Origin of the sequence: Mycoplasma sp. 4079, from assembly GCF_047785185.1 — a bacterium.
Classification (GTDB): Bacteria; Bacillota_I; Bacilli_A; order Mycoplasmatales; family Metamycoplasmataceae; genus Mycoplasmopsis.
This window is the reverse complement of sequence record NZ_JBLNNG010000005.1, coordinates 1-56,259: the sequence shown is the minus strand read 5'-3', so window position 1 is coordinate 56,259 and position 56,259 is coordinate 1. Positions and strand designations below refer to the sequence as shown.

Genomic DNA, 56,259 nt, shown 5'->3' with positions numbered 1-56,259 from the left:
AAATGAAAACAGACCCTATTTTTTTCTTAGCACCCACCACTTGCTTGTGATATCAGCAACTCAAAATTATATATATATATATATAAGAACTCTCATTTAACTTTTTTTAAGGGAGAGGATTTTATATCTTCTAAAACTAGAGATTTACTAAATGAGTTCTTTACAGAGAACAATCAAGATGTTTCTATAGCTGAATTAAGAAAAAAATTGATAAAAATGAATTTGATGCAAATTGAAACTGAAAACGCTTTTGGGTTAAAACCATATGTCAGAAAAGATTTTTGCTATGCTAATGATTTTAGAACAAGCAAGTTTAAAGATATTTTTGACGAGCAAATTGGTGATCGTTTTGAGATGAATGTGATAAAAATGTTAGAAGGTAGTGATGAATAAGAAAACTAAGGAATTAGATCAATTTTTCACAAATCCTATTGTTTCTGATTTTTTAGTAGAAAAAATTATAGGTATGTTTCCTAGTGTGCGAGATAGCGAAATAATCGAAAGTAGCGTTGGTTCCGGTAATTTTGTTGACTCACTTATTAAATATAAGTTAAAGATGTCTCAAATAAAAGCTTATGATATAGACTTATCAAATTATCCACATGATAATGGTGTTGAATGCGATTATCTTCAAGTAAAATTAAAATACAAAAAGAATAGATTTGTTATAGGTAATCCTCCTTTTGGTTATAGAGGAAAATTAGCGTTGGATTTTTTGAATAAAGCTCTCACAGAAAGTGACGTTGTATGTTTTATATTACCCAAAATATTTAGTAGATATTCTATGCAAAAGCATGTAGAACCAAATGCAAAATTAGTTTATGAATCAGTTCTTTCAGATGATTCATTTTTGGTAGAAAATCGTAAGTATAACGTTAATTGTATTTTTCAAATTTGAGTTAATAAGAGAAAAGAGATTTATATAGATGATAAAAGATTAAAATTACCAAAATCAATAAAAACAGATGATTTTGAAACTTTCATTCACAATAATACAAGGAGCACACTTAAATATTTTGATAAATCTAAATATAATTGAGATTTCGCAATCCATAGACAGGGATTCTATGATTATAATGAAAAAATATTCGATCAAAACAAACTACATAAAAATAGACAATATGTTTTTGTAAAGTTAAAAAATAACACGGCTCGTAAAGTTTTTGAGTTGATTGATTTCGAATCGCTTTCTAGAGGAAATACTACAGTGAGAGGTTTTTCACTAACTGATTTAGTAGAAGAATATAATAAACAAAAATACTTTTTGGAGAACAGTGATGAAATTAGAAAATACTTTGATAAATTAGTGATTAATATTGAGAAAATATTTTAATATTAATTATCAATGTATTTTATCAGTATTAAACTTCAAACTTTATTAAATGTAGGTACAAAAATCATTTTAGTATGCCGCTAAAATGATTTCAGTTTTACTTTTTATAAAAATAAAATGAATAGAGTGAAATTACTATAGTCATTGCTGAATTGAGAAGTGAAACGCTATAACTTTAGTTAAACTAAGACAAAAAAAGTAGACAGAAAATAAAAAACTGTCTACTTTTTTTGTCCTAGTTTATCTTATTCAGTCATGAATTTTATTATTTGTTCTTCAATTGCTTTGATTTGATTTTCTATATCCTTTTTTGTGGAGTTTTGTTTTATTCAATCGAGAGTAAATATAAAATTACTATTTCTATCAATTTTCTCTCTTTTAAAGTTCTTTAAAGTTATTGCTCCAGAATTTGTGTCTATGTATTCAACATTATCTTTTTTCACTATATCAAATAGCGCTCTTTCTAAGTCAGGTTTGTTTATAACAGATGATACATATTCTCTTTCTTCATCTTCAATCTGAATAATTCTTTCAGTATCTTCATCTCCATCTGAGTCGTAAAATAGACAAATTCTGTAATATCTAATTATTGATAAATCTCTAACTATATTTAGCATTTTATTAATTTGCTTCTTCCCATTGCAATCAATTATAGTATATGGATTCTCTAAATCGTTTTTGCTTATAATGTCATTGATTATGCTATTGTCAATTAAACCTTCAATAAAGAAACATCTTGATGAAAATAGAAAATCAGCTAACCAGGCTGTTATTCTGGAATTGTTTTCAACTAAAGTTTCGGTAATTCTATCTTTATCCAGAGTCACAATTGTAGATTCTTGATTATGATCATCATATTTCGCAAAAAGAAGATATTCGATGTTGCAAGTTGATTCATTAATGAATTTCTTTCTATGTCTAGCAAATATTTTTTCTAAAAACAATGGGGAATGTGTTGTTACTATAACATCAAGCTTTTCTGAAATTTCTATAATCATATTTGCTATTTTATGAACTAATTCTGGGTGCAAGAATTTTTCGACTTCATCTATTATTAATGTGAATTCCTCAGTAGGCATTATTTGACCATCGGATATCATTTCATATAGCAATTTAATTAATGAATAATTCATGCTACCAGAACTACCCATTGTTCTTTTGTTATTATTTAAAAATTCTAAAACCATAAAGTTGTATTCAAATTCTTGTTCCAAACCTCTCGTGTTAAAACAATTTTTAAAAGATGGTTCAAAAAATGGATCACAAATATCTTTCATTTTATTTTGAAATCTATCTGCATTATATTTGAATGAGTTAATTTTTTCATAATCTTCATCGTTACTTATTCTTACTTTAAATGGTTTTGCAAATTTTGTGTTCAGAAAATCAAAAACCTTTTTATGCGGAGAAATTACTTCATTTTTTCCTTTACCACCTGTATTTCCCTTGAGAATTCCTTCAAGGTCAATTTCAGCTTCAATGAATAAATTATTAGAATTTGTTTTTGGATATCTACTTTCTAAATATTTTGTTTTACCAGTTTTATTTTTTCCGAAAATAATTTTTAAACTCATAAGACTCCTTGTGTTTTTTTATTATATATTTGAATTATATGTCCTTCAAGAATAGTTCATAGTTTTTTAATGATTTTTTAATTTTATAGGATAAACCTGATTCACTAGTGTTAAAGTTTGAGAAGTGACTAAATTTTAAAAGCAATATGTAGGTATCCAAATAAATTTTGCTAAGATTCAAGAAATTTAGGGAAGAAAAATACAAATGATATTTTTATGTATTAAGTGATAAAGAACTTAATTATAAAAATGAATGAGCTATAGAAACTCATTCATTTAAAACGTTTAAACTATTAAAATGTTTAACCTATAGCTGTAGGCTAATTTACTATATTATCGCGAACATTGATAGCGTGATAAATAAAATAAATACAAAAGAGATTGAATCTAATCTATCTAAAATACCACCATGTTCTCTTAATATGTTTGAGAAATCCTTAATTTCATTTCTTCTTTTTATGAGTGAAAATGCTAAGTCACCACAGATTGCAAACATAGGTGCAAGGAAGATGAATAACATTAAATACACAAACATCATATTTAATCTATTAGCCGCTGCATTTCATGGTGTTATCATTATGTACATTAATGTTTGTTTTTTATCTGATGCTATTCCATAAGCTATTCCCATATATGCTAATGTAACTGCGATTGCAGCAATAATTCCGACAATAGCGCCTTCAATTGTCTTTTTAGGACTAATAGCTGGAGCAAGTTTTTCTTTGAAAAACTTGTGGCCTAAAAGCTTACCTCCAAAGTATCCTCCAATGTCACAAGACATTGCAATGAATACAATTAATAAAATAACTTCAATAGCGTAAGTTTGAGCAAGTAAGACCATAAATGATTTTAAGAAATATGTTAAGAATGAAAAGATGAAAAAGAATGATAAAGCTTTAATTGCTAAATATTTAAGATTAATGTTTTTAATAGTTAAAAATCTAATTAATACAAAAATTAATGTAATTGTTAAAGGTCATATTGCATCAAAGAAACTAAATGCACCATAAGTAGCATCCGTAAAGACTGTACCAATTTGTAATATATTTTTATTAACTAAAATACTTTCTTGGCTAGTTATACGAGTTACTAAGAACTTAAGGAAGTTTGGATAAGCAAAGAGTAATCCAACTGCTAAAGCAGGTAAAACTCATTTAAATATTTTATGGTTTTGCAGATATGCTTTTGATAGTTCATAATAAATTCAAAAAGCAAATCCTACAAAAATCAAAATAGACAATGTTCTTAAAAACCAAAATACTCCATCATTAAAGTTTTTATATAAATTAAAATCAAAAGAGAATTTTGATACTGTTAAAAATATAACTAGAACAAGTCCGATAATTAGAGCAGGAATAACTCTATTTATTCAAAAAGATTTTTGTTCTTCTTTTTTCATTATTTCCTTTCTTAATCTTCAAGTTCTTGAAGAAATTGAAGATACATATGTAAGTATCCTTCAGATACAATGAATTTTTCAATATTAAATAAACTTTTATCAAAATATCTAGATCATCCACCAGAAATTATTGAGTTTTCTGGTTTATCAAATGAAGATACATAACCTGATAATAAAGAGCTTAAACCATTTAACATAGCTGTTTTTGTAGTTGTTCCTTCTTTAGTTTTAGGTACTCTTAATTCACTTTCGATTATTGAAGGAGCTACAAATGGTATATCGAAAAAGTCGACTATTCTAGCTATTGAAACACTTTTAAGAATTAAGTTTTTCATTTTTAAATTAACTCAATATGTTCCTAATAAGTTAATTGAATCTTTTTTATATTTAATTGAGTTTATAAGTAATGCTGATAAGATATCAAAACCAATAGAACCTTTGTGTTTTATATTTTTATCAATTAAGTGAGACATCCCTTTAATAATTATTTTTTTCTCATCGTTTAAGTAAACTAAATCATTAGACATAAAATTCAACTTACTTGCCATTGCAAATATAATGGTTTTACATAAATCCTCATCTGTATTAGTTGCAGCTACAAGGATTCTCGTGTCTTCAAGATCTTTAAGTATCTTAGTAAGCTTTTCGGTAAAAGTCAAGTAGTCAATAATTTTTGCCTTACCTTGTTTAATTTCATTTGTTCTTAAGTCGACTTTGAAATTAACTATTTTGATGAATGTATTACCAAAATCCATAACAATATATTTTGAGAATTTTTTCATAGTTATTAATTTCCTTTTATAATTCTTAATTATATACTTTTAAAAAATAAAATGTGGAGGTACATATGAAAAAACCGATAAATATTGGACACACAAATAAGACATATATGACTGAAAATTCAATCTATCAAGAAAAGGTTTTAAATAAATTCAATCATAAGTTAGATTACGCATTACTTGAGGAATTTGATTTTGTACCTCGTTTAATTAATGAAACAGAAAATTCTGTTGAATGAGAGTATATTCAGACAAAACCATTGGTGTTTACAGAAGATATTTTGACTCAAATCGCGAATAATTTTAAGACATTACACGATTCAAAGCTACAGTTCCCTAAAACAAATGTAGCTTCAAGAGTAAAAGAGTATAGAAGAATTCTGAATGAAAGAGGAATAAAAATTGATGTTCTTAATGATTACTATAAGAGAATTAATTTAATATTAAAAAACTCTGAATCAAATAGACCATTGCACAATGATTTATACTTAAACAATATTCTCCTAGACTTAAACGACAAAGTTTACTTTATCGATTGAGAGTATGCTTCAATGGGTGACAAGCATTTTGACTTAGCTTACTTTATTTGTGGTTCATACTTAAATAAAGAGCAAGAAGAGTTTTTCTTAAATGTTTATGATACATATTGAGAAGAATATTTAATTCAACAAAAAATATTAGTTTATTACTTAACAATTCTTTGAGTGAATGCTCAAGAAACAAAACCATTTGATGACGCAGGTTTAATTGTAAAATTAAAAGAGACCGTTAAAGAATATGAATATAAGAAATCAACTAATACCTTTAGGAGGTAGAGGAAGAAGTTTCAGTGAATAGAATATATTTCTATAATAAGAATTGCAAGTACTCATTAAATTACTAATTTTTTAAACTAAGATAAGAAAAGTGAACAGAGGTCAGAGCTGTCTACTTTTCTTATCTTATTTTGTAACAATTCAATTCAGCAATTGTATTAAAGCTATAATTTGAAATATAAATGACTATCATGCAATTGAAATGCCATTCTTATGTGGTGTTTCATAGGTTTTATAGGTCATTTTTTCTTTCAATATTTAAATTTTTAAAAGATAGTTAATAAAAATACTATATATTAATTATAATAATATTTTTATAACTTATACAAGGTGGTGAAGTAATGGAAGGATACAAAAATCAAAAATTTAATTTATTAGCTAACAAATTAAATTTACCTTTTATCGCATCATTTTCGGATGCGAAAATAGATAGCAATAGTATTAAGGTTGTTAAAAATTCAAATACAAATGAAGAAAGATTAGAGGTTACTTTAACTCTTTTATCAATTCCATCGCTTGAAGATTTAAGAACTTTAACAGTTGCAGCTATAAAAGAAAGAGTTAATTTCAAATTTAAATACGATAATAATGAATATTTATCAAGTCCATTAGTTCTTAATTATTTGGAATATGTAGTTAAGAAAACTCTTCCAGATAATAGTGGAATTGCAAGAGTATTAAGATTTAAAAATGTTAATTATGATGAAGAAACAGGAAAATATTTAGCACATATTTTTGATTATCAAAATACTCCTGAATTTCAAGAAGAACTTAAGGCAGTTAATAAGTATATGAAAGAACTTTTTGGTTTTGATGCATTTGAATTAAATGTTAAAGTCAATACATTTGATTTAAAAGAACAAATCAACAATAACATCCTTCAAAATTATGACAAAATCAAAAATCAATTTAGTGATCACGAGACAGTCTCAACTTCATCTAAAAAAGGTTCAATCAGCTATGATAAAGGAAGTTGAGGAAAAAGACGTTCACCATCTAGTTATACAAAATACACAATTCAAGAAGTTCACGAACTTCCTTATGAAGATGAAACTACAAATGTTTCTGTAACTGGTTATGTTTATAAAACTGACGTTAGAGACACTAACAAAGGGTTAAAAATTCATAACATTTCAATTACTGATTATAATGATGCTATTAGTACAGTTTTCTTCGAGAGAGAAAATACTAAAGATGTTTATGTTCCAAAAATCGGAGATACAGTTGAAGCTATGGGTAGAGTTTCTAATCCATATGGTTCAACTTACAATGGTGTAGACAAGTACAATAAACAAATCACAGTTAACTCTTTTAGCAAAGTTGATCCACTTACAGAAGAGCAAGAAGATTTAGCTTATGAAAAAAGAGTTGAGCTTAGCACAAGAACAAAAATGTCAACTATGGATGGACTTTTAAATGCTGAAGATATTGTTTCCATAGTTAAGCAATATGGACATTCAGCAGTTGCTATAGTTGATTCAAATGGTGTGCAAAGTTATCCAACTTTCGAAAAAGCTGCTAAAAAAGCTGGTATTAAACCAATTTATGGAGTTAGTTTTGATGTTATTTCAAAAAATCCTAATTTCTTATTAAATTATTCGCCCGATAAAAATGCAGTTTTAGAGCAAACTGAATTTGTTGTGCTTGATATTGAAACAACACACTTATCAGCGCAAACAGGAGAATTAATTGAATTTGGTGCTCAAATTGTTAAAGAGCATAATGCTTTTAATCATAAAGACTTACAGTTCTTTATTAAGGCACAAAAACCTCTTAGTGCTAAAACAATGAGCTTAACTAACATTACACAAAAAATGTTAGATGAAGAGGGGATTGAGTTAAATGAAGCTCTTGATAAAATTTATGATTTATTAAATAATAAAGTTTGTGTAGCTCATAATGCTAACTTCGACTTTAACTTTATTATCCAAAAGTTCATTGAGCAAGGTAAAAAAGTTCCAAACACATTCTTTGTCGATACACTTAACATTTCAAGATTGCTATTCCCTGAAAAACGTTCACATACGTTAGGAAACTACTGTTCATATCTACAAGTTAGTTATGATTCAGCAGTAGCTCACCGTGCTGACTACGATGCTGGTGTTCTTGCTAGTGCTTGAATTAAGTCAATTCAAATGTTAAAAGAGAAAGGTATTTTAACATTTGATGATTTATATAATACTTATGAACCAAATGTTTACTCACATGTTAGATCAAATCAAATTTCTGTTCTTGCTAAAAACCAACAAGGAATTAAAGAAATTTCTAAATTAATCACACTTTCATTAACCGAAAGATTCTTTAAGTCTCCTAAATTATTTATGGAGGACATCAAGAAGACTGAAAACATTTTAATAGGGTCAGGTGGACTTAAAAGTAGATTTATAGACAATATTTTTTATTCATCAGATATTGAAATTCAAAAGTCAGCAGAATTCGCTGATTACATTGAAATACCACATCCTAATGCATTAAAACATTACTTAGAACCACAGGAAAAATTTACTCAAGAAGAAATTTATGATGGTATTAAAAGAATGATTAATTGAGCAAATAAGCTTGACAAAATTCCTGTTGCAATTGGTGACGTTAGATATAAAAATAAATTAGATAAGGAAGTCTTCAGATGCCTTGTTTATTCAAAAGGTATTGGTAACTCTTCACACTTCTTGTTCGACCACAGAAAGGTTGAATTTGAAGGAAGAAACTTCTTATTACCTGATTTAGAGTTTTATACAACTGATCAAATGCTTGAGTCATTTAAATTCCTAAATGATGAGCAATTAATTAATGATTTAGTTATAGTAAATACAAACAAGATTGCTAATTTAATTGATCCAGAAATTAAAATTGTTCACGACAAACTTTACACACCTAAATTTGATGATTCAGCAGTTAAATTAAAAGAATTAGTTTATAAAACAGCGCATGAAAGGTATGGAGAAGTACTTCCTCAAATGATTGAAGAAAGACTTCAAAAGGAAATCACACCTATTCTTAAATATGGATTTGATGTTATTTACTGAATCTCCCATATCTTGGTTAAAAAATCATTGGAAAGTGGATATCTTGTAGGTAGTCGTGGAAGTGTTGGTTCATCTTTAGTTGCTACATTTGCAGGCATCACAGAAGTTAATCCATTACCAGCTCACTACATTTGTCCAAATTGTAAAAACTTTGTTTTAAATGAAGATTCTAATATAACTTCAGGATTTGACTTAGATGATAAAAATTGTGATAAATGTGGAACACTTATGAATAAAGATGGACACACTATTCCATTCGAAACATTCTTAGGATTTGATGCCGATAAGGTTCCGGACATAGACTTAAACTTTGCTGGTGACTTCCAACCAATTATTCATAATGAAGTTAAGAAACTTTTTGGTGACAGTCATACTCTAAGAGCCGGAACTATTTCTACAATTCAAAGCAAAACTGCCTTTGGTTATGTTAAAAAAGCTAACGAAGAATATAACTTGGGTTATTCAAATGCTTTTGTGGATTATTTATCTTCAAAACTTGAAGACATTAAGCGTACAACAGGACAACACCCTGGAGGTATCTTAATTATTCCTAAAGAATTCGATGTTGAAGATTTTACACCTGTTAACTATCCTGCCGATGATACTTCAATCGATTGAAAAACAACTCACTTCGATTATAGAGCTATCCACGACAATGTCCTTAAGTTAGACTTACTTGGACACATCGACCCAATGGCAATTAGAATGCTTGAAAAATTAACTGGTTTAGATGTTAAAAAAGACATACCTAAAAAAGACAAAAGAGTTATGTCGCTTTTCTCAACTACTAAAGAATTAAATATCACACCTGAACAAATTGGTGGTGAACCAACGGGTGCTTTAGGTATCCCTGAGTTTGGTACATCATTTGTTAGAAAGATGTTGATTGAAGCACAACCTGAATCATTTGCTGACTTAATTTCAATTTCAGGTCTTTCTCATGGGACTGATGTTTGAACAGGAAATGCTCAATCACTTATTAAAGATATGGGATTATCATTGAAAGATGTTATTTCCTGTCGTGATGATATGATGGAATACTTAATGAAGAAAAATATTGAGTCTAAATTAGCTTTCAAGGTTATGGAACAAGTGCGTAAAGGTAAAGGTGTAACGGAAGAACAAGTTGCAATATTAAAGAAAAACAATGTACCATCTTGATACATTGATTCAATGCAAAAAATTAAATATATGTTCCCTAAAGCTCACGCTACTGCATATGTGCTTATGGCTTGAAGAATTGCTTGATTTAAACTTTATAAACCTTTAGAATACTATGCAACATTTTTTACAACTAGAGCAACTGAATTTGATTTACATGTAATGATGAACGACTTTAAGATTGAAAAAATTAATAAAAAAATTAAGGAAATAACCTTAATGAATGATAGAAAAGTTAAAGACGATCAGTTATTACAAACCTTAGAACTCGCAAGAGAAATGTATGCACGTGGATTAAGCATTTCAAACATCAGCTTAACTAAATCATTAGCAACTGAATGAGTAATAGATTATGAACATAATGCTCTTATACCTCCATTTACAGTTGTAGGTGGACTTGGAGAAGCTGTAGCAAATGAAATTGTTAATGCTAGAAATGAAAGTGAATTTGTTTCAAAAGAGGACTTTAGAAAACGTGGAAGAGTAAATCAAACTCTTTACAAGATATTGAATGAAGAATTTAAGGTTCTTGATGAGTTAAACGAAACAAATCAGTTGACACTATTTTAAAAATTAAAAAATAACTTTGATAAATAAAAGTTTTATAATATTAATGAGGATATTTTTATAGTATCCTCATTTTCTTTAAATAATTATTTAAACAAAAGGACAAAAATGAAAAAAATTAAATCATTATTATTAGCTGTTGCAGGGATCACAACAGCTATAGCACCAGTTGCTGCAATCTCTTGTGGAAGAACAGACAGAACAACTTCAGGAGTAAGAGCTAATATCACTCCAATTGCAGATATTACGAGAAATACAGCTTTAACAGCTGAAACTATTCAAGGCAAAACTCCACTTTCTGTTGTTGTTGTAACAGACTCTGGTCACGTAACTGACTTATCATTTAACCAATCATCATATGAAGGAATGATGAGATATGTTGATGACATTAAAGAGCTTACAGGTTCAGAACCTAAATTTGCTTACTCAGAACCAGAAAGTAATAGTTATGAAAATACTTACAATAGTTTATTAGGGAAATATAACATTTGAATTCTTTCAGGGTTCACACATGGAGATGCAATTAAAGCATACATCCAACAAAATAAGGATAGATTAATTAAGAACAATGTAAAAATCATAGGTACAGACTTCACAATAGATCCAAATGAACTTCAAGGTTATGGAGACTTTTATGGTTTAGATTTTAAAGTTGCTGAATCAGCATATATCGTTGGACAAGCAGTTGCTGAATTAATGGCAACAGAAGAGTCATATGCAAACAAAAGAAAAGTAACAGCATTTGGAGGTATGCCTTTCCATGGAGTTGTTGATTTTATTAAAGGTTACTACAGAGGTATTCTTGATATAAATAAAACTCAATCAGATGCTAATAAAAAAGTTAGACCAACACAAGGTAAAGGTCTTGCAAATGACTTTTCAAGTGTAGCACTTAATACTGCTTTTGAATCAGGTAAACCAATGGATAGTGCAATCGCAAATGCAATTGCTTCAAATCCAACAGTTATTTTACCAGTTGCTGGACCAGCGACAGGGTTCACATTAGATGAACTTGAGAAAAAAGCAAATACAGATCACATTGGTGTAATCGGAGTGGATACTGATCAAGCAAAATCAAGATCAAAAGACTCAGGAAAATTCTATACATCAATTACAAAAAATATTGCACAAGCTGTTTACGATACAATCCTATACATCACATATGGTATTGATAGCAAAAATATTTATAGTACAAAAACAGCAGAGAGATCATTCTCAATTAGAGGAAGTTTCAAACAAGGGTGAGTTGGTTATGCACAAAGTACACTCAAAGATGAAGCAATGAAAACAAAAATGAATCAATTATTAGCAAAATATGATGCTAAATTTAAAGAATTATCTGAAGAGGACATAGATTTTATTTCATCAGATAAATTAAATAAAACAGATTCTGCAACTTTATCACTTCCTGACTTAATTCAAGAATTAACTGGCGAAATGTTAAAATAATTTTTCAACAAACTTAATTTTTTAAAGGGTACCTAATTTTGGTATCCTTTTTATTTTTATACCTACCTCCTTGTAATAAAAGAGAAAACACTAAATCATAAAATTAAGAATAAAAAATATATAATTAAAATGTAAATAATAGACATTAAATTCTATTATTTATTTTTTTAATATATTAAAAACACAAGGAAAGATATGAAACAAAACTTTTATGCAATAGAGTTTGATAATATTTCTAAATCTTTCGGTTCTATTAAGGCTAACCAGAATATTAGCTTTAAAGTAGAAAAAGGTACAGTTCACGCTTTAATTGGTGAAAATGGTGCCGGAAAAAGTACTTTAATGTCTATATTATTCGGGTTGTATGAACCTGATGAAGGAATTATCAAAGTAAATGAAAAAGAAGTTTTAATCAAAGGTCCTAATGATGCTAATAGATTAGGTATTGGTATGGTGCACCAACACTTTAAACTTGTTGATGTATATACAAACCTTGAAAACATTGTTTTAGGAGCTGAGGATAGAAATAAATTTACTAGAGTTATTGATTTCAAACCTGCTATTGAAAAAATCAAAACAATTCAAGAAATGTTTGATTTGCATTTTGATTTAAACAGGTTAACTGGTAAAGAAACAGTTGCAACTCAACAAAAAGTTGAAATTATGAAAATGTTATATCGTGATTCAGATATTTTAATTTTTGATGAACCAACTGCTGTTTTAACAGACCAAGAAATTCAAGGTCTATTGAATACATTCAAATTATTCAGGGAACAAGGTAAAACAATTTTATTTATTTCTCATAAACTTGCTGAAATTAAAGAAGTTGCTGATAATGCGACAGTTTTAAGACACGGTAAGGTTGTAGGAAACTTCAAAGTAGCAGATGTTTCTATTGAGGAAATGGCTAACCGTATGGTTGGTGGTGATGTCGAAATTATTAGAAATGAATATTCAGATACATCACAAAATGAAGTTGTTTTCAAATTAGATAACGTTTCTACAGATGGTGAAAAACCATTGAAAAATGTTAATTTAGAAATTAGAAGTGGTGAAATTGTTGCTATTGCCGGAGTTGAAGGTAATGGACAAACTGACTTAGAAAAGGTTGTTAGTGGAATGATAAAACCGACAACAGGTCAAGTTCTTTATAAAAAGACACCACTTGTTAAAGAAAGAATGCAATTAATCCAAAAATCAAAAACAAGAAAAAATATAATTATGTTATTGATTTCATTATTTGTATTCTTATACTCAGGTTTAGGTTTATTAGCTGCAGCTAATTACCAATCTGATTCAACAAAAGCTATTATGAATATCGGTGGAGGATTAGCGATTTCTTTCAGCATAATCCTTCTTATGTTGATTTTATTTTCAATATATGGACCAAAATTTAAAGAAAAAACTATTTTTGCAAAAACTAGTTTTCAAAAGCAAATGAGCAAAAGACAGCTGCTAGTTTTTAAAATACTATTCCTAGTATTAGGTTTAGTTTCTGGCTTTGCTGTACTATTTGCTGCATTAGTGTTTACTTCAACAAATACATCAATAGTAGTATCATTAGCTTCTTCAATTATCGGATTATGTTTAAGTATTATCACTACTGTTTTATTGAAAGTGAATAAATTATTAAAGTTTGAAAATGAGCATGCTAAATTAATCAAACGTAATAAATTATTTGTTATTTTAATATCATTTGGCATTGCTTCTGCTTTAGCATTAGCAATCACATCATTAATTTCATTGTTAGCTACTGTTCCACTTGTAGCACTAGGACTAATGATTATGTTTAGTGTATTAATGTTTGCATTTATAGTGAGTGGATTACTTACATATTTCTACTTATCAGATACAAATGAGAAAAAAGTTGTTAATGATGATTACTTTGTCATAAATGAATTATCAGTTTATGATATTTCAAAATTAGGTCTTTCATTCATACCAAGTGATAGACATAAACACGGTTTAGTTCTTGACTATAACATTAAAAATAATTCAATTTTACGTAGACTTTGAGATAAAAAATACAGCAAAGCTGGACTTTTAAACAATAGAGCTATGCAAAGAGAAACTGAAGATATTATTGAAAAATTTGATGTTCGTGGTGCAAGAAATGGATACTCAATGTCAAGATCTCTTTCAGGAGGGAATCAACAAAAATTCATCGTTGGTCGTGAAATGAACTCACCACATGATTTCATTTTAATATTACAACCAACACGTGGATTAGACGTTGGAGCTATCAAAAATATTCATGAAAGAATATTAAAAGAAAAAGCTGAAGGTAAAGCTATCTTATTAATCTCATATGAATTAGATGAAGTTTTATCATTGGCAGATAAAATTGCAGTTATTAACACTGGTGAAATTTTAGCTGTGAAACCTGCAAAAGAACTTACAAGAACAGAAATTGGAGTTTATATGGCTCACAAGAAAGGAGGTGAATAATGTTCACATTAACAGCAAATAAAATTAAAGAAAATTTAATGCTTGAAGATAAAAAATCATCTAGAAGAAAACTTTATTCATCTCTTTGAGCTGTTTTAATTGGTTTATTATTTGCTTCAGTAATCTACTGATTAAAAGGTATTGCTGATGGAACAGAAACAACAATTTTCACTTTTGTGCAAAATATTTTCGAGTTTGCTTTTAGTGAATATATTCTTAATGATACATTATTATTATTCATCTTCTTTGCACTAGCGAGTTTTTCTGTAGCAATTGGATTTAAATCTGGATTATTCAACATTGGTGTTTCAGGACAGATGTTGCTACCTGGTGTATTATTCTTTGCTATTTTAGCTGGCACAAGAGTTGATTTGAAGAATTTATCATTAAGCTTTTTATTAGGAATGATGTTCATTAGTATCATTATCGGTGCTATGGTTGGTGCAATTCCGGGTATTTTAAAAGCATACTTTAATGTTCATGAAGTTATTTCAACAATTTTTCTTAACTGAATTGTTACATTTTTAGGTATTTGACTTTTCACATTCTCAAACGATGTATTTATACCTCAATCAGATCCTAATTATACAAATTGAATCGGTCTGGAACCAGGTACTACTGCCAAGTTAGTTTTCACTAACTTAAGTAGAGACTTAGGGATTGATGTTCAAAGATTATTTATTTATATTGGTATTACACTTGTTTGTGTAATTGCAGTAGCGATTTGATTTGTTTATTCAAAAACAACACTTGGATACAAAATTAAAATGGTTGGGTTAAATAAAACAAACTCAAAATATGTTGGAATAAATGAAAAGGCAGTAACTGTTTGTGTAATGGCAATAGCAGGAGCTCTTGCTGGTTTAGGTGGGTTCTTCTACATTGTTGTATACACAAGACAAGTGGCTATTAAACCACAAGCTCCTTTAGCTATTGGTTTTGAAGCCATAGCAATTGCTCTTGTTGCTCTTAATAATCCATTTGGTGTTCTTGCTACTGGTTTTCTATATGGAATGATACGAAGTGGACAAGCCTCATTCTCAGTTACAGAGATAGGACCAAAAGTATCAAAAGATTTCTTCCCAATTATCACAGGGATAATTATATTTATGTCAGCATTATCTATTATGTTCTATAAATTTAGACCAATGCGTTATGTATGAAAACAAATTATTCTAATGTGTCATAGAGAATACTGACAAAACTTTTCTATTTATCATAATTTAAGATCAAGATCTCATATTAAAAAATCTTGAAATAAAGCAAGAGCTTTATATGCAGAAAATTTAATTTCTTCGGATCCTGATATGACAAAAGAAGAAATTGATGAAAAATGCAAATCATATTATTCAGAATGATTCTTACAATATCAACAAATGGTTAAAGAAACAAAAGCTCAAATTGCAGAATTATCTGTTAAATTAAAAGAATACAAAAAAGCACAAAAACAAAAATTACAAGACACACTTTCAAGCTTTACATTTGCTAAATTCTATGAAAAACAAATAGATAAATTCTATGAATACTGATCAATAAATGAACATGTAAAAGAATTAGATGAAACTTCAAAAGCATATTTATGAGCTTTATACTTAGCTAAAGAAAAAGCGAATGCTGATTGAAGATTATATGCTAAAAATGAGTATGATGGTCAGCTAAGAGTTAATAAATTAAAAATATCTGAAGAAACTGCGAATGAAGTTAAGAAGTTAGAATTTGAAATTCTAGAATTAAAATCAAAAATTTACAACACATCAATTAAGGATGAAATCAAGATTTTACGTAGATATTCAAAAGAAAAACTTCAAGTATTTGCAAGATATCAAAAATCTTATGAAGCGAGAGTTGCGAGTTTAATTCTTACTTTAAAGGGTCAATCAGTCGAGTCAAAAATGAGTATTTATGATGAAATTTCAAAAGAGAAATTTGCATTACAAAAAGCTAGAACTGATTTAGGTGTTGATGAGTATCAATCTTATGTTCAAAAATCAAAAGCTCTTAAACGTTCAAGAAAATTAGTTTATAGAGAAATTAGAGAGAAAATTTATAATGATTTTGTAAATAAATACATTATCAAACCATGAGATAATAGAGTTTTAAGAATTCAAGAATCAAAATCAATGGAAGGAGCTAAATAATTATGGAATTAATTGTTTCATATGCAGTATTCTTCTTTTGCATTCTTTTATTAGGTTCTATTTCAGGAATTTTCTCAGAAAGAGCAGGGATCGTCAACATTGCAATTAATGGTTTCATGGTATTTGGGGCCATAATGTATGTTATGTTTAGTGTTATATTAACAGATTTTATTTTCCACAAAGAGCAAACATCAATGCTTTGACAAATTCCTTTAACATTATTATCCGTAGGTGCATCAGCATTATTTGCATTATTATTTGGTTTAGCTACAATTAAGTTAAAATCAGACCAAACAATTTCAGGGTTTGCTATGGGATTATTAGCAACAGGTATTGCATGTATTTTAATGTTATTTATTCTTGATATACAAAAAGAAGGACAAACTGCAACTTATTATGGTAGATCTGAGTTAGCTTTAAGTTCATCTTTAGGTGAGTATCAAAATATAGTATCATTCAAAACATTCGCAACTCTAATCATCGCATTTGCTTCTTGATTTGCCTTAAGAAAAACTAAATGAGGTTTAAGATTTAGAGCAATTGGTGAAAACCCACAAGCAGCTGATGTTGCTGGTATCAATGTTAATAAAATTAAATGACAAGCAGTTATTTTAGCTGGAATGGTTGCAGGTTTAGCTGGAACATTTTATGCTCAAAGTTTTCAAGGACCTTTCTCAATTACAAAAGATGTCGAAGGTTTAGGATTCTTAGCATTGGCTATTATGATTGTGTCAAGATGAAGAATATCAATCGCTGTAGTTATATCACTTTTATTTTCAATTATGATTTCAGTATCATCATTTGGTGTAAGTTATATTAAAGCAGAAAAATATTCAGAATTAGTTAAAGCAGTACCATATGTGATTACTCTATTTGTTATGATATTTATATCAAAATCATCATCAGGTCCAGCTGCTGCTGGTATCCCATATGATAAATCAAAAAGATAGATCAATATCAAAAAATAAAATTATAAAAATAGTGAACAGTTTAATTTGCTTGTTCACTATTTTTTATTAATAATTTAATACTCAGCTAAATATCATCTTCATCTTCCTTGGTATGTTCATCATCTAAATTTGCTTCATGAAAGTCATTACCCTCTACTGAAATCACTACCTGTATTGCCTGAAAAAATATTAAAGTGATTTTTTTCTAATTCAGGTTCTTCAACATAACGAGGTTTATAATCGAAATTGAAATATTTCGGTTTGCCATGGTCGCTAGGTAGGTACAATTTTAAATTGCCTGAATTACTGTTATTTTTGAAGAATAATCGTGGATTGACAAATCCCAATTCTATAACACCTATTTTAACTCGTGATTGAGTTGTTTTCTCAAGAATCCTTTCATTATTTACTAAATGAGAAATACCTATCTTTCTAAAGTGTTTCATATATAAATCACTTGTGCATGAGTTCGTAGACTCTCTGAAGCTATCTAAATCCTGAACTGTGATTGTTTCTAAATCATTGTTTGTAGTAGCACTTGTTGATACACAACCAACATATGCTATTGCTATTGTAGAAAACCATAATATAGCAAAAAATATTTTTTTAATTCATTTTTTAAACATAAGATAAGCTTTCTCGAAAATATTATTTTCGATTTATTTAATATACCATGCTTATATACCTTATCAAGATTGTGGATCACTTTTTAATTAAAAAAAGTTACTTGTATGTTTAAATAACCGTCTAACTAATATGTTTAAATTTGTAAAAAACTATATAAAATATTAAATTATGTTTAAGATAAGAAATTTAAGTAAAAATACGTGAAAAGGACTAGCTCATATTATTTGATCTAACTCAAATTATGATGATAATTTATCTTCATATTCAAAGAGAATTAAACTTTTTTCATACATTTATGCAGCTATAATAACATTTGCTTGTTTAGTTTCATTCTTTTCACTGATTACAGTGAAAGAGGGACCGAACAAAGCTCATTTTGATCGTTTTTTAGTTGTTGTCCAAGTTATTACATTCTTTATATTTATAGTAGATTACTTTCTACACTTTATTACTTACAAGTATTTATATACAGATGGAAAGACTAAAGTCTGAAAAATCGTACTGAAGTATATTTTTTCATTCAATGGAATTTGTATTTTATTCTGTATTTTAGCTTCACTCTATGCAATCAGTTTTCTTATGCCTGCATCAGAAGAAATTGCATATAACAAAAATGAAGAAGCAAAAATTTTCCATTTATTTAAATCATTTAACGTATTTAAAATTATTCGTTTCTTCTTTGTTTTAACATTATTCGCACCATTCCAAATTATTATTAATGTGTTTAAAAAACAAAGACAGATATTAACTTACATTTTTATATTAATTCTTATTTTAATTTTCTTATTTGCTTTATTAATTTGAAACAATGAAAAAAATCACTTAAAACAATCTCAAATTCAATACATCATTGATCACAAATGAGATCAAACATTTAATTTAGAGTATTTCAAAGAAATTAATAATCAAGAATACATTCAAAGAATACAAGATGCAACAACATCTCATGATAAAGCTGTGGTTATCTTTGATTATTTATCATCAGTAAGTTATGCAGATTTACCAAATGACAATATTATTGGTTATATGGATGGATTTGTAGGTCTAGAATCAGGTTACGTAACTACATTTGGTTCATCTTTATACTATGTAACAATTACACTAACAACAATTGGTTATGGTGATTTTACACCTCATGCATCTATAACAAGAGGAATTATTTCATTCTTATCATTAATGTCTGTTGCAATTATTGCTATTCCATCAGGTCTTATTGCTGGGGCATTTTTAGTAGAAATGCAAAAACATATTTCAACTACAGGTAACAAAAAATCAAGATTTGGGTTTAGAAAAAAATCAGATGATGCTGATAATCAAACAAATCAATCAGAATCTGATGAACCTGCAACAACTTCAGCAGAAAACTCACAAAATACACAAGAAACTCGAAAGGAACAAAATGATTAAATTAGGATCACACATAGGATTTAAAGCTCCAAATTATTTATATGCATCAGGTCAGGAAGCTATTAGTTATGGCGCTAACACTTTTATGATTTATTTAGGAGCACCCCAAAATACAAACAGGGTTGATGTATCTAAATACAATTTAGAAAAATATGAAGAAGAGTTTTCTTCAATTATCTCTAAAGAAGATATTATTGTTCACGCACCATATATTGTTAATCCGGCTAATCCAGAAAAATCAACTTTTGCTAAAGATTTCTTAATTCAAGAAATTCAAAGAATGGAAAAAGCAGGATTCAAATATTTAGTTCTACACCCTGGTGCAGCAGTTGGACACCCAACTGAGGAAGCACTAGATACATTAATTGACACTTTAAATGAAATAATTAAAAATACAAATAATGTTGTTATTTGTATTGAAACAATGTCTGGAAAAGGTACTGAAATTGGTGTTGATTTTGAACAAATTGCTTATGTTCTTAAATGAGTTAACTCAGATAGAGTTCAAGTTTGTTTAGATACTTGTCATATGTGAGATGCAGGTTATGATCTTCAAGAATATGAAGAATTTAAAAAAGAATTGCTCAAATGAGATTTACTTAAAAGAGTTAAGGTTATCCATTTAAATGATTCGAAACACGAAATTGCTTCGCATAAAGATAGGCATGCAAATATTGGTAAGGGAACAATTGGATATGAAACATTAAAACAATTTGTTCATGATCCTGATTTTGATAATATCCCAATTATCCTTGAAACACCAGTTCCAGAAACTGGACCAATTTATAAAGAAGAAATTGCTTGATTATTAGAAAAGTAATAATTTAAAGTTAATAAATAACTCTTAATTATTGGACTTAAATACTTTTTGTATTTTTCAGTTATAGTTTATAATATATAAAAATATTTATAAATATTAATTTTCATTCAATGTAAAGGAGAAAAAATGGCTAGAGAAGGTTTCACATTAGTGTGTGTTGAATGTAAAATGGAAAACTACATTTCAAAGAAAAATAAAAAAACACACCCTGAAAAAATTGAGTTACTTAAATTTTGCGCAAAATGTAACGCTCACAAAACACACAGAGAAAAGAAATAGTCACATTTTTCTCTATAATATTTTCCAATCTAGCATCTGCTAGATTTTTATTTAAAATGCATAAAAGTTTTATAATTATTAAATAATTAACGATCAATAGGAGGAAACTATGGATAGAAGAAGACTAGACCAAATGTTTGAACAAACAGGAGCTGAAGTTTTAATTTCAGAAGCGCCTCAAACAAGATTATGATATGCACACGTTCAAACATCAGATGGATATATTGCAATTGAAAAAGATAAAGCAACATTATTTGTTGATGGAAGATACATTGAATACGCAACAAAACACGCTAAAAATGTTGATATTGTTTTAATCAAAGGAAACTCAATGAAAGAGTGATTTGATAAAAGAAACTTCAAGAAAATTGTGTTGGAAAAAAACTACTTAACAAAAGAAGTTCAAGACAGAATTGTATCAATGGTGCAACCTGAAGAAATTTCATGAGTTGATGCTCAAGATTTAAGAATTGTTAAATCAACTGAAGAACTTAAATTAATGCAAAAAGTAATTGATATTTCTCTATCAGCACTTGAAGAATTTAAACAATGAGTTAAACCAGGTATTTCTGAAAAAGAAGCTGGAGCTTATTTAAATTATTTACTTAAGAAACACGGTGGAGATAAAGAAGGATTTGATGAAATAGTAGCGACAGCTTCATCGTCAGCTGAACCACACCACCATACAACTGATAAACTTCTAGAGGAAGGTGAATTACTTAAAGTTGACTTCGGTGCTAAATATAAGGGATATACAGCAGACATTACAAGAACATGAGTTTTAGGAGGAGAAGATAAAGTTAAAAATCCTAAAGCACTTGAAATCTTAAATATTGTTAAAGAAGCTGCTGCAGCAGGTAGAAAAGCTGTAAGACCTGGTATTAAAGCTTGTGAAGTTGATAAAGTATGTAGAGATTACATTGCTTCAAAAGGATATGCAGATTACTTCTTACATTCAACAGGACACGGATTAGGAATTGATGTTCATGAATGACCATCAGTTTCACCTCATTCACAAACTGTTTTAGAACCTGGAATGATTATTACAGTTGAACCTGGAATTTACATTGAAGGTTTAGGTGGAGCTAGAATCGAAGATGATGTTCTAGTTACTGAAAATGGTCACTATGTATTTTCAAGACCAAATGAACAATAATAACAATAATTCGCAAATAAATTATGATGGATATTTACAAGTAGATTCCATCCATCAAATTTATTTCAGTGTTAGCGGTAATCCAGATGGATTACCTGTTTTTATAATACATGGTGGACCAGGTGGTCAAAGTTCACTTAAATCACTTGAATTCTTTGATCTAAATTTCTATAAAGTTATTATGTTCGATCAAAGAGGTTGTGGGAAATCAAAACCTAGGTTTGAACTTGAAAAAAATAATACTAATGAATTAGTTGAAGATATAAGAAAACTCAAAGAACACTTAAAGATAGATAAAATGATACTATTTGGTGGCAGTTGAGGAACAACTTTATCTCTAGCTTATGCAATTAAATATCCGAAAGATATATTACATTTGGTTTTACGTGGAATTTTCTTAGCTAGACAAGAAGATGTTGATTTTCTTTATGAAAAAGGTGCTTCATTTTTCTATCCAGAAAAACATAATGAATTTGCTTCCTATGTACAAGATGTAAATGGAAATAGCATTTTAGAAAAATACTATTCGTTATTAACTAGTGATGATTTAGAAAAAAAATATAAAGCAGGTAGGGCTTTTGCAAAATGAGAAGAATCAATTGTTTCTATAAATCCTAAATTATTTGAATCAACTGATGAAGGTGATTATCAAATTTCATTAATGGAATCACATTATTTTGTCAATAAATCATTTTTACCATCAGATAACTATATATTAGAGAATGCGCACAAAATAAAACACATTCCAACAGATATAGTTCACGGAAGAAACGATATTGATACAAGACCTATTGGTGCTTACTTATTATCTAAAGAATTAGATAATTGTAACTTATATTTCATAGAGCAAGCCGGGCACACACAGTGGGATATAAACAATAAAAATAAATTAATTCAAATCTTTAATGAACTTAAAGAGACATATAAATAATTCAATTTCCAAGATGCTTATCTTGGATTTTTAATAATTTTTATTAGCTTTATTAAAATGTGCTATAATAGTCACGAACCAAATAAATACCGAAATAAAAAATATAAAAATAATTTTGAAAAAATAATTTTTATGTATAATATATTAGCAAATCAAAATGCCGATTTAGCTCAGCGGTAGAGCAGCTGGCTGTTAACCAGTTGGTCGTTGGTTCAATCCCAATAATCGGCGCCATTTATGGTCTGTTGGTGAAGCGGTTAACACACATGGTTTTCATCCATGCATACACGGGTTCGATCCCCGTACAGACTGCCATTTTTGGAAGATTAGCTCAGCTGGGAGAGCGTCGCCCTTACAAGGCGAATGTCATGGGTTCGAGTCCCTTATCTTCCACCATTGCCGTCTTAGCTCAGTTGGTAGAGCAACTGACTTGTAATCAGTAGGTCGTAGGTTCGAGTCCTATAGACGGCACCAAGCATGGTGCTTTTTTTATGCCTTTCAGCACTAAAAATACGCGCGAATGGTGAAATTGGCAGACACGCTAGATTTAGGCTCTAGTGCCTTACGGTATGAGGGTTCGAGTCCCTCTTCGCGCACCATTAAAATATTGTTTTAATATAAAATAGTCGAATAAGTCATCACGCAACAAAATGTGTGATTTTTTTATTTCCTGCAAATATGTGAATTAAAACACACAATTTGTTGTAACACGGTCACTATGATGGTTTTAATATTCATGTGATTGATGCGAAAAGAGGTATCAATTCAAAATCAGATCGTAGAGGTGCAGTTCAGCAAGTAATTATCACAAATTATGATATTTAATTAGTAAGATTATTTTCTAAATAAACAAAATGAAAAAATATTTACTTTTCTAATTTAGTTCAACCACTTTACTGAAGTGGCTTTTTAGTTTTTTACATCTTGTACGCTGTGTAAAAGCTATTTATTATGATCATAAAATAAAGTAAAATAATAGTTATGTATAAACACGAAATTAAGGAAATAAAATCAAATTTAAAAAAGCTTAAAGAAGAAATATTAAACAACAGAGAACTAATTTATGAAGCTCTCAAAAAAGATTTAAATAAAAATCCCTTAGAAGCTGAAGCCACTGAAGTAGGTCAAGTTTTAAATGAACTTAATTTATATATTAAAAAGCTAAAAAGATGATGAAAAAATAAAAGAGTAATAAACTCAATTCAGACTTTTTACAGCAAGACATACATAAAAAGCGAACCATACGGAAATGTTCTAATTGTATGTCCTTGAAATTATCCATTCAATTTATCTCTCATTCCTGTTATTAATGCAATAGGAGCAGGTAATAATGTAATATTGAAATTATCTGAATTATGTCCTAACACGAATCAAGTTGTTAAAAAGATTTTAACAAGTGTTTTCAATAGTGCACAAGTCAAAATCTATGAAAGAGACAAGGAAATAGTTGAGCAAATTTACTCTGAAAATAAGATTGATTTTATTTTCTTTACAGGTTCTGAAAAAGTTGGACAAATTTATTACAAGAAAGCTGCTGAATTATTAATTCCATGTGTATTGGAATTGGGTGGAAAATCGCCTTTTATTGTTGGATACACAGCAGATATGGAAGAAGCAGCTAACAAATTGGTTTTAGGAAAATTACTTAATGCAGGTCAAACATGCATTGCGCCTGATTATGTATTAGTGCATAAAGAGAAAAAAGAAGAGTTAATTCAGGAAATTAACAATTCATACCATTCTATTTTTAAAGAAAAAAATGCTATGAATAAGGATATTGTAAGAATTGTAAATAAGGAACATTATGATAGATTAGTTAAATTAGCGCCACAAGCTAAAAGAAATGAAGAAACATTACAATTCGATTTAAATATCTTAGAATTATCAGATAATACAACTCAGAAAGTTATGTCTGAAGAAATTTTTGGACCATTGTTGCCTATTATTACTTTTAATGAGTTAGACGATGCAGTTAAATTTGTAAATTCAAAATCTGAACCATTAACAGCTTACTTGTTCACGAGAAATGGTTATGAAATTGATAAAGTAACTAATGAAATTAAAGCTGGTTCAATAGTTATAAATGATATACTTTTACAACTACAAAATAGGCGTTTAGCATTTGGAGGTAGAGGTAAAAGTGGAATCGGTAAGTATAGAGGTAAAGCTGGTTTTGATACATTCACACACAAAAAACCTGTAATTTATAAAACACAAGTCTATAAAGAAAAGAGAACTTTAAAGATATTGCAAAATAAACCAAAAATACTCAAACTACTTCAAATTTTCAATAAATGATATTAGACATTTAGACCTACTAGATAGGTCTTTTTTATTTATTAAATTAATAATTTAATAAATAGGAATTATTATAAAATTAATAATATGAAAACAAAGGTAACAGCTAAGCTTATGTCGTCATTATCAGAGTGAGGACTATTACGTAAATGAACTATTAAGAATATGGTTTTTATAGCCATCTTGATTGCTATATCAGTTAGCTTTACCGTTGTTGCAGCTCAGTTAATGCCTATTGTTAATATTCCATCATTCAAATTCTCATTTATAGGATTACCTGTAAAAATCACAGGTTTTGTTTTTGGACCTGTCATTGGAGTTTTTGTTGGTGTTGTGTCAGATTTGTTATCGTTACTTTTTGTTCCACCTGTTGGTTATAATCCGATGTACACTCTAGCGACAGCTATTAACGGTCTTATTTCAGGTATCTTTGGACTTTACTTTGTGTCGTTTTTACAATATGCTTTCAGTAAGGAATATAGACTCGAAAGAATTTCAATTAAAATTACTTTATTAGCTCAGAAATATAGAAAGCTTTCTAAAAATGAAGCTACTATGGAAAAAGCTATTAAAGTTGGCGATAAGTTAATTAAACTTAATTCAAAAAGAGCATTCATTAGAGATGATAATTCAAAAGACATCTTAAAGAATGTTTATACCACTGCAGCAGTCTTTTTAATATCATTGGTAATTATTATAATAACTTACTATGTAGGTTTTTGAGTTCCAGATAAATATATTGAAAAAGGTTTAATTCCAAATCGTTGAGGATTACTTGCTTTAATGATTACAGGGATGTCATTATTACTTATTTTCATAATTGTCGCAAGATTCAAAATGAAGGTTGAGCGCTTCTTAATATTTGTCCCGATTATAGTGTTCTCTGCTTTCTTGGAACTTATCAATATACCAATTTTATCTCTTGGGGATAATATGAGTTTAGGAAATGGAGAAACAAAAGATATTTTCTTATGAATAACCCAACATATTATTTCCAGTCCTGTAAAGATTTGATTTAACGTTTTTGTTATTTACTATTCATATTCAATCATTATTAAGTTGATTAAGAAAAATTCAAAATTAGGATACTAATGAAAAATAAAGATCTTCAATTAACAATTTCAAATATCTTTATAAAAAAGAGTGAGGAGCAAGATAAATGGCCTTACTCTTCTATTTCTATTCCTGAAATTAAAATCTATTCTAATTCAAAAACAGCCTTCTATATTTCTAAAGATAACAAAAATTTAACTTATCAAAAAGTTAGAAACTTTGCACTTAAGGACAAGAATTCATTTTTAACCCTATATAACTACAATAAATTAATTGATGAAGCAGATAGATACGATAATACTAATGATTTCACAAATAGAAAGAAAGATTTAAATTATATTAGTGATTATTTTGATCTTCTTGATATTAGTGATGAGGATGATAACAACATTCCTTTAGTTGATATTTGACTTAGTTGTTTATCAGTTGTTAAGAACAAAGACAAACTTTTAAAAGAACAAAAAGTTTATGAGCAATTTGCTCACCCACTAAAAAACCTAACATATGGACACATAAGTGATTTCATTAGCCACTTTAGCGAACTTTCAGATAACTTCAACGGTGACTTATCACACTTTTTCAACGCTGCTAAAGAAGCGTTTGTAAAAAAAGATAAACAAAACAAAGAAGTTCAATTAGGAAACATATTTTTCATTGCAAATGAGTTTAATAAAAACTTATTTAAAATCTTTATTGACTTATTCAAAGTAGTTTCAAAAGAATTTATAGATGTCTTAAACAACGTTGAAAATAATGCATTAAGTGATAAAAAAACTAAAATTCAAGAAAGTGAATACAAACTTGAATTTATTGAAAAGATTAATAGCACAAGTATTGCAAAAGTAGAAAACGATCTCAAAATTAGAGACTTAAAGTTTGAGATTGCATTTTACAAAGAATATAAAGAACAACTCAAAGCTTATTCTCGGAAATACATTTTTGCAACTATTAAACAAATTAAAAAACAAATTAATGTTTTTGAAATTCAATCAAGAATTGCAGTCTTTAAAAGTCCTGAATATTTTGATTGTATAAAAGATATTTTAATTAAAAAACAAGAGCTAAAACTTTGAGAACAGAATTATTGAAATCTTAGATTCTTGAAGAAAGAAGATTTAGAACACCTTAAATCACAAATTGAGTCTGAAGTCAATATTTTCATCAATAAAAACTTTGGTGATATCAGAAATAAATATAAAAATACAACCGTAAGTAGGATTAAGAGTTTTATTTCTAGGGAATTTGATATCAATATCAATAGATTTATTAGTAAATCAAAAAGTAATTTTGAGTTTATTAAAAATCAAATTAGTAGCAATAAAGCAATAATTAAAACTATTCAGTCTAAACGTTTTAACTATATATCAAGTTATAAAAATGAAGTTATGGTTCATGATTTTAGTCAAACGATTCAACTCGCAAATGCTGAATTAGAGTGAGAAACAAATACTCAAGAAAGATTGTTTAAGAATCTTATTAAAAATAAAGACAGGAAGCTCCAAGAATTTAATGCAAGTTATAAAAAGATTGAAAAAATGTTAGACAAAACAGTATCTGAACTTTCTATTGTATTTAAAAATGATAATTCGGAAAACTTAACAAAAGTATTAAATAGTTTTGCTAATATTAAATTTTTAATGAAAAGCACTTGAGTTTCTAAGATGCTATCAGATTTAATTGATTTTTCTAAAACGACTGCAACACCTAAGTTTGAGTTTGTTAAAGATTTAAGTGCAATGTTTAAATTTGTTGAAACATTTGAAAACTCAGCAATCACACACCACAAGTATTTAGATAAATACAAGACTCTAGATACATTGGATAAGATCAAACTTAAAATTACAAAATTTGCATTGGATGAAATCAAGTTTTTATTCATCTCTGATGACATAAAAACAATTGCTCCTGAAGCTAGAAATGAATTCTATAGAGTTCTTTTCAAATTTGCTAATGCAAATAATATGAATATTATTATCATCACAGATGATCTTCAATTTATCAAAAATAGCTGTGATTACGTTTACTTCTTTGATGATACTCAAGTTCTTGAGTGGGGAAAGGTTTCAAAAGTATTTAACAAAACAGTTTCGCCACTTGTTCAAATGCTTATTGAAGGTAAAATTCAATCACTTAACTCTCAAACAAACTCAAGTTATGTTGAGTCATTTGTTAAAAGAAACTCATTCTCAATTGACGATAATTTAGATCATTATGTTTACTGTACTCTTAAAGAATTTCAAACCTGAACTCATGTTATTCAAACAGTTAATATAGAAAGTTCAATTGATTTAGGAGAAACTCAGACTCATACTTCATTAGTTAATCCAGATTTAGTAAGTGTATTTAATGAATCGCAAGCTTTACTTACATCGCATGGAGTAAGTGTTAGAGAGAAAAAAGACAATCCAATTTTTGAAGACTTAACTCTCTATAATGAACTTATTAATAATAAAAATTTAGCTTCAATTTCAACAACTGAAGATGATGAAAATAATGAAGAATTAGCCTTTAGTTATGATGAAGAAACAAAATTGTAAAAACAACTTTGTATTTTGATTTTTAAAGTAAAATATTAAGCAAGGACAGAGGTACTTGCTTTTATTTTTTAATCGCAGGTTGAGAAATACTCTTATTAGCTGAACTGGGTAATGCCAGCGTAGCGAGTCTTTCTTTTTCGATGTCCTTTCATTCAAAAGAAAGGATTTTTTATTTATATGAAAATAAAATCAAAAAGCTTACTATTTGGTGCAAGTTTACTTGCGCTAACAACATTACCAGCTGTTGCTGGTCAGTGTTCTTCTGCAAGAGAAGATGAAAAAGTGACTACTTATACACTTTCTCTAATCAAACCTTATGGTATTGAAAATGCAGACACTTACAAAACTGAGTTAAATAATTTATTTAATTCAGAAATTCAAAAGATTGATAAATCAATCAAACTTAACATTAAGTTAGTTGAAGATGATTCATATAATGTTGCAAAAGATGAATTATTAAAAGGTGAAACTGATTTAGCTTTCATTAATTCAGGAACATTATTAAGCAAAAAAGATGAATTCATTTCAGAAAACTTATCAGTTGCACTTCAAACATTAACAAAACAATTTAAAGGTGACATTAAAGATGCAACTTATTCAAAAGATTCAGGTGCATCTTTAATGACGATTGCAGCTTCTGAAAACATGTACTTCAAACAAAAAGACTGAGGGAATGGTTGAAATCAACCTGAGGGAGAATGAGCTGAAAGTTACTACCCTAGATTTTATTCAGATGAATTAGTACCATACCAAAGAGGGTTAATTGCAATCGTTGCAACTCGTACTATGGCTGATGAAATTATTAAAGCTTGAAAAACTAAAGATTTAGAAAAATTTGTTTCATATGGAATAGGAATTGGTAAAAGCTCATCAGGAAGCAAATACCTATTACCAGAAGCATTATTTGCTAAAAACTTTAATACAGAAACAAACAAACCATTTGTTTCACTTGATCAATTAAGAGTTACATACTCAGATAAAATAAAACAGGCTAAATTAACTGAAGCTTCAACACAAGCTAATGCTAATATTCACATTTTCTTCGATAATGAAGGTTCTTATTCATATACAAAATATAAGGATAGTAAAAAGTTTTCATACAAGGTTAATCCAGAAGTTAGACCTGGTGAAGGGGATCAACAACAAGATATTTACTTCTTGACTGTAACAGACCCATTACCATACAATGTAGGAGTTTACAGTTCAAGAGTTACTGACAAAGCTAAAAAAGCTATTAACTCAGTGTTTAAATCATTATCAGAACAAAATAAAGATATTTGAGGACCTAAAAATGGTTTCTACGGATACAAGTCAATTGATAATGAACAAACAGAATATTGAAATAAATTAAGTGAGATTTAAAAGAATGATAAAGTTTAAAGATGTAGTAATTAAATATAAAGATAATGAAAATTTTGTTCTAAAAGATCTTAATTTTACTATTCCAAAAGGCCAATTAGTTGGTCTAATCGGAAAATCAGGAGCAGGAAAATCAACAATCCTTAAATCTTTTTATGACTTTGACACTATAGCAAACGGTTCAGTCATTGTAGATGATTTAGATATTAAAAATTTAACGAAAAACCAAAAAAGAAAATATAAAAACCAAATCGAATATGTTGATCCTGATGGTTTAAATTTAGTTAATTACTCAACTTTTGATAATCTGAAATTTAATTACAAGCACTACAAAAACTTTATTTATAAGTTCTTTAAATTTATTGATAAGGAAACAAGAGATAAAATTTGAAATCTTGCTGAAAGATTACAAATTTCTAACTTGCTCCTTGAACCAATAAATAAGTTATCTAGTGGTCAAAAACAAAGAGCTCAATTATTAATCAGTTTGATTAATGAACCACAAATTTTACTTGGAGACGAGCTCACAAGTAATTTAGATAACCAAAATTCACATAATGTTATGAAACTTTTAAAAGAGTTTTCTAAAGATAGATATACGATTATCGCAATTCATGATTTGAATTTAGCAATCCAATATTGTGATAAGTTAATATCGCTTAAACGTGGAAAAGTGGATAAAGTATTTATCAAAGATGAATTTGATAAAAAACAAATAGAAAGTTATTTTGATGAACCAAACCAAGTTAACAAAATATCAAAATAAGTCCCTTTTCAAAAAGTGAATATTAATATTAGTTGCACTTATTTTATTAATAGTCTCAATGTATTATTTAGGTTTCTTTTCTCCGGTTTCGAATCCAGGTTGAAAAAGAGCTGCTAAAAATTTTACAGATATGTTTTCATTCGAGTCATATAACAAAAACTTAACTGAAAACTTATGAGAATTAAACTTTAAATACTTTATCCAGACAGTCAAAACAATAACTTGTGGTAGCATTTTGGGTTTTCTAGCAGCTTTATTTACAGGTTTTTTTGCTTCAACGAATATTCATAAACACAAATCAATACCTTTAATTATTAAAATAATTCTCTTATTGCTAAGAGCTTTTCCTGTAATTGTGTTTTTATTGATATTTAAAATTTCCTTTGACCCTTATTTAGCTGCATTTACTATTTATTTCTGATTTACTTGATTATGATTGCACAAGTACATTAATGATTTAATAGAAGCAGCTGATACTAAAAAATATTGAAATGATATTGCAAAAGGATCTTCAAAATTAAAGTCATTCTATACAAATATTGTATTAGTACTCAAAAATAAATTTTGAGTCAACTTCTTCTTATCTTATGAGTCAAACATAAGATGAGTTTCAGTTTTAGGTATTGTTGGAATAAATGGATTAGGGTTCTTTTTTGGTGATTTAAGTAAATACCAAAAAAATATAGGGATAACCTTATTCTTTATATTCTTGTTTATATTAATCAACGAAGGATTATTATTCTTCTTTAATAAAGTTTTATTTGTTAAGCCTAACATTACAATTAATTCAAAAGCAGACTTAAATAAATTCAAATATAACTGAAGAAAGTATGCTTTCTGATTTATTTTGGCTATTTACTTTGGGATATTTATTTGAAGTTTAACAGGCTTATTCCATAGTAAGGTAGACGTAAAAACATTCTCACTATTCTTTAAATCGCTATTTATTTGAGACTTCAGCGATGTTGTGAAAACTGACATTTATAAAGATTATTTATACATTTTTATGTGTGCTTATGTGGCTGTTGCTCTTGCATTTATTTTCGCAATAGCTTACTCATTTATATTGTCAGAAAACTTATTTAATTCATATCTTGTGTGATCTAACAAAACGATTTTGATAATTATCAAAATCATACCTGCAGTAATTTGATTTTATATGTTTAATCCACTGATGAAAAGTCAAGTTGCGATAACTTCAGCAATCTTAATTTCGTCATTTAGACATATGTGCAAGCAGTTTGCTGAATCAATTAACTCAATTGATAGAAGAAAAATTTCAAATATGCAAGCTCAGGGTAATTCGAAATGATTTATTTATAGAAACTTTATAATTCCACAAATTAAAAATCAAATAATTTCAACTAACTTATTTGAATATGAAAAATCATTTAGAAATGCAATTATTTATGGAGCATTTGCGAATATCAGTATTTATAAAACTATTAATAAATATCAAGAGACTCAAGAGTATTCAAAAATTGTTCCATTAATATTGCCTGCTTATGTGTTTTTAATTATGTTGGAACTTGCGTATTTAATCTTAAAAAACAAAGATAAACTCAAGTTTTATATCAATAATTCAAAGTTATGAAATTCATTCAAAAAGCAGCAAAATTTTATTCCAAAATCGCAAGATTTACTATTCTTTAAAAAAGATTTTTAACAAAATTTTTTGAGGAAATTTTACAAAATAAATTTTTAAGCCTAGCACATAGGTTTAAAAATACTAAAAAATATCTTATGATTTCACTTAAAATGCTTTAAAATACACCTTTAAAAATTACATTTTTAATGTAAAATTTATATACCTTTTATATAAATTGTACATAGAGGTGTATTTTTTTATTCTTATTGAAGGTTTATCTGCAAGAAAGGAATGACAAATATGGAACAACACAATTACAAATTACGTAAATTTGGTCCAAAAACTTGAAGAAGAGATTACTCAGTTACAAAGACTACTCTTCCACTTTTTGATATTCTTGAAACAAGTAAAGAAAGTTTCGAACTTTTTATGAGCAAAAAGATCCAAGAATGTCTTTTAGAAATTTACCCTATTGAAGCTGCTAACAGAGAAGTTAAGCTTGAATACAAAAAGGGTTCTGTTAGATTAGAATTACCTTTCAAAAAAATCACTAGTGAAAGTGAAGAAATCAAAAAAGCTAAAGCGAAGGGAATGAACTTTAGTGCAAAAGTTTTCGTTACTTTAAAGAGTGAAGTTAAAAACTCAGGTGAAATTAAAGAAGATGAAGTTTTACTTGGGGAAATTCCATACATGACAAGTGGTGGAAGTTTTATTATCAACGGTTCTGAAAAAGTTATCGTTAGTCAGTTAATTCGTTCACCAGGAGCATACTTCGGATTAGGTGTGCGTAACAAACAATCTGATGACCTTTTCAACAAATTAGAAATCTTACCTAGAATTGGTTCTTGACTTGAAGTTTCTCACAAAGTTACATCATCAACATTAGATGCAGTTAAGATTAAAATTGACAAAAACAAAAATGTTAACTTAGCTACATTCTTAGGAGCATTTGGTTTTTCACAAAAAACAATTAGAGAGTTATTTGGTGAAAACAATGAATTACTTGATGAAACACTTAAGAAAGACAAACTTATCTTAAACTCAGAATTCACATCTGAAGAATTACTTGACGCGTGTCAAGAAGAACTTTTCAGAGGTTTAAGAAAAGGTGACCGTATTTCTGAAGAAGCTAAACGTTCATTATTACCAGGAATGCTTTTTGATAAGAAACGTTACAACTTATCTGTAACAGGTCGTCATATGTTAAATGAAAAACTTTCTTTAGTTGACAGAATTACAAACACATACTTAGCTAAAGATATTTACCTTAAAGGTGCAGATGAACCTGCATTTACAAAAGGAACATTTATCGACATTAGAAAAGCTAAAGAAATTCAAAACTTATTTAACGAAGGAAAAATTTCATACGAAAGAATTCCTGGAATTGATCCAGAAATTGTTTACCACCACGTTATTAAGAACAGCAAGGTGTTAGCAAAGAGAACACACATTGTTAAAGTTTGAGTTTACCCAACTAGAAAATGAATGGAAGAAAAACCAGAACAACCTGTTTTAGTAATCGGTAACGATCCAAAATCAGTTGAGCCACACTTATTAATTTCAGATATAGTTGCTGCAATTAACTACTACTTCAACTTAACAGATGGAATTGGTAAAGACGATGATCCAGATTCATTAACAAACAAACGTATCGTTTCAGTTGGTGAATTATTAGAAGGTCAATTATCAGTTGCTTTAACAAAACTTGAAAAAGCAACTCGTGAGCGTATGGGGGCTAAAGAAGCTGACAAGGTTACACCTAAAAACGTTACAAACAACAAACTTGTAACAAACCAAATGAAACAATTCTTTAACTCATCAAAACTTTCACAATTTATGGATCAAATTAACCCATTATCAGAAGTTTCAAACAAACGTCGTGTTACATCACTTGGACCTGGAGGTCTTAACCGTGATACAGCTCAATTCGAAGTTCGTGACGTTCATGCAACTCACTACGGAAGAATTTGTGCTATTGAAACACCTGAAGGACCAAACATCGGTCTTATCTTAAACTATGCAACATATGCAAAAGTTAATGATTTAGGGTTCTTAAAAACTCCATACTACAAAGTTAACAATGGGGTTGTAGATTACAACGACATTAGATACTTAACAGCTGCTGAAGAAATTGGATACTCATTTGCTCAATCATCAGTTCACGTTGATGAAGACAACAACATTACAGATGACTTATTAACAATTAGACGTGATTACAGCTATATCATTGGTAAACCACATGAAATTGATTTCATTGAGGTTTCATCAAAACAAATTGTTTCTATAGCTGCTGCTGCTATCCCGTTCTTAGAAAACGATGATGCCAACCGTGCACTTATGGGATCAAACATGCAACGTCAAGCAGTTCCATTAATCCAAGCAGAAGCTCCATATGTTGGAACAGGTATTGAGGCAGATATTGCTAAATACTCATCATACAACTTAAGAGCTAAAGGTGATGGGGTTGTTGATTTTGTTGATGGATCAAAAATCCACGTAAAACACTTTAAAGAAGTAAAAGATCCTAAAACAGGAGAAATTACAACAAAAGAAAGCTTTGATAAATATACACTTAGAAACTTCGAAAGAAGTAACCAAGGTACATTAATTCAACAAAAGCCAATTGTTGAAGTTGGGCAAGAAATTAAAGCTGGCGACTTATTAGTTGATGGTTCTTCATTCAAAGATGGAGAAATGGCTCTTGGTAAAAACGTTCTTGTTGGATTTACAACTTGAAACGGATACAACTTTGAAGATGCTGTTATCATCAACGAAAGATTAGTTAAAGATGATGTTTATACATCAATTCATATTGAAGAACAAACAATTCAATTCAGATCATCACGTGCTGGTGACGATATCTTAACAAACGACATTCCAAACGTTTCTAAATACTCATTAAGAAACTTAGATGAAAACGGTATTGTTAAAGTTGGATCAGAAGTTTTAGCTGGTGACGTTTTAGTTGGTAGATTATCACCTAAGGGAGAAGAAAACCCATCTCAAGAAGAAAAACTTTTAATGGCTATTCTTCAACAACGTCCACAAACATCAAAAGATACATCTCTTAAAGTTAAAAATGGTCACAATGGTACTGTAATTCACGTTGAAGTTCTTTCTAGAGAAAAAGGTGATGTCTTAGAAGAAGGAATTGACAAGATTGTTAAGGTTTCTATTGCTCAAAAACGTAAAATCAAAGTTGGGGATAAGATGGCTGGTCGTCACGGAAACAAAGGGGTTATCTCAATCGTGCTTCCTGAAGAAGATATGCCATACTTAGAAGATGGAACACCACTTGATATTATGCTTAACCCTCAAGGGGTTCCTTCACGTATGAACATTGGTCAAGTTCTTGAGCTTCACTTAGGAATGGCTGCTAGAAAATTAAATGTTAAATTCGTTACTCCATCATTCGATGGTATTAAGAAGTCAGACATTGAAGCTTGTTTAGAAGAAGCTGGATTAAACAAGAGTGGAAAACAAATTTTAATCGACCCTATTACAGGTAGAAAATTTGATAAACCTATTTCTGTTGGTGTTATGTATATGCTTAAACTTAACCATATGGTTGATGACAAGATGCACGCTCGTTCAGTTGGTCCATACTCACTTATTACACAACAACCTCTTGGAGGTAAATCTCAAAACGGGGGACAAAGATTCGGGGAAATGGAAACATGAGCTATCGAATCTTATGGAGCAACAAACGTTCTTCAAGAAATCCTTACATATAAATCAGATGACATCGCTGGACGTAATGCGTTATATAGTGCATTAGTATCAGGGAAACAATTACCTACACCAGGTATTCCAGAATCATTTAACGTTCTTTCATATGAACTTAAAGGTCTTGGAATGAAACTTGAAACAACTGAAGTAGAAAACTACGACAATGATTACGATGATAGTGAACAATATCACTATGTAGATTCACATGAAACAGGGGGAGATTGATATGAATAATTCAAATTTCGATGCTAAATCAGTAGAAGATAAAATCAATAAAATTACTCTCTCACTTGCAACAGATGAAGACATTTTAAAATGATCTCACGGTGAAGTTACAAAACCTGAAACAATTAACTATAAATCATATAAACCAGAAAAAGACGGTTTATTTGATGAACTTATTTTTGGACCTACAACAGACTACAAATGTCCTGTTTGTGGTACAAAATACAAAAAAAGTGATGAAAACTCAGTATGTACTAGAACACCTGCTTGTGAAAAATACAAACCAGTTATTTTACCTAAAATAACACGTAGAAGCAGAATGGGACACATCAAATTACACAACCCTGTTGTCCACTTCTGATTCTTCAAAATCGATCACTCAATTATTGCTAAATTACTTGGACTTAGAGTTGCTGACTCTTCAAAACAAGTAACAAAAGCAGACTTAGAAAAATTAATTTACTACAAATCACACATCGTTTTAGAAGATGGTGGTTTAGAGTCATTAAAGAAAAACACAATCATTGACATTAATGAAGCTGCAAACATTTATGAAGCCGCATTAATGGAAATGTTAAAAATGTATGATAAAGATACAGATGAATACGAAGACATCGCTACAGCTTTAGATGAACTAAGAACATATGCTGAATCTAAAATTGGTAAAGACTTCGGTATTGATTTCTATCAATACAATGAAATCATTCATGAATATTCAGATGCTAAAATTGACACAGGTTCAAAAGCAATTGAATATTTATTAACTCACATTGACTTAGAAGAAGAAGCTAAAAAAGTTCAAGCTGAAATTGATTTAATTAACCAAGAAGCTGATGAGAACGGAAATCTTTCTTCAACAAAAGAACAAGAAAGAGGAAAACTTTACAAACGTTTAACAATCATCAACTCATTTATTAAATCAGGTCAACACCCAAAAAATATGTTGATTTACAACTTACCAGTTATTCCAGCTGACTTACGTCCATTAGTTCAACTTGATGGTGGAAGACACTCAACAAGTGATGTTAACGAACTTTACCGTCGTATCATTATCAGAAACAACCGTTTAGCTAAATGAAACGAAGCTGATGCTCCTATGTTAATTAAACAAAACGAGTATCGTATGATTCAAGAAGCTGTTGATGCTTTAATTGATAACAACAGAAAGAAACCTACACCAGTTACATCAAAAGATGGACACCCTCTTAAATCTATCTCTGATGCACTTGTTGGTAAAAAAGGTCGTTTCAGACAAAACCTTTTAGGAAAACGTGTTGACTATTCAGGTCGTTCAGTTATCGTTGTAGGACCAACTCTTAAAATGCACGAAGTTGGTATCCCAAGAGATATGGCTGCTAAATTATTCGAACCTTGAATTATCAAAGAATTATTAGAGAATGAAACTTCAATCACATCTGTTAAATCAGCTAAGAAAATGATTGACTCATTAAACCCAATCATTTGACCATATGTTGAAAAAGCTATTGATGGAAGACCAGTTCTTTTAAACCGTGCTCCTACATTGCACCGTTTATCAATTCAAGCATTCCAACCTGTTTTAATTAGAGGAAAAGCCATTAAATTACACCCATTAGTAACTACAGCGTTCAACGCCGACTTCGATGGGGACCAAATGGCTGTTCACGTTCCTATTTCAGATCAAGCTGTTAGAGAAGCTCGTGAATTAATGTTAGCTTCTAAAAACATCCTTGGACCAAAAGATGGAGAACCTATCATTAACCCTTCACAGGATATGATTTTAGGTCTTTACTACTTAACTATTGAAAAAGCAGGACAACCTAATGAAGGTAAAATCTTTGCTAACTATGAAGAAATGATGTTAGCTTATGAAAATGGTATTGTTAACTTACATACAAGAGTTGTGTTACCAGTTTCTGAATTAGATAAAAATTCAGTTAAATTACATACATCAAATCCTTACATTTTCTCAACAGTAGGTAAATTCATCTTAAACAAAGTGTTCCCATCAGACTTTGAATTTATCTTTGGTAAATCAATAGCAAGAAAAGAAACAGTTAATGCAGATGGTTCAATTTCAGTTTCTGAAAAAGAAAGATTAGACACATCAGAAAATGCATTAGACAAATACACAATGCCTTATGGAACAAACTTTGCTGAATATCTTAAAGATATCCCTGTTAACTTAGGATTAAACAAAAAAGACATCGCAAAAATTGTTCTTAATGTGTACAAAAAATATGTTGCCATTGTAACAATGGAAGACATCGCAGGTGTTATTGATTCTACAGATGTAAACAACTTTGAAAGTCGTTTCAATGACTGTGCTGCATTAATTGATTATGCGGGTGAACGTATTCCTACAATTCACGCAACAAACATTTCAAACTTCATTAAAGAAGAATTCGAAAGAATCAACTTCATCATTGGTACAGATGAAGAAACACATAAACTTAAGAGACAATGAAACATTAATGACTACACATTAGTGTTAGAAAGAGTTTGATTCAGATATACAAACTATGTTGCTTCTATTCTTGACAATATCAAAGAATTAGGGTTCAAATATTCGACAATATCAGGAACAACTATTTCAATGAATGATATTACAACATTAGATACAACAGCTCAAAAGATCAAAGAAGGGGAAGAATACACAGACCAATTAAAACAATTCTTCCTTGAAGGTTACTTAACAGACGATGAGCGTTACAGCTTAACAATTCAAAAATGATCACAAGTTAAAGAATCTATTGAAAAAGATCTTAAAGAAGTTACAAAATCAGATATTGACAACCCATTATTTATGATGTTCACTTCAGGGGCTCGTGGAAACTCATCTAACTTTACACAGTTAGCTGGTATGCGTGGACTTATGAGTAACAACACTAAAGTTCTTAAAGCCGATGCAGAAAACGACCGTGTTGTTCGTTCAACAATTGAAGTTCCTGTTAAATCATCATTCCTTAGTGGACTTAGTGCTTACGAATTCTATTCATCAACTCACGGGGCTCGTAAGGGACTTACAGATACAGCTCTTAACACAGCTAAATCAGGTTACTTAACACGTAGACTTGTTGATGTTGCTCAAAGTATTGTTGTTAAAGAAGTTGATTGTGGTTCAGACTTTGGATTTGTTGTAAAAGACATTAGAGATACAAAGACAAACACAGTTATTGAGTCATTACAAGAAAGAATCGAAGGAAGATTCACAAACAAACCAATTATTGACGCAAATGGTCACATTATTGTTGATGCAAATACATTAATTTCAGCTGAAATGGCTGACAAAATTGTTAACTTATACAACATTGACCAAGTTGAAATTCGTTCAGTATTATCTTGTCATACAAGAAATGGTGTTTGTGTTCACTGTTATGGAAAAGACCTTGCAACAAACCGTTTAGTTAACATCGGTGAAGCTGTTGGAGTTGTTGCTGCACAAAGTATCGGGGAACCTGGTACACAGCTTACAATGCGTACATTCCACACCGGAGGGGTTGCCGGGGTTGAAGATATTACAGGAGGATTTGGACGTCTTCTTGAACTTATCGATGCCTATGAAAAACCTTGAGGAAAACCTGCTGTTATCTCTCCTGTAACTGGAACAGTTGTTTCAATTGCGCCAGCTAGAGATAAAAACGGAAAAGAAAATGACATTATGCTTGTTGAAATTGAAACAACAAGACCAAATGGACAAAAAGAAATCGTTACAACATCAGGTAGAGTTTCTCAAAAATTACGTGTTAAAGTTGGGCAAACACTTAGACCAGGGCAAAAAATCTTTGAAGGACCAATTATTATTAATGACCTTCTTGAAGTTGCTGACACACGTGCAGTTCAAAACTACTTATTAAAAGAAATTCAAAGACTTTACCGTTTACAAGGTATTACAATTTCAGATAAGTATATTGAAATCATTATTAGACAAATGCTTTCAAAAATTATGATTACAGACCCAGGAGATTCAAAATTCTTCACAGGAAGCTTAGTAGATACATTCATCTACCAAAAAGAAAATGGAAGATTAATTGCTCAAGGACTTAAACCAGCTTATGGTCAAGTTAAAATACGTGGAGCAAAACAAACTCCTTTATTAAGTGACTCATTCTTATCAGCTGCATCATACCAAGAAACAGCTAAGATTCTTGTTAACTCATCAATCGCAGAAAGAGTTGATAACTTAGATGGTCTTAAAGAAAACATTATTTTAGGTCACAAAATTCCTGCTGGAACAAACTCAAATTACCAACTTAAAGGTAAATATGACATTCGTGACCCACGTTCATACTTCACAAACAAAATTATCTTAGATGATACACTTGAAGATGAAAATGGTAATGTATACATTTCAGAAGACTTTAACAAGTACACATCAGACTTATTAAAAGAATCTGAAAAAATGGGTGACTTAGACGAAGTTTTAAGTGACTTAGCACAAGAAAACGAAGAATTACAAAACTCATTTGAAGATTCATATGCATCTGATGATGATTATGAAGAAGACTTCGTAAACGAATAATTTGAAAATCGGAGATTCAGTTCTCTGATTTTTTTATTTAACTTCTCAAAAACTAAAAGCATAGTCTGCAAGCTATAAAAGTTTAAATATACAAACATTTATTTGTAATATAATTAGAACATGAATTTAATAAAGATATTTGAGATGCAAAAAGAATTGGATAATAAAATCAGAGAAAAAAGTTTAAGTCTTAATCCAACATTTAACAAAGAAGACTTTATAGTTCAAAAAACTCTAGCGCTTTTAATTGAAGCTGCTGAATATGTAAATGAAGTTCAAAGTTTTAAATATTGAAAATCACAAAAGAATGTAAATAAATTAGCTGTAACTGAAGAATTTGCTGATTTAATCCATTTCTTAGTTAATTTTGCTTATAAATTTGATGTTCTACCTGAAATAGAACCAAAAATAATTAACCAGGATATAAACATTCAATTCCAACATTTATTTATTTCATTAGCAAACATAATGAAAAAAGTTAATAAATCAAATATCGAACACGCGTTTCAAGTTGCATTGGGTTCATTTGTAATGTTAGGGTTTACATATGAAGATTTATATGATGCATATGTTCTTAAAAATCAAAAGAACTACGACCGTATTAAAAATAATTATTAAAAAATAACCAGCTACAGAAGTTGGTTATTTATTTTTTATAAAAATTAAATTATCAAATTGCTTATTGTGCTTAGCAATTCATTTATTGTAAATTTTGAATTTGTGTTTGTATTTATTGAGAAGTTTTAGTGCAAAACCAACCCCAATAAATACTACGTAAATGATAATTGATACTGTATTTTTGAATTCTCATTGGCCACCTAAAATTCAAGGGAAGAATGTGATTAATAAGATAAATGACATTATACAAATATCAATAATGTAAATAGTTTTTTCCCAAACAGGTATTTTTGAAATTCTTTTCTTTGCAGCTAATCTGAATGCTATAAAGAATGTGATTAAGTCTTCAATTAATAATGCAATTGAGCTGGTTATAATTGTTGCTTTAAAGAACTCATCGCTATATTCTTTATCTAAGAATATAGTAGGAACAAGTCATAATGTAATCATTGAAATCATTATTATAACTGTAGAGAAAACGATTGCATTTTTAAATTCACCCTTTTTATTTTTCTGATGCAATGAATTGAATAAGTAACCATCTTCAGAAAGAGGAACAAGTTTTCTAGCAGTCGCAACTGTTTGAAAAATTCTAAATCCTAAATCATTACATAATAATCCAATAATGAAGATAGAGACTCCAAATGCACCTAATCCATAGGTGTAGATTTTTGAAATCTCGTTTGAGCTATCTCCGGTAGTTACTTTTAACGAGTTTGGTAAGAATAAATAGAGTGAAAAGAATATTAGATAAAATCCAAATATGAAAGCTAATGATGTTAGTAATATTTTTCTAAAACTCTTGAACTTAACATCTTTAGCCATAGCAGCAACATCTTCAGTTCCTGCAAAAGCATACATAAATAAAAGAACATCAGCGATAATTAATTGAGGTGTAACTTTTTTGTATGTAGCTGAGTCAGGTAATGTAGCTTCCTTTGAAACAGCGACTAACATTACAAAGATGGCTAAGATAAGTATTATTCATTTAAATAATGAGGCAATGAAAATAATTTTCTTATTTGTTTTTAATCCAATTGTTGAAATAGCAATTATGGAAATGAATAGTAAGATTGAGATCCCTCTAACTATTCACATAACTAAGCTGTGTTGAGGAAATTCTTCTGGTTTCGGTAGTATTATTTCAACAACATCAGCTAGGAATAAAGGTGCAATTGCTGATAAAAGTGGTGTTTGAATAAATTGGTTTCATCCGATGAAGAAAACAAGATTTCTAAGACCGCGTTTCTTTGATTTTGTTAATTTACCATCAACAACATCATCATCTAAATGTCTTGCGTAAGCATACGAACCACCGTAGTGATCATTATATTGATTTGATAATCTAGAGAATACCAACATTATTCCAAAGCATATAAATGCTGAGAGTATCATTACAAGATACCCTCAGTAAGATATGTTCATAATTGTTGATATTGTAGTTATAAAACCTATACCAACGACAAAATTAATTGTAAAAAATGTAAAACTTTTCTGTGTGAACTGCTTTTGCATTTTTTATTATTTTGCTTTTATTTCGTTAGAAGGTTTTTGATTATTGAAAATTACATTGTAAATTTCATCATATGTTTTAACAGGTACATATGTTAAGTTTTCTTTAATTTCAAAAGGAATGTCTTTTAAGTTTTTGATATTGTTTTCAGGTATGAAAATCATTTCAAGTCCTTTTTGACTAGCTGCAAATGATTTTTCTTTTAATCCACCAATTTCAAGGACTTTTCCTCTTAATGTAATTTCACCAGTCATTCCAATTGTGTTAGGAACTGGTCTTTTTGAAAGAGCAGAAATAATTGCAGTTGTAAATGTTACACCAGCACTTGGTCCATCTTTAGGAACTGCTCCTTCAGGTACGTGAATATGAATTGTATTATTTTCAAAATCAAACTCATCAACACCAAATTTTTCAGCGTTTGCTCTAACGAAAGTTAAAGCAATTTGAGCTGATTCTTGCATAACTTCTTTAAGTGAACCAGTTAACTTAATTTCTGATTTACCTGGGTATGTAGTTACCTCAATCGGCAATGTTGAACCACCAAATGATGTGTAAGCTAATCCTGTTACTAAACCTGGAACAACATCTTCTTCTTTTTCTTCTTGTTTGAATTTAATTACACCAAGTAATTCTTCGATTTTATCAAGTGTAATTACATATTCTTTTAATGATGGATCATCAAAAGTCTTAACAACTATTTTTCTAGCAATCTTATCTAATGTACGTTTAAGACCTCTGACTCCAGCTTCAAGTGTGTAATGTTGAATGATGTATTTAAGCACATCATCTGAAATTTGGAAGTATTTTTCAGCTAAAGTAGCTTGCTCAAGCACTTTTGGTATTAAGTGCTCTCTAGCAATGCTTAATTTTTCGCTCAATGTGTATGAAGATAATTCAATAACTTCGACCCTGTCAATTAATGCAGGTGGTATGTTTTCATAGTAGTTAGCTGTAGCAATGAAAATACATTTTGATAAGTCGTATTCGTGTTCTAAGTAGTGATCTTGGAATCTTGTGTTTTGCTCAGGGTCTAAAACTTCAAGCATTGCACTTGCTGGATCACCTTTCATATCAGATGCCATTTTATCAATCTCATCAAGAAGGACAACGGGGTTTGATACTCCTGCGTACATCATTCCTTTGATGATTTTTCCAGGCATAGCTCCTACGTAAGTTCTTCTGTGTCCTCTAATTTCGCTTTCGTCGTGAACTCCTCCAAGTGAAACTTTAACGAATTTTCTATTTAAAGCACTTGCTATAGCTTTTGAAAGTGATGTTTTCCCTGTTCCAGGAGGACCAACAAGAGTTAAGATAGGAACATTGTTAAATGTATTTGTTTCTTCATTGTTTTGAAATAATGAAAGGTCAATTTCAAATTTATCATCAATCTTGATTTTGTTTTCATCAAGTTTTTTAACTTGGTTGTTTTTAATAATAACAGCTAAGTATTCGATAATTCTTTGTTTAATTTCATTTAAACCATAGTGGTGTTTATCTAAAACTTCTCTAACTCTGTTTATGTCTAATAATTCGTGTTGAACTTTTCTTCAAGGAAGTTTCTTAAGAGTATTAATGTATGATTTGATGATTGAGGCTTCAGGAGAAACAGGAACCATTTCTTCTGATTTTTTAGTTTCAGCATCAATAAGTTTAATAACACTTTCAGGGAAGATGTCTTTGAATTTTGAATTGATGATTTGTGCATACTCATCATCAGATGCAGTTGGGTTAAGTTCTTTAATTTGTTCTTGAAGAGCTTTTAATTTTTCTCTAAGTAAGAATTCTGTTTGTTGCTTACTTAATTTTTGTGTCATTTTACCTTTTAATTCTGTTTCTGCTTGAAGAATTTCATTAATTTTTGCAGTAGCTTGAATTAAGTAAGTTTGGTATCAAAATCTGTTGTATGGTTCTTTGAAAATTTCAAGTCTTTCTGGAACAACTACAGGTGAAATGTGGTTTAAGAAAGTAGCGATTAATGCACTTGCATAATCTTCAGAGAATCTATCAGTTCTACCTTCAAAGTATCTGTTTGTTAAATCAACAATACTTGTGAATGTAAAGTGTCTTCCTGATAAAGGTTCAGTTTTGAATAAGCCAATAAAATCTGAATCAGCAAATTGTTGTGGTTTATCTTCTTCAAGGTCAATTCCGACACCTGCAAAAATTGAGAAAGTTTGCAAGTAGTCATAAACTTCCCTTAATTCTTTTTTAGATAATGTAGCAGGTAAGTCAACAAATGCACCACCTTCTCCAGTTTCTGAACCTATGAAACCTTTATATTCAACGTGTGATTGAACTCCTTCAGGAAGAGTTTCAAGCATTTTAAATCCATTAGGTAAATAGAATTGTGAAATAACTTTATAAACTACGATAAATGAATCCGTTGTAGCTTTGTAAATTACTTCAAGTGGTTTTACATAGTTACCATAAACAATTTCATCTGTTGATTCAGGTTTAGCATATAAAACAACTGCTCTTCCTGATTCTTTAAGTAATTCTTCACGGTTCTTTTTAAGATCTTCAACAAGAACTTTTTCTGTAACCTCAGTTTCCATAAAACCACCAGGAATTGAATAAAAATCTGGTGTTTCAAAGAATGTTATATAGCCTGATTTATCAGCTTTCGCTTTTTTAATATATTCATTAAAAGTCATCATTCTCCTTCTATTTGTCTTTTACAACAATGTTAACGATTTTTCCAGGTACAAAGATCTCTTTGACGATTTCTTTACCTTCTAATCATTTTGTTACTTGTTCTTTTGCTTTTTCTAAAACTTCTTCTTTTTGTGCTGTTTTTGAAACTGTTAATTCAGCTCTAACTTTTCCGTTAACTGTAATTCCATAAGTTACTTCATCCATTTCTAATGCAGAATTATCTATAGCAAAGTCATATAGGTTTTTTGAGTCAAAGTATTTACTTGATAATTCTCAAACAACGTGTGGAATGAATGGTTCAAGAATGTTTAATAAAACATAGAACATTTCTGTGATTAATTCAGGTTTTGTGATTGAATCATATTCATTCATAATTTCCATAGTTCAAGAAACTAAAGTGTTAAATGAGAATGAATTATCATCACTTTCAAATGTGTTCTTTTGTTTTTGCATTCCTTGGTAAAGTTTGAGTCTTGCAATTTTTTCTTGAGCACTTAAGGTTGACTTGTCAATGTTTTTAAAGTCTGAATTTACATCAATTTCAGAACTTCTATCGTAAAGTCTATTGATGAATTTAAAACATCCAATAACACCTGAATCACTTCATTCAAGTTCTTTTTGAGGAGGAGCTGCAAATAAGATAAATAATCTAGTTGTATCAGCGCCATAGGTGTTAATCATTTCTCCAGGTTCAACTGTATTACCTTTTGATTTAGACATCTTAGCGCCATCTTTAAGCACCATACCTTGAGTTAATAAATTAGCAAATGGTTCTCTAAAGTTTACTAAACCCAAGTCAGATAATGCTTTGGTGAAAAATCTTGCATAAAGTAAGTGTAAGATAGCGTGTTCGATTCCACCGATGTATAAGTCAACTGAATTTCAGTAATCTAAGTTTTCTTTCTTGAAAATAACTTCGTCACGTAAGTTTGATGGTGTAGTATATCTTAAGAAATATCAACTTGATTCAAAGAATGTGTCTAATGTATCAGTTTCTCTTTTTGCTTTTGAACCACAAAGATGACAAGTTGTATTCATTCATTCTTCATTAGTTAAAAGTGGATTACCTTGACCTGTGAACTTAACTTCTTCAGGCAATAAAACAGGTAATTGTTCAAGTGAAACAGGAACTGTTCCACATTTTTCACAGTGCACAAGAGGAATTGGTGTTCCTCAATATCTTTGTCTTGAGATACCTCAGTCACGTAAGTTGTATTTTACTTCTTTAGTTAATTTAGTTTCCTCAACTTGAACTAAATTATTATCTAAAAAGTCTAAATGGTTAACTTCCATAAAAGTGGTGTGTGTTTGATTATTTGATGAAACAATCGTCGCATCTTTATTTGGATTATTTGATGCAAAATCAGTAATGATAACTTGAACTAAGCTACCATCGAAAGGATTTTTAACAGTGTAAGGTGTTTTGATAAAAATTTTCTTTGAAAATTCTTTTTTAACAAAGTTTAAATTGATTTCTTCAAGTAAGTCTAAAGCTTCTTGATTAAAGTAGTTTGCTTCTTTTAAGGCATCAACTAATTGATGTTTATTTGAGATAGCAACATAATCAATTTTTGAAATGTAATCTAAATTTGATTCATAGACATTAAGTGTGTTTTGACTGTTATCTGCAAATTCAAATGTTAATTTGTAATCTTCAGTTCTACCAATTCAATTTTTTTGCATCGTAAGAACTTGTTGAGGTCAATGTCCTTCAAGAGATTTAAGATCTTCAAGTAATTCATCAGCATACTCGGTAATTTTTAAGTAGTAAGTATCCATTTCTTTTTGAATAACTTGATTTCCACATCTTCAACATTTGTTATCTTCAACTTGTTCGTTAGCTAAAACTGTTTGGTCAAATTCACATCAGTTTAATGAGCTTTTCTTTTTGTAAATTAAACCTTTTTCTCAAAGTTTGATGAAAATGTATTGTTCTCATTTTGTGTATGAAGCATCACAAGTGATTGTTTCATAATCTCAAGCAAATGAAATTCCTAATCTTTTAATTTCATCATCCATTGATGTAATGTTTTGATATGTTCAGCTTTTTGGATGTGTTCCGTTTTTGATTGCTGCATTTTCAGCAGGCAAACCAAAAGCATCTCAACCAAATGGGTGAAGGACATTGAAACCTTTTCTTCTAAAGTATCTAGCTACAGCATCACCGATTGAGTAATTACGAACGTGTCCCATATGCAATTTTCCACTTGGGTAAGGAAACATACTTAAGACATATTTTTTAGGTAAACTAAAATCATCTTTTGGTTCAAAAGCATTAGTTTCTGCTCAGATTTTTCTTCACTTTGAATCAATTTCTTTAAAGTTAAATTTTGACATAAACACCTTTCTATGAATCACACTTATTCACTGTGAAATTATTTAGGATGTTATCTAAAAACTTAGTTTTAGATAAGGTAAAAATAAATATATAAATTATAAAATAATTTATTGCAATATTGCTCAAATTAAATGATAAATATAAAGCGATAGAACCTGCAAAGTAATTTGGAATACCAAAGAAGAAAATTTTGAATTTTTTATCATAATTAGCAAGCAGTTCATTAAACGAAACAGCATCTAGTTGCTTGAATAATTTGAAATAAATTAAGTTAAATAAAAATGTATTCAAAAATGTTATTATTGCAATTGTTACTAATGAACTTATTCATAAGATTACAAGGGTTGAAATTTCTTTTTTAAGTTTAGATTTTCATAATAATTTTCCAAATAAATAAGAGCTGAAAACGAAGACACCTTGCATTAATAAAAGAATAAAGTTTCCTAGAAATGCAATGTCTAATGTAGTTGATTTAATTGTTATAAAAGGACTTATCAAAAAGTTTGAAATAAGCATTATTAACGAATATTGAATATCGATAATAAAAGCAGTTAAAAAAGCTGAAATTAAAAGGAAATTGAAAGTTAAAAATGAATTAAATGGAATAAAACTTCCGATAATGCTAAAAACAATAGAAATAGCTAACATCAAGCCTGTGAAAGCCATTTTGAAAATAACATTCATATTTTTGTTATTTCAAACTAAAAATTGTTTTTTTTGCATTATTTTCCACCTTTTTTACACTTTTTTCTTTTGAGCGATATAAAAATATATTCATTAAATAATATCATTATTTCATCTTATTAGTAAAAAAATCCAAAAAAGAACAAATTATGAACTAGAGACTGAATTCGTTCATTTTTCAAATGACTATAAAAAAACAAGTGTGTTGAATTTTAAACAATTAAAAAGTAATATATTCAGTTTATTTTTTAGATTGTTATGGTAAAATTAAGTATATTTTTACAATTAATATTTTGTTAAAAATATTCAATTTAGTTAATAAAGAGGCGATATGGGTAAGATTACGTTTTATAAAGATAACAAACCATATTATGACAAAGAAAATGGATTAGCTTATGTTGAAGTTATTAAAGACTTTTTAGTAACAAAAGCAAAAGAAGCTAATTGTTACGGTTTTATTGTAGGCATCAGTGGAGGGATTGATTCTTCACTTGTGTATGCAATAGCAAAACAACTTCCTTTAAAAGTTAAGGGAGTTGTGATGTCGGTCAATGGAATGTTACAAAGTGATTTAGAACACATTAAAAAACTTGAAGAAAAGTTTGATGATAAATTTGAGTACATTGATTTAACTGATGCTTTTAACGCTTTAAGCAAGCAAGTTAATGTTAAAAATCAATTAGCAGTTGCTAACATTAAACCACGTTTAAGAATGACAACTTTATATGCTCTAGCTCAAGAAAATAATTCACTTGTGTTAGGAACAGATAATAAAGATGAAACATTCATTGGTTACTTCACAAAGTATGGTGATGGAGGAGTTGATTTACTTCCAATTTGTCATCTTACAAAAGGTGAAGTTAGATTTTTAGCTTCACTTCAAAATGTACCAAGTGAAATTATTGACAAAGCTCCATCAGCAGGATTATGAGAAAATCAAACTGATGAAGATGAATTAGGTTTCTCATATGCTCAACTTGATTTTTATTTAGATCACTTAAATGACTATGAACAAATCAAATCAGTATTACCAGAAGAAGTTATTAAGAAAATTGAATATAAACATAAAATCTCACAACACAAAAGAGATTCAATTTATAAACCAAATGATATAGATTAGGAGAGATAAATTATGGCAGGACATTCACACGCAGCGAATATAGCACATAGAAAAGGTGCGCAAGATGCAGCAAGAGGAAAAATTTTTCAAAAATTATCTAAAGAAATCTTTGTTGCAGCAAGATTAGGAGCAGATCCTGATACTAACCCAGCTTTAAAATTAGCAATTGCTAAAGCTAAATCAAAAAATATGCCAAAAGACAACATTGAAAGAGCAATTGCTAAAGCAGCTGGAGATAAAAATGCAAACGCATTTATCGAAACTGTTTTTAACGCTACTGTAGGTGGAGGAGCAACATTTATTGTTGTTACATTATCAGACAACCTTAACAGAGTTAAATCAAATATTCAGTCATACTTTAACAAACAAAATGCTACATTAGGTAAAACAGGTCAAATTCCATATCCATTTAGAAAATTAGGAATCATTGAAATTGCTAAAGAATTAGTTAATGAAGATGATTTAATGGAAGTTGCACTTGAAAATGGTTCAGAAGATGTTGAAACATATGATGAATCATTTGTATTAACTACATTACCTGAAAACTTCACAGATTTAAAAAATGCAATTGAAGATAAATTCGGTCAAATTGACTTTATCCAATGTGAAGTAACATATGTGCCAGATATGTATGTAGAATATGATCAAGAAAAGAAAGACAAATTATTAGAATTTGCAGACAAATTAAAAGAGGATGATGACGTTCAAGATGTTTACCATAACATCGAAACTGAAGAATAATGCAAATAATTAGAGATTTTTTCGAAACCCTCAAATTAAGCACAGGTAATGAAGGGTTATCTTACTTCATTCTAATACTTGTCACATTACTTTGCTTATTAGCTATACCAACTATTCTTTCATTCATTTTTCCACTTATTAAATTAAGTAAGAATGGTTGAAAAAATCTGTCATTTTATTTATACTCTTTTTCAACAGGTTTTTTCTTAGTATTAGCTACATTTGGTTTTTTAAGAGAATCGCTTGAATTAGCGAATCAAGGTGCATGAACAGACAATGTAAACGTCTATGGGTATAGCATTTTAGTCGTAGTTGTCGGTCTTGCTGTAGGTATCTTATTTTCATTCACACTTAAATATGCGATTACTTATCAAATTAATAAAAAACTTAAAAAATCAAATAATAGAAAGTTAAATGCATTTGTTCACGACCACGATCACGGCGATGAACACGAGCACGATGATTTTGATTTCTCACACCCACATTCAGAACATTTTTACGAAGTTAAGAAATATAATAAAAATCAAAATATATTTTTAAGACAAAGTAAAAATTATAATAACTCAAAACACGTTCATTATCATCCTGATTACATCTTTTCAAATGATGAGTCAATTATTAAAGCTGAACAAGAAGCGATTAATTCAGCTTCAAATAAATTAAAAGTTATTGCTTTATTACTACTTTTAACTCACAGAATTCCAGAAGGATTATTATTAGGATACAACTTAAATTTAGCAGCAAACGGTCACGAAAACTCACTTACTATGGCTTATTTTGCTTCTTTAGTTTTACACTTAATTCCTGAAGAAACAATCTTCTATTTCAGACTTAGAGAGGCAGGTTACTCAAGAATTCAATCATTGTTATTATCATTTTTAGGGCTTTCATTATTTTTACCATTTATGTTAATTGGTTGCTATGCAGGAGCAGCAATTGAGAAAAACTGAATACTAAAAGGGATGATGATGTCAGCAATCGCAGGAATTTTCATTTTCACTACTTTAATTGAGTTTATTCCTGAGTTTTATCATTCACATATGTCGAAGAAAAAATGATATTTCATTCTTGCATTCTTATTTATTGGTGTAATCTTTGCTGCATTAATTCTTTCATTCCATACACACAATCACTCACATTAATTGTGAGTTTTTGTTTTATTTATCATATTCCTGTAGATATTTTCGGTGTAATAAAACATATTGATAACAATTTCTGCAAAACTTATATAATTTAAATATTAAATATTTAAATTTTTACAACACAAACAAAAAGGATTTGAATGAAAACAAAATACAAAATAAGCTTACTTTCGTGTTTATGCGTAGTTTTTGTAATTCTGTTTATTTTACTAACTGCAATTTTAGTAAAAAATAACGAAACAACTGCATTAACTTGAGAAATTGGTTTAGTTATTGTTGCAATGATTTTAGTTTTTGCATCACTAGCAACTACACTAGTTTGAATTACAAAGATTTTTGCAAGGTCAAGAAACATTGTTAAAAACTCTTTTGATTCATTTACTGAAGATATTATGTCAAGTAATAACATCGGATTTGTTATTTACAATGCTGAACATAAAATCATTTGAGCAAGTAACTTTATCAAAAACAAGTTTCACAAAGATTTTATTGATATTCACATTAAAACATTCTTTACAACAATTTCAGATAACAAAGAATTTTTAGAGCTTGATATGAATCAAACTAAAATTGAGTTTGAAAATAATAAAAACATTTATGAAGCTCAATTCTGACCATTATCAAACATCATAATTATTCGTGATATTACAACTGAAACTTTATTTAAAAATGAAGTTCATGATCAAAAAACTGTTATTGGTGAAATTGAAATTGATAACTACCAAATGTATCAATCAATCTTATCTGAAGAGCAACTTTACTTAGTTAATAAAACAATTATTGATACATTCAATGAATATTCAAAAGAATACAACTTAATTTATAGACAATATACAAATGGTAAGTTCATTGTTATTACAGACCAGGTTTCACTTTACAATATGTCTAAAGATAAGTTTTCTTTATTTACAAATATTCAAAAGAATGTTCCGGACACATCAATTGGTAAACTTTCGCTTAGTGTTGGGTTTGCTAGAGGATGAAGCTCGCTTAAAGAAAAATTAGAGCAAGCTAAAAAAGCTTTAGTTCAAGCTCAAAACCGTGGAGGAGACCAGGTTGCGATTTTCAGCGATACTGAGACTGCGATTTATTATGGTTCAAGTATCGAAATTGTGTCTAACAATAATATGACTAAAATTAAGAAAATTTCAGATGAGTTCCTTAAAAAACTTGATAGCGAACAAATTACAAAAGTTATTGTTTATGGACACAAATCAGCTGATATGGACTCATTAGGTTCATCATATGGAATTGCATATTTAGCTCATCAAAGAGGTAAGAAAGCTTACATATGTGCTGAATCGTTCGATATGACTACAACATATTTTAGAAATGAACTTAGTTACAAAAACATTGTTTATGAAGATACAGATTTAAACTTAGAAAAAATTATCATAAGTGCAAATAAAGCGTCAAAATTAACAGATTTAAACACATTAGTTGTGTTTGTAGATAATTCAGATCCAGGTCGTACAGATAATAAGGATGCTATTTTAAATGCAGACAGGGAAAATATTTTCGTATTTGACCACCACAGAGTTGGAAAGCAAATTGATTATTGTCCTGTTACAAATATTTATGTTGAAACAACAGCTTCTTCAGCTTCAGAAATTGTTACTGAAATTTTTATGCTCACAGATAGGGAATGAAAATTCTCGCCATTATGTGCTCAATTACTTTTAGGTGGTATTTTAGTTGATACAGTACAATTTACAAAATCAGTCTCAGCTAGAACATTCCAAGCAAGTGCTTGGTTGCAATCAAAAGGTGCAAATGTAGTTGAAGGAAGCGAAATTCTTAAAATTGATGAAACAACAAAAGAACAAATTAATACTATTTTAGAAAATGCACAAGAAGTTAAAAAAGGCTACTACTTAGCGTATTCTCCAATCGAAGTTGAAGCTGACGTTATTTCAATGGCTGCTAATGAACTTCTTAAAACAAAAGGCAGAGTTGCTTCCTTCGTTATTGCAAGACTTAAGGGAACAAACTTGTACAAACTTAGTGCTAGAGGTATAAATACAAACGTTCAGATTATTACTGAGCAAGTTGGTGGAGGTGGACACTTTGGAACAGCTGCTGCTATTTCAAATGAGGAATTAGAAACATTTGTTAACAATGTGCACCACGCAATAACAACAACAGAAAGAGAGTTAAAAGATGAAAGTTATACTAATTAAAGATTGTAAAGATGGAAAAGCTAACACAGTTATCGAAGTATCAAATGGTTATGGTTCAAACTACTTAGTTAAAAATGGTTTTGGAGTTCCATACAATGAACAAACTGCAAGACAATTACAAAGAAGATTAGATGATTTATCAGCTGATGAACATGAAAAAAGAACAGGTGCTTTAAGACTTAAAGAAAAATTAGAAGAGTTAAGATTAGAATTTACTTTAGAAGCTAATATTGATGGAAATTCTAATTTAAATGTACACGGTTCAGTGTCTACAAAAGATGTTGATAAAAAATTAACTTCATTAGGTTACAAGTTACCAAAACATTCAATCCAAAAAGTGCATTTAGTATCAGAAGGATTGCACGATGTTGAAATTGTTTTATACAAAGATATAAAAGCAACTTTAAGAGTGGAAATTAAAATTAAAAATGTTAAGAAATAATAGAAACAATCAAAACTCTTTATACAAGTGAGTTGAAACAATAATTCGTCCTTTAGCAAATACTTTGTACAAAGATGAAAAAATCGAAAGACAAGTTTTAAGTACGATAATTAATGATACTGAAAAACAAACTCTTGGTTTAGACTTCCTTGTCCCTGAAGCATTTTTCAACCTTGAATACTCTACATTATTTAGATTTTTAAAAACTAGAAAAGCAAGTGAACCTAATCAAAATTACATTTTTGATTACAACACACTTTTAAACGAAATACCTAAATTCAAAGCTCAAAACCCAAGTCTTGAATGAGCTCCTTTATCAATTGAAACATTAAACAAAATTGTTTCAACACTTTCTTCAGATGAAAACTTTTTACCAAATGTTGAAAAGTTAATTGAACTTCACAAAAGAAGACAAGCAGAAGCTTTCTTTAGTAATTATTTAGCTGTATTAGGGCAAAATCCTAAAATCACTTGAGAAGACATTGTTACTGATGTTGAAAACTTCATTATTAGTAGTAATAATTTATCAATCAAAAATAGTGAATTTATTTCACTTGAAAGCGCTCTTGAGAAATACTTTAGTCGCCTTAAGAATGATGAAAATGAAGAAAAAGCTCTTCTTACAGAATTTAATGCAATTGATAAATATGTTAAAGGATTTAAACCTGGTCAGCTAATTATTTTAGCTGCTCGTCCAGGAGTTGGAAAAACCGCGCTTGCATTAAACATCGCAAGAAACATTATCGAAAAAGGAATGAAAGATGGTAAACCAAAAAATGTAGCTTTCATTTCTCTTGAGATGCCTACATCAGAGCTTACAACTAGATATTTAGCAACTTCTACACTAATAGATATGTACAAATTGCAAAATATCAAACTCTTAAAAAACAATTATGAAGATTTAATGAAAATTCATCACGTTGTTTCAAGTATGCAAAGAACACCTGATGAAAATCAAATTTGATTTGATGATGATCCTAAATCAAAAATTAATGAAATCATTTTCAAAATTAAACATTTAATTAAAAACACAAACAAAGTGGACTTAATTGTAATTGACTATTTACAATTGATTTCAGGAGGAAATCAAGCAACAGGAAATAGACAAAACGAAGTTGCAATGATTTCACGTTCACTAAAAACACTTGCTCTAGAGCTTAAAATTCCAATTATTGCTCTATCACAGTTATCCAGAAGTGTTGAAAATCGTGAAGACAAGCGTCCACAATTAAGTGATCTTAGAGAATCCGGATCAATTGAGCAAGATGCTGACATTGTTATTTTCTTAAGTAGAAAGAAACTTAAAAAATCAGCACACAGTGATGGTGACGAAGTTAAAAAATTCGAATCAATCCCTGTGACTCTATCAGTTGCTAAAAACCGTAATGGTGAACCTGGCCAAGCAACTTTAATTTACACAGGTAAATATGTACAATTTTTAGACGATATGACGAATGAAAGAGGTGGATTTTAATGGACTCCAGTTATTATAGGAACCAAAAAAATAATTCTTTAGAGGTGTACTATGGATAGTAAAACAGTAATTACAATTGTTTTATGCATAGTTATGCTTATATTATTTATTTTAAGTAGTATCTTTAGTGGAAGTGAAACTGCTTACTCAACAGTCTCACCTGCTAAAGTTTATGAATTAGTTGAAAACGAACATAGATTTGGGAAGTTAATTGACAAGCAAGTTAAGAAATACAATCAAATTCTAAGTACCATTTTAATTGGTAACAACTTAGTTAACGTAGCTTCATCAGCTACAATGTCTTATGTTTTATCAAAATATCTTTCTGATAATGACTCACTTGTCGTTATTATCTCGACATTAGTAGTTACTCCAATCTTAGTATTGTTTGGTGAAATAACACCTAAATTAATTGCTAAAAATAATCCAATTAGATA

At 29.2% G+C, this 56,259-nt stretch carries 36 protein-coding genes, 5 tRNA genes, 1 pseudogene and 1 riboswitch; of the genes and pseudogenes, 34 read left to right on the top strand and 8 right to left on the bottom strand.

Translation table 4 applies throughout. The features are described from left to right. The first annotated feature begins 216 nt into the window (after window positions 1-216). Both ACMZI9_RS01530 and ACMZI9_RS01525 read left to right on the top strand, forming a co-directional pair. Window positions 217-393 carry a hypothetical protein gene (locus tag ACMZI9_RS01530; protein WP_323176842.1) on the top strand — a complete coding sequence of 59 codons (177 nt, stop codon included), beginning with the start codon at window positions 217-219 and terminating at the stop codon, window positions 391-393. Further along, window positions 386-1,333, top strand: coding sequence for a hypothetical protein (locus ACMZI9_RS01525; protein ID WP_416099110.1), 948 nt, complete (start codon window positions 386-388; stop codon window positions 1,331-1,333). Before ACMZI9_RS01530 ends, ACMZI9_RS01525 begins: the two co-directional genes overlap by 8 nt. Window positions 1,334-1,578: 245 nt before the next feature. Here the strand turns inward: ACMZI9_RS01525 and ACMZI9_RS01520 are convergent, their stop codons facing one another. From ACMZI9_RS01520 to ACMZI9_RS01510, 3 genes are all read right to left on the bottom strand, one after another. Further along, window positions 1,579-2,907, bottom strand: coding sequence for an AAA family ATPase (locus ACMZI9_RS01520; protein WP_416099109.1), 1,329 nt, complete (start codon window positions 2,905-2,907; stop codon window positions 1,579-1,581). A 328-nt stretch (window positions 2,908-3,235) separates the two neighbouring features. Further along, on the bottom strand, window positions 3,236-4,306 hold the full coding sequence (locus ACMZI9_RS01515; protein WP_416099108.1) for a phosphatidate cytidylyltransferase: 1,071 nt from the start codon (window positions 4,304-4,306) through the stop codon (window positions 3,236-3,238). Window positions 4,307-4,317: 11 nt separating this feature from the next. Continuing rightward, window positions 4,318-5,088 (bottom strand): hypothetical protein, encoded by a 771-nt coding sequence (locus ACMZI9_RS01510; RefSeq protein ID WP_416099107.1) that lies wholly within the window; start codon window positions 5,086-5,088, stop codon window positions 4,318-4,320. A 65-nt stretch (window positions 5,089-5,153) separates the two neighbouring features. On the opposite strand from ACMZI9_RS01510, the gene ACMZI9_RS01505 reads away from it, so the two are divergent. The 6 genes from ACMZI9_RS01505 to ACMZI9_RS01480 all read left to right on the top strand — a co-directional run bounded on the left by ACMZI9_RS01505 (window position 5,154) and on the right by ACMZI9_RS01480 (window position 17,639). Next, entirely contained in the window at window positions 5,154-5,900 is a 747-nt protein-coding gene (locus ACMZI9_RS01505) for a phosphotransferase (RefSeq protein ID WP_416099106.1), read from the top strand. 341 nt (window positions 5,901-6,241) lie between these two features. Beyond that, window positions 6,242-10,657, top strand: a complete 4,416-nt coding sequence (locus ACMZI9_RS01500; protein WP_416099105.1) for a PolC-type DNA polymerase III — start codon at window positions 6,242-6,244, stop codon at window positions 10,655-10,657. Between the two features lie 105 nt (window positions 10,658-10,762). Next, window positions 10,763-12,103, top strand: a complete 1,341-nt coding sequence (locus ACMZI9_RS01495; RefSeq protein ID WP_323177313.1) for a BMP family ABC transporter substrate-binding protein — start codon at window positions 10,763-10,765, stop codon at window positions 12,101-12,103. Window positions 12,104-12,298: 195 nt separating this feature from the next. Beyond that, window positions 12,299-14,551: an ATP-binding cassette domain-containing protein gene (locus tag ACMZI9_RS01490; protein WP_416099104.1), complete on the top strand. Its 2,253-nt coding sequence runs from the start codon at window positions 12,299-12,301 to the stop codon at window positions 14,549-14,551. Next, window positions 14,551-16,689: an ABC transporter permease subunit gene (locus ACMZI9_RS01485; protein ID WP_416099103.1), complete on the top strand. Its 2,139-nt coding sequence runs from the start codon at window positions 14,551-14,553 to the stop codon at window positions 16,687-16,689. Before ACMZI9_RS01490 ends, ACMZI9_RS01485 begins: the two co-directional genes overlap by 1 nt. Window positions 16,690-16,691: 2 nt before the next feature. Then, a complete protein-coding gene (locus tag ACMZI9_RS01480) occupies window positions 16,692-17,639 on the top strand; it encodes an ABC transporter permease (protein ID WP_416099102.1) in 948 nt (315 codons plus the stop codon). 146 nt (window positions 17,640-17,785) lie between these two features. Here ACMZI9_RS01480 and ACMZI9_RS01475 read toward each other — a convergent pair whose 3' ends face one another. Then, window positions 17,786-18,085 (bottom strand): hypothetical protein, encoded by a 300-nt coding sequence (locus ACMZI9_RS01475; RefSeq protein ID WP_416099101.1) that lies wholly within the window; start codon window positions 18,083-18,085, stop codon window positions 17,786-17,788. A 349-nt stretch (window positions 18,086-18,434) separates the two neighbouring features. Here ACMZI9_RS01475 and ACMZI9_RS01470 point away from each other — a divergent pair, with 349 nt between their 5' ends. From ACMZI9_RS01470 to ACMZI9_RS01380, 19 genes and pseudogenes are all read left to right on the top strand, one after another. Then, window positions 18,435-19,673, top strand: coding sequence for a potassium channel family protein (locus tag ACMZI9_RS01470; RefSeq protein WP_416099100.1), 1,239 nt, complete (start codon window positions 18,435-18,437; stop codon window positions 19,671-19,673). Beyond that, window positions 19,666-20,493 (top strand): deoxyribonuclease IV, encoded by an 828-nt coding sequence (locus ACMZI9_RS01465; RefSeq protein WP_416099099.1) that lies wholly within the window; start codon window positions 19,666-19,668, stop codon window positions 20,491-20,493. The genes ACMZI9_RS01470 and ACMZI9_RS01465 overlap by 8 nt, the downstream gene beginning before the upstream one ends. A 126-nt stretch (window positions 20,494-20,619) precedes the next feature. After that, window positions 20,620-20,772: a 50S ribosomal protein L33 gene (gene rpmG, locus ACMZI9_RS01460; protein WP_257088959.1), complete on the top strand. Its 153-nt coding sequence runs from the start codon at window positions 20,620-20,622 to the stop codon at window positions 20,770-20,772. A gap of 109 nt (window positions 20,773-20,881) precedes the next feature. Further along, complete coding sequence (locus tag ACMZI9_RS01455) at window positions 20,882-21,928, top strand: M24 family metallopeptidase (protein WP_416099098.1); 1,047 nt, start codon at window positions 20,882-20,884, stop codon at window positions 21,926-21,928. Continuing rightward, window positions 21,918-22,859, top strand: a complete 942-nt coding sequence (gene pip / locus ACMZI9_RS01450; RefSeq protein WP_416099097.1) for a prolyl aminopeptidase — start codon at window positions 21,918-21,920, stop codon at window positions 22,857-22,859. The genes ACMZI9_RS01455 and pip overlap by 11 nt, the downstream gene beginning before the upstream one ends. A 159-nt stretch (window positions 22,860-23,018) precedes the next feature. Continuing rightward, window positions 23,019-23,093, top strand: a tRNA-Asn gene (locus tag ACMZI9_RS01445). Between the two features lie 5 nt (window positions 23,094-23,098). Next, window positions 23,099-23,174: transfer RNA gene (locus ACMZI9_RS01440), tRNA-Glu, on the top strand. A 5-nt stretch (window positions 23,175-23,179) separates the two neighbouring features. Then, a tRNA-Val gene (locus ACMZI9_RS01435) sits at window positions 23,180-23,255 on the top strand. A 2-nt stretch (window positions 23,256-23,257) separates the two neighbouring features. Further along, window positions 23,258-23,333 (top strand) — tRNA-Thr (locus tag ACMZI9_RS01430). 40 nt (window positions 23,334-23,373) lie between these two features. Further along, a tRNA-Leu gene (locus ACMZI9_RS01425) sits at window positions 23,374-23,458 on the top strand. Window positions 23,459-23,840: 382 nt separating this feature from the next. Continuing rightward, window positions 23,841-25,163 carry an aldehyde dehydrogenase family protein gene (locus tag ACMZI9_RS01420; RefSeq protein WP_416099096.1) on the top strand — a complete coding sequence of 441 codons (1,323 nt, stop codon included), beginning with the start codon at window positions 23,841-23,843 and terminating at the stop codon, window positions 25,161-25,163. 81 nt (window positions 25,164-25,244) lie between these two features. Continuing rightward, window positions 25,245-26,249 carry an ECF transporter S component gene (locus tag ACMZI9_RS01415; protein WP_416099095.1) on the top strand — a complete coding sequence of 335 codons (1,005 nt, stop codon included), beginning with the start codon at window positions 25,245-25,247 and terminating at the stop codon, window positions 26,247-26,249. Then, window positions 26,249-28,747: an MAG1360 family OppF-related protein gene (locus tag ACMZI9_RS01410; protein ID WP_416099094.1), complete on the top strand. Its 2,499-nt coding sequence runs from the start codon at window positions 26,249-26,251 to the stop codon at window positions 28,745-28,747. Before ACMZI9_RS01415 ends, ACMZI9_RS01410 begins: the two co-directional genes overlap by 1 nt. Before the next feature lie 37 nt (window positions 28,748-28,784). Then, window positions 28,785-28,890: riboswitch (TPP riboswitch) on the top strand. A gap of 34 nt (window positions 28,891-28,924) precedes the next feature. After that, the gene (gene cypl / locus ACMZI9_RS01405) at window positions 28,925-30,109 is read left to right on the top strand and encodes an ABC transporter thiamine pyrophosphate-binding lipoprotein p37/Cypl (RefSeq protein WP_416099093.1); all 1,185 of its coding nucleotides are present in this window, start codon (window positions 28,925-28,927) and stop codon (window positions 30,107-30,109) included. A 4-nt stretch (window positions 30,110-30,113) separates the two neighbouring features. After that, window positions 30,114-30,872: an ABC transporter ATP-binding protein gene (locus tag ACMZI9_RS01400; protein WP_416099092.1), complete on the top strand. Its 759-nt coding sequence runs from the start codon at window positions 30,114-30,116 to the stop codon at window positions 30,870-30,872. A gap of 58 nt (window positions 30,873-30,930) precedes the next feature. After that, a complete protein-coding gene (locus ACMZI9_RS01395; RefSeq protein ID WP_416099091.1) occupies window positions 30,931-32,538 on the top strand; it encodes a hypothetical protein in 1,608 nt (535 codons plus the stop codon). A gap of 222 nt (window positions 32,539-32,760) precedes the next feature. Then, window positions 32,761-36,423, top strand: coding sequence for a DNA-directed RNA polymerase subunit beta (locus ACMZI9_RS01390; protein WP_416099090.1), 3,663 nt, complete (start codon window positions 32,761-32,763; stop codon window positions 36,421-36,423). After that, a pseudogene (locus tag ACMZI9_RS01385) lies at window positions 36,416-40,370 on the top strand (DNA-directed RNA polymerase subunit beta'); the annotation flags it as partial. The gene ACMZI9_RS01390 and the pseudogene ACMZI9_RS01385, both read left to right, overlap by 8 nt. Before the next feature lie 665 nt (window positions 40,371-41,035). After that, a complete protein-coding gene (locus ACMZI9_RS01380; RefSeq protein WP_257088930.1) occupies window positions 41,036-41,533 on the top strand; it encodes a dUTP diphosphatase in 498 nt (165 codons plus the stop codon). Window positions 41,534-41,557: 24 nt separating this feature from the next. On the opposite strand, the gene ACMZI9_RS01375 is transcribed toward ACMZI9_RS01380, so the two are convergent. Genes ACMZI9_RS01375 through ACMZI9_RS01360 form a run of 4 tightly spaced genes read right to left on the bottom strand, consistent with a single transcriptional unit; the run spans window position 41,558 to window position 48,762 of the window. Further along, on the bottom strand, window positions 41,558-43,048 hold the full coding sequence (locus ACMZI9_RS01375) for an APC family permease (protein WP_416099089.1): 1,491 nt from the start codon (window positions 43,046-43,048) through the stop codon (window positions 41,558-41,560). Window positions 43,049-43,054: 6 nt separating this feature from the next. Then, the gene (gene lon, locus ACMZI9_RS01370; RefSeq protein ID WP_416099088.1) at window positions 43,055-45,700 is read right to left on the bottom strand and encodes an endopeptidase La; all 2,646 of its coding nucleotides are present in this window, start codon (window positions 45,698-45,700) and stop codon (window positions 43,055-43,057) included. 10 nt (window positions 45,701-45,710) lie between these two features. Further along, window positions 45,711-48,038: a class I tRNA ligase family protein gene (locus ACMZI9_RS01365; RefSeq protein WP_416099087.1), complete on the bottom strand. Its 2,328-nt coding sequence runs from the start codon at window positions 48,036-48,038 to the stop codon at window positions 45,711-45,713. Window positions 48,039-48,048: 10 nt separating this feature from the next. Beyond that, on the bottom strand, window positions 48,049-48,762 hold the full coding sequence (locus ACMZI9_RS01360) for an MPN527 family putative ECF transporter permease subunit (RefSeq protein WP_416099086.1): 714 nt from the start codon (window positions 48,760-48,762) through the stop codon (window positions 48,049-48,051). 292 nt (window positions 48,763-49,054) lie between these two features. Here ACMZI9_RS01360 and nadE point away from each other — a divergent pair, with 292 nt between their 5' ends. The 7 genes from nadE to ACMZI9_RS01325 all read left to right on the top strand — a co-directional run. Beyond that, entirely contained in the window at window positions 49,055-49,843 is a 789-nt protein-coding gene (gene nadE, locus ACMZI9_RS01355; RefSeq protein ID WP_416099085.1) for an NAD(+) synthase, read from the top strand. A 12-nt stretch (window positions 49,844-49,855) separates the two neighbouring features. Then, complete coding sequence (locus ACMZI9_RS01350; RefSeq protein ID WP_257088921.1) at window positions 49,856-50,584, top strand: YebC/PmpR family DNA-binding transcriptional regulator; 729 nt, start codon at window positions 49,856-49,858, stop codon at window positions 50,582-50,584. Next, window positions 50,584-51,726, top strand: a complete 1,143-nt coding sequence (locus ACMZI9_RS01345; protein WP_323188372.1) for a ZIP family metal transporter — start codon at window positions 50,584-50,586, stop codon at window positions 51,724-51,726. The genes ACMZI9_RS01350 and ACMZI9_RS01345 overlap by 1 nt, the downstream gene beginning before the upstream one ends. Window positions 51,727-51,866: 140 nt before the next feature. After that, window positions 51,867-53,906, top strand: coding sequence for a DHH family phosphoesterase (locus tag ACMZI9_RS01340; protein ID WP_416099084.1), 2,040 nt, complete (start codon window positions 51,867-51,869; stop codon window positions 53,904-53,906). Beyond that, complete coding sequence (rplI, locus tag ACMZI9_RS01335) at window positions 53,887-54,348, top strand: 50S ribosomal protein L9 (protein WP_323188374.1); 462 nt, start codon at window positions 53,887-53,889, stop codon at window positions 54,346-54,348. Before ACMZI9_RS01340 ends, rplI begins: the two co-directional genes overlap by 20 nt. Further along, window positions 54,335-55,822: a replicative DNA helicase gene (locus tag ACMZI9_RS01330; protein ID WP_416099083.1), complete on the top strand. Its 1,488-nt coding sequence runs from the start codon at window positions 54,335-54,337 to the stop codon at window positions 55,820-55,822. The genes rplI and ACMZI9_RS01330 overlap by 14 nt, the downstream gene beginning before the upstream one ends. 51 nt (window positions 55,823-55,873) lie before the next feature. Beyond that, a partial coding sequence (locus ACMZI9_RS01325) for a DUF21 domain-containing protein (protein ID WP_416099082.1) occupies window positions 55,874-56,259 on the top strand: 386 nt, incomplete at its 3' end.